Source organism: Henriciella algicola (assembly GCF_003576245.1).
In the GTDB taxonomy this organism is placed as follows: domain Bacteria; phylum Pseudomonadota; class Alphaproteobacteria; order Caulobacterales; family Hyphomonadaceae; genus Henriciella; species Henriciella algicola.
Map to the genome: position 1 here is coordinate 560,241 of NZ_QWGA01000007.1, position 57,671 is coordinate 617,911.

Here is a 57,671-nt window from a genome sequence, read left to right on the forward strand (position 1 = left end):
GAAAGGCTGGCATTACCTACAGCGTCCACCCTGGACGCGCCCGGCCCTGTCACTCAGGGCGAGACTGAAAGCGCACCGCCAGCGGAAGACCCCGTGTGGCGATACTGGTGTTTCCACCGACTTGAACACAGTGCGCGCAAGCCCCAACATTAACGTGTCTGGCGCCACTGCAATTGGCGCGGAACCTTCTGCGAAAATTCACAAAACACCCTGTTGACGTTGCCTCAAAGCGCTCCTAACTCAGCGCCGTTAGCAGTCACCACAGGTGAGTGCTAATCCAAGGAACACATTGCCCCGGTGGGGCGAAGCCAAAGGTAACTGAGACATGAAATTCCGTCCTCTGCATGACCGCGTTCTCGTGAAGCGCGTTGAAGAAGAAGCCAAAACCGCTGGCGGGATCATCATTCCTGACACCGCCAAGGAAAAGCCACAGGAAGGCGAAATCGTCGCTGTCGGCTCCGGCGCTCGCGGTGACGACAATGAGATCATCCCGCTGGAAGTCAAAGCTGGCGACCGCGTCCTGTTCGGCAAATGGTCGGGCACCGAAGTGAAAGTCGACGGCCAGGACCTTCTGATCATGAAGGAAAGCGACATTCTCGGCATTGTCGAGTAAGCGCTCCCCTTTTTCCAAACACAAACTTCGAACTGAATTTCAGGAAGGAAGACAGCTATGGCTGCTAAACACGTAAAGTTCGGCGCTGATGCGCGCGAGCGTATGCTCAAGGGCGTCGACACGCTCGCAAACGCTGTAAAAGTCACCCTCGGCCCTAAAGGCCGTAACGTCGTCATCGAGAAGTCCTTCGGCGCACCGCGCACGACCAAGGACGGCGTCACCGTCGCCAAGGAAATCGAGCTTGAGGATAAGTTCGAGAACATGGGCGCACAGATGCTGCGCGAAGTTGCTTCCAAGGCAAACGACGTTGCTGGCGACGGCACCACGACCGCAACGGTTCTCGCTCAGGCCATCGTCCGCGAAGGCATGAAGCGCGTTTCCGCCGGCATGAACCCGATGGACCTGAAGCGCGGCATCGACAAAGCCGTTCTCGAAGTGACCTCTGACCTCGCGCATCATTCGCGCAAGGTGAAAGAGAACTCCGAAATCGCACAGGTCGGTTCGATTTCCGCCAATGGCGACAAGGAAATCGGCGACATGATCGCTCACGCGATGGAAAAAGTCGGCAATGAAGGCGTCATCACGGTCGAGGAAGCAAAATCCCTCGAAACCGAACTCGACGTCGTCGAAGGCATGCAGTTCGACCGCGGCTACCTCTCCCCGTACTTCGTGACGAACCCGGAGAAGATGGCTGTCGAACTCGAAGATCCATACATCCTGCTGCACGAGAAGAAGCTTTCTTCGCTCCAGCCGATGCTGCCGATCCTCGAGCAGGTCGTTCAGTCCCAGCGCCCACTGCTGATCATCGCTGAAGACGTCGATGGCGAAGCCCTCGCAACGCTCGTCGTCAACAAGCTGCGCGGCGGCCTCAAGGTTGCTGCTGTTAAGGCCCCTGGCTTCGGCGACCGCCGCAAGGCCATGCTGCAGGACATCGCTGTCCTCACCGGCGGCCAGGTCATCTCCGAAGACCTCGGCATCAAGCTTGAGAACATCTCGCTCGACATGCTCGGCACCGCCAAGAAAGTCGAGATCGACAAGGACAACACCACGATCGTCGATGGTGCTGGCTCCAAGGACGAGATCGAAGCCCGCGTTGGCCAGATCAAGAAGCAGATCGAAGACACCTCTTCGGACTATGACAAGGAGAAGCTCCAGGAGCGCCTTGCCAAGCTCGCTGGCGGTGTTGCCGTGATCAAGGTCGGCGGCGCAACCGAAGTTGAAGTGAAAGAGCGTAAGGACCGCGTCGATGACGCCCTCAGCGCAACCCGCGCTGCTGTGGAAGAAGGCGTAATACCGGGCGGTGGCTCTGCCCTGCTCCGCGCTGCTCAGCACATCGACGTGAAGGGTGAAAACCCAGACGAGCAAGCCGGTATCGACATCGTTCGCCGCGCCCTCGAAGCGCCGATCCGTCAGATCGTCAACAATGCCGGTCTCGAAGGTTCTGTCGTCGTTGCAAACGTCCTTGCCAACAAGGATCGCGCATACGGCTTCAACGCCCAGACCGAAGAGTATGGCGACATGTACAAGATGGGCATCATCGACCCGGCAAAGGTCGTGCGCTCTGCCCTCCAGAACGCTGCTTCCGTCGCAGCCCTGCTGATCACCACCGAAGCTGGTATCGCCGAAGCGCCTAAGAAAGAAGGCGAAGGCGGTGGCATGCCTGACATGGGTGGCATGGGCGGCATGGGTGGCATGGGTGGTATGGGCTTCTAAACCGGTCTGCGAAGCAGAATTATCGATCCAGTGGATCGATAATAGGTTTGGAAGGCCACGGCAGTGGCTCGAAACTGGCGACAATCAGAAAAGAGCCACCAGCCCACCCACCAGACGCAAAAAGGAAAGCCCGGCGCACCACGCGCCGGGCTTTTTCTTTGCAGGCTTAAATTATTGCGCGCCGCGAAGATTTATTTCGCCAATCTTGAGCGAGGTTATCGCCACCGCCATCAGAATCGCGCCTAGACACCTGCAGTCGCAGCAATTCCTCCAGCAGAAGCTGCGGCGTGTATCATTGCTGGGTGGGGACAAGAAATTGACGGACATCATCATCTACGCGGTCGCCGGCCTTGTCGCGATCGCACTCATACTGGGCATCCGCTGGTTTGCTGCGCGGCATGCTGCTGGCGTGAAAGCCGAAGCGCTGGAAAAGATCGAAGCGGAGACCGGGCAAGCCCCTGACTTCCTTCACGCTTTCGGGGCAACGGCGATCGGGCTCGACCTTCCGACCGGAAGGCTCACCGTGTACGATCGCAAGTCCGGGGTCACGACTTACGGCCCTGGCGATATCGGCACATGGTTTGTCGGTGAGATCTCACAGGAAGTGCTATCGCCACAGATGGCACATGCCCTGTCCAGCGGGGATGCTGAAACGCGGGTGGCGGCGCGTCGCACAACCACGAAGTACGTGGTGATCTGCGATACGAACAATGAACGCCTCTGCCAGACTGGCATCGTGGGAAGCGCCGACGAGAAAGCCGTGCACGATGCGCTGGAGAAAGCATATCCAGGCAAGGAGAATTTCGAGGCGATTGGCGCCAAGAGCATGGCTGAAACGCTGCGGGGACAGCGCTAGGCTCAACATCATCAGACTATTCGGGGACAAAATTTATGAAGACACTCATCATTCCGGCGATTGCCGCATGCCTCGCCGCACCCATCGCCTTGGCACAGTCAGATGCGCCGGAACTCGGCCGGTGCGCTGCACTCTACGATCACTATGATGGTCACGTTCACCTGGAGGAGACGGACTATAGTCCCTTCAAATTGACCTATGACTACGAGGCCCGCGCGACCATCGCCCGCGTCCGAGCCGAGCAACTCGGCCAGCGGACCGACTGGCCGGCAGCGGCGGGCTGGGAGACCGCGAGCCATACCAGTTTTTTCTTCGACAATCTTGAGATCAAGAAATGTGACGAGGCGCTTGGCTTCCAGCCTGATCCGTTTGGCAAGAACATGTTCGGACGCAAGGGGGCGGGCGACGTTGAGCGTCCTGACAACCTCGCCTGTCTGACCATGATGATTGTCGCGGTCAGCCAGCTGTCGACCCCTGAAGACGATGCACAGATTTCGGCAATACAGCAGCACGCCAACTCAATGAGCGCGCCGCTGGCCGAGGCGGGTTGGGGCGAGGATGAATCCCAGGCGATCGTTCAGCCACTGGCCGACATTTTCAATAGGCGGTACGCCGATGAAGGCCCGGTCAATCCGTACGGAAAGCTGTCCGGGGATGGCGAGCTCTCAGAGTTTTCGCGGGCCTGTATCGCCACCTGGCCGAAACAGGAGCAGAATGTCTGGCAGATGGCGGCCAATAGCAGCGCGCCATCGCAATCGGCGGGCGCCGCGGGCACGCCCGCATCGTCTGAGACCTCAAACATCTGCCTCGGCGTAGACACGCTCTATTCAGAGTTCACCTCTGCCGGCGTGCCAGCAAGCCGCTCGATGCCTGCCGACATTGCAACAGCGCTGCGCGTTCAAGGCGAGGCAAACTGTACCGAGATACGCGTCGGGCTGAACGGCGGGGGCTATGAGAGTGTCCTGCGCTGCAAATCCCCTGGCGTCGTGCTGCAGAACAGCGCCGGAAACAAATCCCGCACACGGCAGGACGCGATTTTCAATCTCGAATGGCAACCCCACGATATTACCCAGTGCTCGGCTTTCTCCGACTGGGAGGAAACACGCCTGATCGATGATGATGATACATGGAGCCGCATCGGCCGCGTCTTCACCGCCCCCGATCAACAAGCGTCCGTCGCTTTCATGCAGACCCGCAGAGCGACGGGCGGCAAAAGCTTGTCTGATCAGAAAATCCGGTCCGAAATCTGGATTGGCACGCCCACTGGCATCGCAGAGCTCGACTACGTGCCCTATGAGGATTGATGATTGAAGCGTATATAAGCCCGGCGCACCACGCGCCGGGCTTTTTCTATGCCTCGACGAAAATAATCGTCCGCCCCCGTCAATCCTCGATTACGTTGCTGATCTCCTCGTCGGAGTAGCCAATGTCTTCCATGACCCTGCGCGTGTCAGCATCTGCTTGCGCTTTGAGATCCGCTTCCCACTCATCCATGAAAGCTTCTGCTTCAGCACCCGTCAGTCCTTCTTTCATCGCGACCGTATCGGGCAGATCATCGGCACTGGAGATAGCCACACAGCTTCCAAAGTCATCCATGCTGATGAACGAGCCGGTCCTCCCACCAAAGTCATGGCGTGTCCTGTATCGCATCTCATCATGGCGAAAGAGGACGCTGAATCCACCGGGCCCATCGCTGAAATGATGCCCCGCGACCAAGGTCTTCTCACTGTCCTGCTGCAGGTCATAATGCTTGGAAAGCCGCCGGGTGGAAGTGTGATATCGGCGAAGCTCGCCTGTCTCAGCCCCATCAGGCACAAGGCCTTCATCTCCGGGCCTGTCGACCACATAAATCGACTGTCCCTTGTCGATCAGCCAGACATTCGACGTGTTCTTGATGGAGACCTCTGCCTCCAGCCCGGTATTGATCGTCACTGAACCCTCATACGTACAAAGATAGTTCTCCTCGGCCAGGACGAGGCTTCTCTCATCGATTTCATGAGCGCCCGCATACGGGGCCACCATGATTGCCGAGACACAAAGCCCCGCCCAACAAATCCGACAAGCCATCTCATCTCCCTTTGATATCGTTCTGACACCTTGGATAGAAATTGAGGCCTGCGCAATGCCCTCGGCGAAAAACGTCGACGCCATCCGACTGAGCGAAACTGTTCATCTTTCCTGACGTAAACTGTCCCTTGAAAGCCCCCTGCCCCAAGCGTAAGCATTTGCCCCATGAGCAAGATTTACGACAGCGCCGCAGCCGCCCTTGATGGCGTGCTATTTGACGGCATGACGATCGCTGCGGGCGGCTTTGGCCTCTGCGGGATTCCAGAGCTTTCCATCGCCGCCATCCGCGATGCGGGCACGAAAGACCTCACCATCTACTCCAACAATGCAGGCGTCGACGGCTTCGGTCTCGGCGTCCTGTTGGAGAGCAAGCAGGTGAAGAAAATGGGCTCGTCCTATGTCGGCGAGAACAAGGAATTCATGCGCCAGTATCTCGGCGGAGAGCTGGAGCTGGAATTCAACCCGCAAGGTACGCTTGCCGAACGCATGCGCGCTGGCGGCGCTGGCATTGCTGGTTTCTACACCAAGACCGGCTACGGCACGCAGATCGGCGAAGGCAAGGAAGTGAAGGAATTCCACGGTGAGAAATACATTCTCGAAGAGGGCATCTTCGCTGACCTCGCCATCGTGAAAGCCTGGAAAGCCGACACGACCGGCAACGCCATCTTCCGCAAGACCGCGCGCAACTTCAACGAGCCTGCCGCCATGTGCGGCAAGATCTGCGTCATGGAAGTCGAGGAAATCGTCGAACCGGGTGAGCTTGACCCGAACCACATCCACCTGCCGGGCGTCTTCGTGCACCGGCTGGTACAGGGCGAGTTCGAGAAACGCATCGAGCAACGGACTGTAAGGAAGCGGGAAGAAGCATGAGCATGAACAACTCTCTTAAGTCGCTCACCCCCGCGAAGGCGGGGGCCTCAGGCCGCAAGAGCTCCACCCTGCTGAACCAGATCCCCGCCTGCGCGGGGATGATCGGAGGTTATTGATATGCCCTGGACACGTGATGACATGGCCAAGCGCGCCGCGCAGGAGCTTGAAGACGGGATGTATGTCAACCTCGGCATTGGCATCCCGACGCTGGTCGCCAACTATATTCCGGACGGCGTTTCCGTGACGCTGCAGTCTGAAAACGGCATGCTGGGTATGGGCCCTTTCCCTTATGAGGGCGAGGAAGACGCAGACCTTATCAATGCCGGCAAGCAAACCATCACCGAGCTGCCGCACACCGCCTTCTTCGACAGCTCCATGAGCTTTGCGATGATCCGCGGCGGCAAGATCAACATGGCCATCCTAGGCGCAATGGAAGTTGCCGAAAACGGCGACCTCGCCAACTGGATGATCCCCGGCAAGCTGGTCAAGGGTATGGGCGGGGCGATGGACCTCGTTGCTGGCGTGAAACGCATTGTCGTCATCACGGACCATACGTCGAAATCGGGTGAGCCGAAGCTGATCAAGGAATGCACCCTGCCGCTGACCGGCAAGGGCGTGGTCAATCGCATCATCACCGACCTCGGCGTCTTCGACGTGGTCGATGGCGGTCTCGAAATCGTCGAGCTTGCCCCCGGCGTGGCGCGCGATGAGGTCTATGAAAAGACCGCCGCGAAGATCGTGAACTAGAGAAGTATCCGCTCACCCCGGCGAAGGCCGGGGTCTGGTGAAACAAAGCTTCTGCGTGGCTTGCTGAGATCCCGGCCTTCGCCGGGATGACCGGCGGTTCAGTCAGTCCGCTTCCAGCACGGCGAACAGCCTGCGCTCATCCTTGCGCAAGCGAACCGGCCCGGCTTCTGCATCCGGCGTTTCGCCATTTCGGGCCATCTCCACCAGCTTCGGATGGATATACGAATTGCGGGCGATGGTCGGCGTATTGCCAAGCCGTTCTGCGGCAGCTTCGGAAATGCCCTTGATGCTGTTTGCGCCTTTGCGGAGCGCTTCTACAGCGGCAACTGAGCCCGCCCATGTGCGAAAATCTTTCGCTGTAAATCCCCCGTCCCCTGCGTCCCGGATAAAACGGTTCACACGGGTCGAGCCGACATGCCCATCCGGCGTGCCAAAAAGTGACTGGCCCGGCAGGCACTGGAGTTCACCGACGGCATGGGCAAGGCTTTCATCGCAAATGGAGACTTCCTGCTCCTTACCGCCCTTGCCTTTGAATTTGAGGCGGATGGTGTCTTCGTCCGTCTGGCGGACGTGGCGCTTATAGAGCGTAGACGCTCCAAAGGTGCCGTTCTTGGCGTGTCGCTCAGAGCCAACCCTGATAGCGCCTTTGTCGAGCAGGCGGACGATAGCAGCGGTGGCGAGCTCAACATGGTCCGCCGGGTCTTCCAGCACGGCCTTCACCCGTTTGCGGATACGCGGCAGGGCACTGCCAAAAGCCAGCATGTCAGAGAACTTCACGCCCTCACAATGGGCGCGCCAGTCCTCGTGATAGCGGTACTGTGTGCGCCCGGCCTCATCCTTGCCCGTTGCCTGCAGATGGCCCTTCGGCTGCTTGCAGATCCAGACATCGGCCCAGGCGGGTGGAAGGACGAGTGCTTCAGCCCGAGCGCGCTCCTCGCCCTTCAGCACGTCGCCGCAATCATCGAGATAGGTGAAACCGCGCCCATGCGGGCGGCGCGTCCAGCCGGGCTCCGAGCTACAGACATAGACCAAACCTGCGTCTGCAGGGTCGAGAGATTCGCGGGCGAGTGAAAAAGGCATGAAGTCAAAACCTGCCAGAGGCCTGCCGGTTCCTGCACCATTTGGCGCAGCGTCATGGCTTGCAAGCGCGCGCGCCAGACTGGACAGTGCGCGAAGACATTTCAGGGAGTTTTCAGATGGCTAAAGGGTCAATGCCGGTACTGGTCGGCGTCGGGCAATCGATGAGCGAATGGGACGGCACCAACGGCCCGGATGGCGCGCCATCGCCGCTGAGCCTCGCCGTCACGGCATCGAAAGCCGCCATCGAGGATGCAGGCATCGAAGCCTCCGCAATCGACACGCTGACCTTTGTGCGGATCTTTGAAGACTCTGTGCGCGGCGCCAAACACCCACACGGCCACAATACCAATCTGCCCGGTACGCTGGCACGCGATATCGGCGCAAAGCCAGCCCGCCTCATCTATTCAGATGTTGGCGGACAGAGCCCGCAAGCCCTCGCCAACGAAATGGCGAACCGAATCTATGAAGGCGAGCTTGATGTCGCGCTTGTCGCAGGCTCCGAAGCGAACCGCGCGTCCAAGGGTGCGGTGAAGAACAAGGTCGAGATCAACTGGGCCGATAGCGACGACGCCGACTATGAAGACCGCGGTCTTGGCGGCGAGATGCTGTCACGTGCTGAGATCAAGCACGGCCTGATCGCGCCTGCCTTTTTCTATGCCCTGTTCGAGAATGCGATTGCCGCCCGCGAGGGGCGCACCCGGTCTGGCCAGCGCGAGGCCATGGCAAAGCTATTCCATCCTTTCTCGAAAGTCGCGTCGAAGAACGAATACTCCCAGTTCCCGGTAGAGCGTTCGGAAGAGTTTCTCGCGACGCCATCGCCGAAGAATTACGAGTTCGCTGACCCCTTCCTGAAATGGCATATCGCGCAGGATGCGGTGAACCAGGGCGCCGCCATCCTCATCATGTCCGAGGAAAAGGCAGATGAGCTGGGCGTTGCCAAGGACAAGCGCGTCTATCTGCATGGCGGCGGCGAGGCGAGCGACGACCTTCTCTCGCTCCGTCCAAAGATTGATGGCTCTTGGGCGATGGAAACCGCGATCTCCCGTGCGCTTGAGCAGGCAGGCCGCACCTCTGGCGGTATTGCCTATTTCGACCTCTATTCCTGTTTCCCTTGCGCAGTCTTCTCATCGACCGCGGCCATGGGCATCGACCCGTTCACCGATGAGCGGCCCCTGACGCTGACGGGCGGGCTGCCTTTCTTTGGTGGGCCGGGCAACAACTACTCCATGCATGGCCTTGCCGAGATGGCGCATAAGCTCCGCGATGAAGCCGGCGCCTTCGGCCTCGTCCTCGCTAATGGCGGCTGGATGACCAAGGAAGCGGTCGGTGTCTGGTCCACCACGCGGCCGGATGCCTACAAGCCAGTCGCGCCATCGGCCAAGCCAACCGAACAGGTCGAGCTTGATCCGCAGCCAGATGGCGGCACGGTCGAAAGCTACACCGTCGTACATGGCCGAGATGGCCCTCAGCACGGCGTCATCTTCGGGCGGACCGACGACGGCAAGCGTTTCCTCGCTGTCGCAGATCCAGCCGCGCTGGACCGGCTGCGTGAAGAAGAGAGCCCAGTCGGCGCGCGCGTCACGACCCGCACGGAAGGTGAAGTCACACATTTCAGCTTTGCGTGACCTCTCTGTGCGGTATGTCTGAAGGATGACATCCAGACGCATATCCACCCGCCTCGCCGGTGTCGCAATTGCGGCAGCTACGCTGACCGCCTGCGTCACGCAGCCAGACCCCTGCACGCCTGAATGGATCGAGTGGAAGACCGATCAGGTCCTCGAACGCTTTGCGTACTCGAACCTCGACACCATAAGGGCGCTGCGGCGGGTTTCCGGCGACATCGAGAATCCAGGGCCGCTTCTGGCGATCCAGCTCGCGACGCTCGCTGACGATTTTACCGACCTCGCCAGCGACTTTGACAGGATTGTCCTGCCTGAACTCAATGATGCTGTGGCTCTCTGCTCACGCCCGCAGGAATTCATGCCGGCCTTCGCCGCTTTCCTGCGTGATGAGGGCGTCGGCGAAGACGTCATCGTCTGGGTTGAGGCGCTCGGTTATGTCGCCATGGAACAGCGCCGCAGATGAGCGAACCGTCCGCCACGCCGCTTATTCATGGCTTCGAGTTCGACAGCGATGGCGGCGTCAAACGCCTGAGCTGGGAGGATGTAAAGTCTGCCCCCGCCGAACGCCCCGGCGTCTATCGCTGGCTGCACCTCAACCGGCTGTCGCCAGAGGTGCGCGACTGGCTCACCGGGACGAGCGGCATCGACGATGTGATCGACGCCTCACTCCTCCAGGAGGACACCCGCCCCCGCTGCATCCGGCATGGCTCCGGCCTGCTCGTCAATCTGCGCGGCGTGAACCTCAATGAGGGCGCCGAACCCGAAGACATGATCGCCATCCGCATCTGGATGACCGAGAATGTCGTCGTGTCGCTGAGGGCCTTCCACATCCGCGCCGCGCAGGATTTGCGCGACCAGATCATGGCGGGCGATGTTCCAGCTTCGACTGGCGAGATCATCACTTTTATCGCCGCCCGACTGACCGACCGGATTGAACCCGTGGTCTCGGAACTCGACGGTCAGGCCGATGACTTCGAGGAGCAATTGCTGCAGCCCGGCGCCAGCCTGCCGAAAACGGCGCTTGCAAACTTCCGCCGGAAAGTACTGGCACTGCGCCGCTACATCATCCCGCAGCGCGAGGCGCTGTCGCACTTGGCCCGAGAGGGTGAAGACATCCTCTCACAGGGCGACGTGTTGCACCTGCGCGAAATCGGTGACCGCGTCACACGCATTGGCGAAGAACTGGACTCCATCCGGGAGCGGTCTCTCGTCCTGCAGGAACAGGTCGTCGAGGAACGCGCCGAACGGATGAACCAGCGCCTCTTTGTGCTGGCGATTATCTCCGCCGTCTTCCTGCCGCTTGGCTTCGTGACGGGTCTGTTCGGCGTGAACCTTGGCGGCATGCCTGGCGCGGCGAGCCCCCTCGGCTTTACGATCCTCTGCGTGATCATGGGCGCAGTTACCGCTGGCTTGCTTTTGCTGTTCAGGCGCATGCGCTGGCTCTGACCTACTCCTTGCGGAAAATGACGCTCAGATTGTTAGCGGGCATGTCAACGATGGTCTCAAGCGTCAGGCCAGCCCGGACGGCCAGTGGCAGGACTTCCTGCACAAGGTCACGCACACCCCAGCTCTGATCACGGCGCTTCAGGTCTTCGCTGAAGGCAGCGTTGGAGGGCGCGATCTCACCGTCCTGCGCAAATGGCCCATACAGCATCAGCTTGCCACCGGACTTCAGGAGGCGCCCTGCCCCTTTGACGAGGCCTTCGGCCGCTTCAAACGGCGCGATATGGACCATATTGGCGCAGAAGATACCGTCAAAGCTCTCAGGGCGTTCAGCTTCTCCCCAATGCTCTTCCGAAGCATCGATGCGGACTGGACCAGAAAGCCTGTGACCCGCCTTAGCGTGCCCCACCCAGGCGGCCTGGCTGGTCATGCTGATCTCGTCGAGGTCTGAATAAGTCCAGTCAAGTTCTGGAAAACGCTCAACAAATCGGGCGCCATGCTCGCCGGTGCCGGACGCGATTTCGAGGATCTGGCCGTCGACGGGCATATGCGCCGCCAGCACATCACCGATCGCCCCCACGTTTCGCGCAACCGATGGAGAGTAACGCCGTCCGTCCTCGCCGGTATTGCGGGCCTCTAGGGCAACGGATTTGCCGCTGGAGCCGATATCGTCCTGGTCGCCTGACATTCAGGCGTCGTCCCGCTCGAAGTTGAACCGCTCAGTATCGACCGTTGCCTGCATTGGCGGTGCATAGCGCGGGCCGACCGCAGACTGCGGCGTGAAATGCGCATCAAGCTGTTCGACAATATGCGCCGAGAGCGTGATGCGGCCTGCTTCGATATTGTCTTTCAGGTGATCTGTACGCGTCGTACCCGGGATCGGGAGGACGTGATCGCCCTTTGCCAGCAGCCAGGCGAGCGCGAGTTGCGCCACCGTGCAGCCGACCTCTGCGGCAAGGCTGCGTGCCTGCTCAAGCAAAGCGAGATTGCCGGGATAGTTCTCCGCTGAGAAGCGCGGGAAGAGCCGGCGCATATCGCCATCCTGCATGCTCGCCGGATCATACGGCGGATCAGCAAGGAAGCCGCGGCCCACAGGCGAGAAGGCCACGAAGGCGATGCCAAGCTCCTTGCAGAGCTCCAGCACGGCGATCTCAGGATTGCGAACCCAGAGCGAATACTCGGTCTGAAGCGCGGCAATCGGGTGCACGGCATGGGCCCGGCGCACCAGTCCTGCCCCCATTTCGCTGAGGCCGACGAAGCGGATCTTGCCTGCATCTACGAGTTCAGACAGCGCACCGACCGAGTCTTCGATCGGCACGTTCGGGTCCGGGCGGTGCATGTAATAGAGGTCGATGACGTCCGTGTTGAGCCGCTTCAGGCTCGCGTCGCAAGCCGCCTTGATCGACTCCGGTCGCGCATCGAGCACGCGTTTGCCATCCTTCACCGCCAGCACGCATTTGCTGGCGAGGAAGCACTCATTGCGCCGGTGACCGATGGAGGATGCAATCAGCTCCTCATTCGTGCCCGCGCCGTAGATCGTTGCCGTGTCGAGGAAGTTGCAGCCCTGATCGAGTGCGCTGTTGAGCAAGGCCGAGGCCTCTTCTGGCGGCGTGGGTGGCCCATAGGCATGGCTGAGGTTCATACAGCCAAGCCCGATGGGCCAGACCATCGTGTCTCCAATCTTGCGGTCCGTCATGGCGTCCCTTTCTGCCTAGCTGCGCGGCGCGAATTGCTCTCGCAGGGCCGGCTTCAGGATCTTGCCATTGGCGTTGCGCGGAAGCGGCTCGTCCTGGAACTTGATCTCCACCGGGACCTTGAATGCAGCGAGCTGGCTGGCGACATGTGCGCGAAGCTCATCCTGCGTCACGGACTTGCCGGGCTTCAGCTGGACGACGGCGCCAACTTCCTCACCCAGCACCTTGTGCGGAATGCCGACAACAGATGCGTCCATGACTGCCGGGTGGTCATAGAGGGCGTTCTCGACCTCGATACAGTAGATATTCTCACCGCCGCGGATCAGCATGTCCTTGGCGCGGTCGACGAGGAAGAGGAAACCATCTTCATCGAGGCGGGCCAGGTCACCGGTGACGACCCAGCCATCCTTGAAGGTCTCGGCGGTCGCATCCGGGCGGTTCCAGTAACCCTTGCAGTTTGCCGGGCTCTTGCACCAAAGCTCACCAACCTCGCCGGGCGGCAGGGTATCGCCGTCCGGGCTAACGACTTTCAGCTCTACCGCTTTTGGCGGAGCGCCTGCGCTGGTCGGTCGGTGGACATAGTCTTCACCGATATTCAGCGTCGCTGTGGCGCACGTCTCTGTCATGCCCCAGCCATTGCCGGGCATGGCTTCCGGGAAGCGCTTCTTGATCGTCGCAACAAGCTCTGGCGCAGATGGCGCACCGCCATAGGAGACGGCGAGGATCGAGGAGAGATCATACTTGTCGCGGTCTGGGTGCTCGAGCACCTGCCAGGCGATGGCCGGCACGCCGCCAATGGTGGAGATCTTCTCCGCCTCAATGATCGGCAACGCCTTGCCTGCATCCCACTTGTACATGCTGACGATCTTATCACCGCGCAGCAGCGTGGGGATGAGAACGGCGAATGAACCGGTCGCGTGGAAGAATGGTATGGAAAGGAGCGTCGCGCGCTGCTCGTTCGGATCCGGCTCTGGTGGCTGTTCACCGCGGCGCAGGAACATGCGCGCCTGACAGGTCATGGAATTGAGGAAGTTCGAGATGACGGCGCGGTGCGTCGCCAGCGCGCCCTTCGGCTTACCTGTCGTGCCGGACGTGTACATGATGGTCGCATCATCATCCGGGCCGAGATCGATTTCAGGCAGGCCTTTATTCTCAAGATCGGCCCAGCTGTTCGGCTCACCCATAAAGCTCTCGAAATTGTGGACGCGCGGATTGTTGCGCTCTTCTTCGGTTTCGCGCGCGATGATGACGGCTTCGAGATCAGAGAGGCCAGACATGTGCTCACGCATGCGCTCAAAGATCTGCGGGTCGACGACCGCAACCTTCACGCCGGCATTCTGCAGCCCGTATTCAAGCTCCTCGCCGGTCCACCACGAGTTCATTGGCGTTGCGATTGCGCCGATGCTGAGCGCCGCGAAGAAGGCAACCGGCCACTGAGGATAGTTGCGCATGATGATGGCGACGCGGTCGCCCTTCTGCACGTTGAATTCCGACTTCAGGACATGGGCGAAATGGCTGACGGCCCGCCAATGTGCGTTGAAGGTCACGCGCTCATTCTCATAGACGAGGAAGGTGCGCTCGCCATGCGCTTGTGACGCCTCCACGAGGAAGCGGAGCGTCGGCGGCGCCTCAGGGTAATAGCGCATGGTCACGCCATTGATCTCGCCTTCTGCGACGGCGAGCGGCGTTCCTGGCTGGGCAAGCATTTCATTCGCCTGCGCAATGGTCATTGCAGGCCAGGCGGGTGCGGCATCAGCGGCCATGACGTAACTCCCTAATAGTTTTGATAGGTCGCGCGCACTCAATCACGCGCGCGCCAGTCATGGAAGTGCAACCTGTCGCATGCAGGCGAAAATCCGTCAGAAAATTAGGGGTGTTCGGCTATGATGACGCAGCAGGTGCCGGTGCAGCCGCAGGCGCAGCACACCAGTCCAGATCGGAGAGGTGGCTGGTGTTCTCGCCAAGCTGCCATTTGCCAGTACCGGCCCCGTCATTGCGGCAGAGATAGCCAGCCGCTTCAAGCAGGCCCGCATCGAACGGGTCGGGCGCAAGGCCAGACGTGCGATAGCGCTCTGCAGCCTCCGCGACTTCGGAAACGGCGACCTTGTCGTCGAACCATTGCGGCAGCGTCTGCAGGCCTGCGAGGCGAGCGCGTGACAGCTGAAGCTTCGCTTCTGCGATACGGATCATGGACGAGGTGTCCGGAATGCGCTGCATCGGGACGGCGCCTTCTTCCGGCACGATGGTTGCCTGAAGTGCTGTAGCCTGCTGCAGGTCCTGAATGCCGTTTGGCAGTTCGATCGCGTTTTCGGTGCGGATGCGGCCGCGCTCATACAGGACGCGCGCACGCTGGGCCGAGGAAAGCGTCTGGGTTTCCAGCATCGTGTTGAGATCTTCGATGCCCGCATATGGGTGCCAGGCAGAGGTCGCCCGCGACACGGCCGTCTGGAACGCCGTCGGCTGCATGTTTACTTCAGCTGGAACAGTTTCACAGCCGACCAGCATGAAAGCGCCGATTGCGGCGAGCACTAGAGATCTCATTGTCTTCCCCATGGAAACGCGTTTGTAGCGACCATATCCGCAGCCGCCGTCATGGCAAACGGGCTAACCGAAAAGTTAGGCAGAAAATCGGCTAAACAATCAGGCGCGTGCGAAGCGGTCGATTTCGCGCATGTCACCGCGCCCGAGGGCGTCGATCGCACGGGTCGCGATGCTGTGTGCATCGAGGCCTGCCTGCGCGTACATGATCTCTGGCTTGTCCTGATCCTGAAAGATGTCCGGCAGGTGCAGCGTGCGAACCTTGAGGCCGTTATCGAAAGCATTCGTCTCCGCCAGATGATGCAGCACGAACGCGCCGAAACCGCCGCGCGAACCTTCTTCCACGGTGAGGAGCACCTCGTGTTCGCGTGCAAGCCGGCTCACCAGCTCCTCATCCAGAGGCTTGGCGAAGCGCGCATCAGCCACAGTGCACGACAGGCCCTGCGCAGCGAGCATTTCAGCGGCTTTCAGGCATTCCTGCAGGCGTGCACCGAAGGACAGCAAGGCAATCGTGGAGCCTTCGCGCACGATGCGGCCCTTGCCAATTTCAAGCGCTTTAGGCTGGGCAGGAAGCTCAATACCGATGCCATTGCCGCGTGGATAGCGGAAGGCGCTCGGCCGGTCGTCAATCTCGACAGCCGTGCGGACCATGTTCACCAGTTCAGCTTCATCGGCCGCGGCCATGCAGACCATGCCCGGCAGCGCGCCGAGGAAACCGATATCGAAGCTGCCCGCATGGGTCGGGCCGTCGGCACCGACAAGACCGGCACGGTCAATCGCGAAACGGACTGGAAGACGCTGGATCGCCACATCGTGGACGACCTGGTCATAGCCGCGCTGGAGGAAGGTCGAATAGATCGCCGCAAATGGCTTCATGCCGTCAGCGGCGAGACCGGCGGCAAAAGTCACAGCGTGCTGTTCGGCGATACCGACATCGAACATGCGCTCCGGGAATTCTTGTTCGAACAGGTCCATGCCTGTCCCGCCCGGCATGGCAGCCGTGATGCCGACAATCTTGTCGTCGCGGCGTGCTTCCTCGATCAGGGCCTTTGCGAAGACCTTGGTGTAGGCAGGCGGGCCACCGGCTGATTTCTGCTGCTCGCCGGTGATGACATTGAACTTTGCGACGCCATGATACTTATCGGCGGAGTTCTCGGCCGGTTCATACCCCTTGCCCTTCTGCGTCACGACGTGAAGCAGGACCGGGCCGGTTTCCATCGCCTTACAGTTCTCAAGCACCGGCAGGAGCACGTCGAGGTCGTGGCCGTCGATCGGGCCGACATAGTAGAAGCCAAGCTCCTCGAACATGGTGCCGCCCATGGCGAAGCCGCGAAGATATTCCTCAGCCTTGCGGGCCTGGCTTTCCAGACCGATCGGCTTGGCGATGAATTTGGCGAACTTGCGAAGGCCCCGATAGGAGCGCGAGGAAACGAGCTTCGACAGGTAATGGCTCATCGCGCCGACCGGCGGGGCGATGGACATGTCGTTGTCGTTCAGGATGACGAGCATGTCGCTCAGGTCAGAGCCTGCATTGTTCATCGCTTCATAGGCCATGCCGGCCGACATGGCGCCGTCACCGATGACGCAGACGACCTTGTTGTCCTTTTCCTGCAGGTCGCGCGATTTCGCGAAACCGAGGCCTGCCGAAATGGACGTCGAGGCGTGAGCGGCGCCGAACGGGTCGTATTCGCTCTCATCGCGCTTGGTGAAGCCGGAAAGGCCGCCGCCCTGGCGAAGCGTGCGGATACGGTCCTTGCGGCCCGTCAGGATCTTGTGCGGATAGCATTGGTGGCCAACGTCGAAGATGAGCTTGTCGGATGGCGTGTCAAAAATGGCATGGATGGCGAGCGTCAGCTCAACCACGCCGAGACCTGCACCGAGGTGACCGCCGGTGCCGGACACTGCGTCGATCACTTCTGAACGCAGCTCATCAGCGATCTGCTTCAGATCCTCGCGCGAGCGGGACTTCAGATCAGCCGGGGAATTGATCGTATCAAGAAGGCGGGTTTTCGCAGGCAAGCTCATGCAGCCGGGTCCTTTCAACGGACAGTCTTTTTTGCGTTCAGACAGTCCTTAGCGTGTCCTGTCCAGAACATAATCAACCGATTGCAGCAGGATATTGGCGCGGCCACGGAAAAAATCGAGGTGCTGGCGAGCCTGTGCTGCAAGAAGATTTATGCGTTCGCGCGCGCCTTCAATCCCCAGAATGGTCACAAAGTTGGCCTTGCCGGCGGCTTCGTCGCTGCGCAGCGTTTTTCCGACGACATCCTGATCACCCGTGGCGTCGAGAAGGTCGTCTGCAATCTGGTAGGCGAGACCAAGGTCCTGCGCGAATCCGGCAAGCGCGTGCTTGGCGTTGGCGCTCGCGCCGCCGACGATGGCACCTGCTTCAACCGAATAAGAAATGAGCGCGCCGGTTTTGAGACGCTGCATGCGGGTGATGGTGTTGAGATCGCGGGGGCTCGCTTCCTGCAGCATGTCGATCATCTGGCCCCCGACCATGCCGGTCGCCCCGGACGCGTCGGCGAGGCGCTCAATCAGGCGCAGGCGCACCGCCGGGTCGTTATGGGTCTCGTCGCTGGCGAGGATCTTGAAGGCGAGCGTCAGGAGCGCGTCACCAGCGAGCACGGCGGTCGCTTCGTCGAAAGCCTTGTGCACGGTCGGCTGGCCCCGGCGCAGATCGTCATCATCCATGCAGGGCAGATCGTCATGGACCAGCGAATAGGTGTGGACACATTCGAGCGCCGCAGCTGTCCTAAGGAGCGCCTTATGGTCGGCATCGAACAGCGCGCCCGTCTCAATGACGTAGAAGGGGCGCATCCGCTTACCATTGGCGAGGGCCGCGTGCCGCATTGCCCGCATCAGGTCAGCCTCTGGCCCCTGCGCAGGCGGAATGAGCTGATCCAGCGCAACCGTTACCTTGTCGGCGATCTCGGTCAGGCGGGTCTCGAACTCCATAAAGCGGTTCCTTACTCGAAGCTTGCGCTTTCGGTTGTGGGTTTGCCATCCGGCCCCTGGACAATCTGCTCGATCTTGAGCTCTGCCGCTTTCAGCCGGGCTTCGCAGTGCGATTTCAGTTTCGCCCCACGTTCATAGATTTCGATGGACTTCTCAAGCTCAACCTCGCCGCCTTCCAGCTGGCGCACGATGGTCTCAAGCTCCCGCAGGGCCTGCTCGAAGCTCATCTTCTCGATGTCTGTCACTGTCTGATCGCTCATGAGAGCCAGTCCTCATACTCGTTGAGCAGCCGCACCCTAAGCAGGCGCAGGCTGCATCACAATGGTCAGGGATCAAGATTTCCCGCGATATTCGTAGATGCGGTAGCTCCAGTAATTGTCGCCACCATCGCGCACGCAGACCCAGCCGATACGCGCCATGGCTGGTCTCAACATGCGATTAAACCAGCCATGCGCGGCGAGGTACACCTTCCCGTCAGCTGCAGCCTCATGCAGATGCTGGGCAGCCTTGTTGGCCCGCTCACGGGCCTGACGGTTGCTTTCGCCATCGAGGCTGTGGCCGTAGAGCCAGGCCGTGCGGGCGATCACATTCCACGTCTTCGGAAGGTATTTGTGGTTGCGCAGCCGCGGCGGCGGCAGAGGTGCCTCCACAAAGACCGGGAATGTCTCCGGCTCACGCCCTGAGGCCAGCATCGCCGTTTCAATTGCACGGGGTGCCGTCGAGCTGAGGACAATGTCAGCATCGGCGACAGCGGCTTTTAGATTCTCAGGTGCCTGCTGGCCTTCGGCAAGGCTGCCGACCTCATAGCGGTCCCACCAGTCGCGGTATTCACGCCAGTCCAGTCGCGGCCCAGCCGTCCGGTCCAGAGCTGGACGGCCATGACGGGAAACGATGATCGGCCCGCGCGCTGTTTTTGCTTTTTCGCGCTTGGCTGCACTCATTACACTTCATCCCAAATTGAAAGCGGAGGCGAGCCTTTCACGACTCGCACAACCGGCTCAACTGATGAAGCGCTTAACTGGACGCACTAGTGTCGGCAAGATCAATAGCTGCCGCAGTGCGCCGCAATGAGTTGCCAATGCCCATGAGACGGCCAGCGGGTTTGATCTCACTGATGCAGACCTGATCGAGGCGGCGGCGGGCTGATTTCATCACACCCGACACGCGATCATTCAGCTTCTGCTCGCCCGTGCGCCAGGCGTAGCCAAGGATACGGTCCGGCCGGATAGCGAGCGCGCGGCTGCGCACAACGCCGGAGCCAACGGGCAGCTGGAAATTCGAGTAGTGACGCTTGTAGTGGTCGAGGCCCGGCCCGGCATCGTAGATCTTCGGGCCGTCGCGGTTCGCCATTTCTTCCAGCATGTTCTGGACGACGAAATTACCTGGGGAATACTGTGCATAGTCAGCTTCATAGGCCGTGATCCAGCCATGAACGACATTGCGAGACTGGAGCACAAGCTCGCTTGCCGCATGCTGTCCATCGAGGTGCAGGCTCACGAGCCGCAGCCGGAAGGTTTCGTCCTTCTGATGGCGGAGTGCATCGAGCAGCTGCTGCGCCCAACGGGTGCCGAGCACATCGTGCCGACCTGTGCGCCTGAACTGCTCACGCTTCAGGAAGATAAGGCGGCTGAACGTGTCATCGCTTTCATCATCAAAGCGGAATTCGACCTCGGAGAAATCGCGCTCCATGTTGCGGGCAAGCCGGCGCATCTTCTTGAAATGCTTGGGCCAGCGCTCACCCTGATTTTGCATGAAGCTGTCCCAGCCTGCACTGACATCGCTCATGTTCGCGCCAGCAATCGTCAACCGGCCTTCGCTCTCAGTGTCCTGTGGCAGCCAGCCAAAGCTGGACATGCCGAGAACGCCCATGCCGCGCAGGAAAGCATGCGCGGTGAGGTCTGTGTTCACTGAAAGAACCGGCCCATGCCAGTCAGAGAATGGCCCACCAATCGGGCGTGCCCAGGCGCCGGGCCTTCTGTGGATCGGCCACGCACCGACGAGCTCTCCGCCCTCAAACGCAAGTCCGAGGCGCGCATCCGGGCGCACTTGCGAAACCAGCCGTGCATATTCCGGGTCGAAGAAAGGATCATCATAGCGAGGGCGCGCATCGCGCAGCGCGTGAAATTGCGACCAGACATCGTTGGTCACTTCATCGAAACGCAGGAGGCGAAAACGGTTCTTTTCCATGCCGCACCTTTAAGCAGATACGGATTAGGAATTTGCAAAGATCGCGCCACAATTCGCGCATAAGGAGTAAGGTCTAGAGCCCTCTCCAGAGACGCTTTTTCATGCACGGATCGGCATCAGCGCGTGCGCAGGAGTAGGTCGAGAGGAGCACCGTGTCGGCGCGGCCAATGAGGTTTTCAGCCGGTACATAACCCACAGAAGCGCGCTCTGCGGAGACGCCGGGCGCGAGTTCACACCCTGCCTCGTCGATCACACCATCATCGCCAACCGGGCAGTGACCGGTGACCGAGCGGCCATCTTCGGAATTGTCGCGATTGTCGCCGATGAAGAGGTAGTGCCCCTCTGGCACATCGAAGACAGGCGTATTGTCGAGGCTGCGGATCTGGCTTGGGCCCTGCTGCCACTGGTGGCTGAGCCAGGACTTCTCGCCAATCGTCTCGCGGTATTCGCGGGCCGTTTCCGTGCCGCGGAAATCATGAGGGCGATAGGTGACGCTGCGCACGAATTCGCGGTCGATCGGCTCACCATTCAGGTAGAGCTGTTCATTGACCATCTGGACCCGGTCGCCCGGCAGGCCAATGATCCGCTTGATCATGACCCGGTCGGTGTGTGGGTGCATGAAGACAGCGACATCGCCGCGATCCGGCTTGCCGCCAAGCACCCTGCCCTCACCCTGCGGGATCAGGCGCCATGCCCCCCATGGCAGGCTGTAGCGGCTATAGCCATAGGCAAACTTGTTGACCGCTACGCGGTCGCCGACCTGCAGGTTCGGCACCATGCTTTCGGACGGGATGACGCGCTGCTCATAGATCAGGAAAGAGAACATGTAGAATGCCGGGATGAAGATGAGCAGCGTCACCGCCCATTCCCGCAATTCGTGCAGCACTTTCTGCTTGAGCGTCCGGGTATCCTCGGGCTCTGATTCAGTCATGTCGGATGAAGTGCTCATGACAGGCTGATACAGATCCTTTGAGAGGGCCGCAGGACACGACCGGCTTTGAAAACAGATACTTGCCGGGCACCGCAAAGGTTCCGAGCCGTCATGGCTTTGAGCACAGCGGGCGCTGCGGTCAAGTGGATGATTGGTCGCTTCTGCGATTCTTCAGGAGATGTGACCCGTCTGCTGCGCCGCCCGTTCAGGGTGCGCGGTACCAGTCCACGCCGTCGCCATCGCGCTCAACAACCGCCTTACCTTCGGCGATGAGATAGTTGAGGTGGGCAATCGCCTCCCCCGTCGCGAGCGAGAGCGATTCCTCGCCGATCTTGCGTCCGAAGATCGCAGGAAAGGTGTCGACGACCCGGCGTGGCCCCTCTGCAAGGCGTTGGGCCAATCGCTTCAGGCCGACATCGTGTCCTCTGATCAGGTGGTCGAGACGCTTGTGCGCGCCGCGGAACGGTGTGTTGTGCGCTGGCAGCACCAACACGTCGTCGCCCACTGCGGATTTCAGCTTCCGGCAGCTCTGTAGCCAGTCCTTCAGCGGATTTGCCTTCGGCTCCGTCGGGTGAACGGACACGTTAGATGAGATGCGCGGCAGAAGCTGGTCGCCGGAAATCATCACATTCTCACTCTTGCAGAAAAGGCAGACATGTTCGGGCGAGTGACCATTTCCCATGACGATCTGCCAGTCTCGACCACCGAGGCGAATGGTTTCGCCATCAGAGAGGCGGCGATAGGCATCCGGCATCTGGCTCACGCCTTTGCCGAAGCGGCCGAACCGGCTGCGATACGTATCGACCTGCGCTTCATTCCAGCCCGCAGCGACATAGAAGTCGGTGCCCGCCGCAGGCGCTTCGCGGCCCGTGTCTGCGACCAGCATACGGCAGGAGATGTATTCCAGCTGGCTCATCCAGAGTTCGGCGCCGGGGAATTTGCGCGTCAGCCAACCTGCATTGCCGACATGGTCTGGGTGCATGTGGGTGACGATCACGCGCCAGACGGGCCGGCCGCCCAGACAGTTGTCAAAGATGGTGCGCCAGGCGTCCTTGGTTTCAGGCATTGGCATGCCGGTATCGACGATGGTCCAGCCACGCTCGCCATCATCGATCAGCCAGAGATTTATCCATTCCAGCGCAAACGGCAGGCGCATTCGCACCCAGTAGAGGCCAGGAATGATCTCTGTCGCTTCGCCTTGCTCGGGGACCCGTTCATCGAACGGGTAGGTCAGGCCGGGCTTTGCCGGCGTTTTCGTCTGTAAGCCATCCATGAGTTCGATGGTGACACGTGAGTCACCGGTTACCAATCCATGACGGCGCGGAAGACCCTATCATTTCTGCTAGCAGGCGATGACATTCACAGCGAGGCCACCGGTGCTGGTTTCCTTGTACTTGTTGGACATGTCGTTGCCTGTCTGGCGCATTGTCTCAATGACCTGATCGAGGCTGACTTTGTGGTGGCCCGTACCCTGAAGCGCGAGGCGCGCGGCATTAGCGGCCTTCACCGCGCCAAAAGCGTTGCGCTCAATGCACGGGATCTGGACCAGTCCGCCAACGGGGTCGCAGGTGAGGCCTAGGTTATGCTCCATACCTATTTCGGCCGCCACGCATACGGTTTCAGCGTCTGCGCCCCAGACGGCGGCGAGCCCGCCGGCCGCCATCGAGCAGGCCACGCCAACTTCTCCCTGACAGCCCATTTCTGCGCCAGAGATCGATGCGCGCTGTTTATAGAGCAGGCCGATGCCCCCTGCGGTCAGCAGGAACCGACGCGCCTTTGAGAGGTCGAGCTTATCGTCATCACAGCAATAATGGCGCATGACGGACGGCAGGATGCCCGCTGCCCCGTTGGTTGGCGAGGTCACGACGCGCCCGCCCGCCGCGTTCTCTTCATTCACCGCCATGGCATAGACATTGAGCCAGTCGAACAGCTGCTCACGCTCATTGGAGCCCGGATTGTCGACGAGGCGGCGATGAAGGTCTGGCGCGCGCCGCTTCACATCCAGCCCGCCCGGCAGCGTGCCTTCAGATTTCAGGCCATTGCGGATGCACTCCATCATGGTCTGGGCGATTTTATCGAGCCTTTTCTGTGTCTTGTCGCGCGATCTTCGTGCATCCTCATTGTGGAGAACAAGCTCATCGACACGCCAGCCATGGCTCTTGCAAAGCTCAATCATCTCTGCCGCTGAGCGGAAAGGGTGCGGCGCGCCGCGTGCGCTGGCGACCAGGTCGCCGCTGGCTGGCTTTTCAAGCTGTTTGCGTGAGGCGATGAACCCGCCGCCGGTGGAGTAATACTCCCGCGAATAGGGTTCAGTCCCTTCGGCGCCAAACAAGGTAAGCACCATGCCATTGGGGTGCAGGTCGGGGACGACGTCTGTGCAGAATTTGAGGTCCTTCAGCGGATTGAAGTCGATCTTCGGGCCGCCATCCAGCTGAATGGATTTGGTCTGGACGATTTCGCGGAAACGCGATTCGGCCTCTGCCGGGTCAGCGGTTTCAGGCTGCATACCTTCAAGGCCGAGCATGACCGCCTTGTCAGTGCCGTGCCCGACACCCGTGAGCGCGAGCGAGCCCTGAAGCGCGACCTCAACCCGCACTGCGCCGTCCAGCCGCCCTGCCCTGTCAGCCTCCTGCAGGAAGCGCCGCGCAATGCGCATCGGCCCTACTGTGTGAGAGCTCGACGGGCCTAGCCCGATACGAAAAAGGTCAAGAACTGACAGCATGCAGATTATGTCCGATACGCGAAAAACTGGAACGCCTACCGGGCTATAACCTGCTTGCCTTTGCGGCAAGACCAACGCAGGCTAGCACACACTTGGCCCGACAGAGGCCGCCGGGAGGACACCTATGACAACTATGACACGCCGCCGCCTGCTCGCAGGTGGCACAACGCTCGCCGCCTTTCTGCCATTCGCGAACGCCTGTGCCCCAGCAACCGTCATGGCCGCAGGCGCAGGATCAGCCGAGCTAGATGGTGTTGCCATGGCGCAAATGATTGCGCGCGGGGAGACCACGTCGATCCAGCTAACTGAGGCTGCGATCGCCAGAGCTGAAGCGGTAAACCCGCAGATTAACGCACTGGCGACAAAGACTTTTGACCTGGCGCGCACACGCGCTGCAGCCAGCCCGGCAGGCGAATTCGGCGGCGTTCCGACGGCTATCAAGGATCTCGACAACTGGAAGGGCGCGCCGACCATGTATGGCAGCCGCGCCTTCCGTGGAAACCTTGCTGAGGAAGATTCGGTTCTGCCTGGCCGCTGGCGCGATGCAGGTGTGGTTGTCATCGGCAAGTCGACGACGCCAGAGATGGGGCTCACCTCATCGACAGAGCCGCTGGTTACCGGCGCGACGCGTAACCCCTGGGATCTTTCACGGTCCCCTGGTGGATCTTCAGGCGGTGCGGCCGCCCTCACGTCAGCGCGCGTGGTCCCGTTTGCCCATGCAAGCGATGGCGGCGGGTCGATCCGTATTCCTGCTGCCTGCTGTGGTCTGTTTGGACTGAAGCCATCACGCGGCGCGCTGGTGTCAGCATCGACCGGCTCTCCGGTTGAACTCAGTGTGGATCACGCAGTTACACGCACCGTGCGCGACAGCGCCGCCCTGTTTGCCATGGCTGAAGCGGGTGAGAGCCTGCCAAAGATTGGAGAGATCACGGGGCCTTCCTCCCGCCGTCTGAAGATCGCCCTGGTGACGGAGACCGGCACCGACGCGCAACTGGACCCGGAAGTCCGCGCGGCGACCGAACAGGCCGCAACCCTCTGCCGTGAGCTTGGCCATGAGGTGATTGACTGGGACCTGCCAATCGATGCACGCAAATTCCAGGACCAGTTCATCTTGTTCTGGGCCGCCGGGGCCGCACAGTTCATGCAGGACGCCGCCGCAGCGCTTGGCACGGCGCCCTCACCAGAAATAATCGAGCCGTGGACGCTTGGCCTCGCCGCCCTGTTCAGTGAACGCCAGGGCGAATTCGCCGATACCGTCGCTGACCTACAGGCCTTCTCATCGATCTATGCGAGCTGGTTTGAGAATTTCGACGTGCTGCTCACGCCAACAGTGACCAAGCTGCCGCCGAAAATTGGAGAGCAGGCGCCCGATGGTGACTTCGACACGGTAATGAAATCAGTCACCGACTATGTTGCCTACACGCCTTATATGAACGTCTCGGGCGCTGCCTCCATGAATGTGCCGCTCTTCTGGTCTGAAGGCGGGCTGCCGATCGGCTCCATGTTCTCAGGTCGTCAGGGCGATGACGGCCTGCTGCTTGCCCTCGCCTATGAGCTGGAACAGGCCAGACCGTGGATTTCCCGGCGTCCGGCGTTGATCGCGACTTGACGGGCTACCTGTAAGCTGAAAGCGGTGGCCAATGTCCACACCGGAAAACCGCCCCGTATTTCTCACTGGCTCAGGTAGCTGCGCGGAAATCGTCATCAATGCGCCCGCAAGGCGCAATGCGCTCAGCATGTCCATGTGGGCAGCCCTGCCCGTTCTCGTCAGGACGGTCGACGCCGATAGCGCGGCGAAGGCGCTGATTATCCATGGCGGCGATGTCGGCCATTTCGCGGCCGGCGTGGACATCTCTGAGTTCGAGACAATCTATTCTGACGAAGCCAACACGCGCGAAACGACGGCAATCATCTCCGATGCGATGAGCGCGATCGAGAATTGCAGCAAACCGGTCATTGCCGCCGTCGAGGGAAGCTGTTTCGGCGCGGGCGTCGCCCTGGCCGTTGCCTGCGATATCCGAATGGCTTCGCCTGAAGCATCTTTCGGATTGCCGCCTGCAAAACTGGGGATCGTCTACCCTCCGGCCGACCTTCGGCGGCTGGTCAGACTGGTTGGCCCTTCAAATGCCAAGCATATGCTGTTTTCTGCGCGCCGGTTTTCGGCTGACGAAGCACATGCGTTGGGGCTTGTGAACGAAGTGGCACGAGACGGCAGTGTCATCGAGGCCGCCCGGAAGACAGTTCAGGAGATTGCCGCAAATTCTTCCTGGTCAGTGAAAGCACTGAAAGAGATGGTGCGCGACGTCCAGAATGATGCGAGCGACGAAGCGCTTCTGAAGTATATGGTCGACGGTGCGGCTGGCGAAGACTTCCGCGAAGGCTACCGCGCCTTCCTCGAAAAGCGTAAGGCCGCATTCCCTTCCGGATAGGTTCGCCACGCGAATACATGCTGCGGCGCAACTTTAGATGTCTATGTTTCCCCAAAGTGATGCAACAAAACATCACTAGTGAAGTATTTTTGCATAACGCTGATTTCTCCCATTGAGAATTTGCGGCAGCACACTTTATGGCGTGCTGCGGTGCGATCTCCAATGACTGTTGGGGTTATCGACACGCAAATCAGAAAAATAACGATCTGGGAGTCTAAACTTTATGCAACGCAGCAAATTCCTCCTCTCGACGGCCGCTTCCGTCGCCATTCTCGCGCAGGCTCCTGCCTTCGCCCAAGAGGCACCAGAAGCAGAACGCGAGTCGGCAGTGGACCGTGTCCTTCAGAAGGTCACCGTGTCTGCAACCAAAAAGCAGAACGTTGAAAACGTGCAGGACGTTCCTGTCTCCGTGACCGCGTTCAACGAAGACACGCTCGACGCACTGAACGTCGCAAACCTCGAAGACCTTTCCTACTCCACGCCGAACGTCTCGCTCGATGACGTTGGCACGGCACGCGGCACGGCAAACTTCGCTATCCGTGGCCTCGGCGTGAACTCGTCGATCCCGTCGATCGACCCAGCCGTTGGTGTGTTTATCGATGGCGTCTATCTCGGTGTGAACAACGGCGTCGTCGTCGACCTGTTCGACCTCGACAGCGTTGAAGTCCTGCGCGGCCCACAAGGCCTCCTGTTCGGCCGTAACACCACCGGTGGTGCGCTGGTCGTCAATACGGGCAACCCGACCGACGAGTTCAGCTACAAGGCACAGGCGACCTTTGACGGCCCGATCGACGATGATCGCGGTGGCCTCAACTCCACCATCCAGGGCACGGTTTCCGGCCCTCTGATCGATGGCGTCCTGAACGGCAAGATCGGTGCTTACTACAACACCGACGCTGGCTACTTCAAAAACCTGAACGACGGCGACAATCACGGCGAAGCACAGGTCGCGATCTATCGCGGCGCGCTCGAGTGGTTTGCAAGCGATCGCCTCACCTTCCTCGCGAAGGCTGAGTACACCGACAGCCGCGTCGACGGCCCGTCCGGCCAGAACCGCTCCTACTTCGATCGCGACAGCTTCGACTTCTCGATCAACAGCCCAGGCACCGGCGAAGCCGAAACCATCTTCGCATCGCTGCGCGCTGACTATGATGTCGACTTCGGCAACGGTACGATCACCAACATTCTCGGCTACCGCGAATATGACTCCCTGAGCACCGGTAGCGACATCGACGCAACGCCGTTCACACTGTTCCACTCAAACGCAGAATTCCTGCAGGAACAGATCTCCAACGAGCTGCGCTATGCTGGCACGTTCGGTAATGTGGACCTCACCACGGGCGTCTACTACTTCAACCAGACGCTCGACTATACCGAAGTCCGCAACCTGCCGACCACGCGCCCGGCACCGCTTCCAGCGACCATTCCGTGGATCTTCTACGGCGGCGGTTCGCAGGACCACACGGTCTACGGCGCTTTCGCAAACGTCGATTACTCGATCACGCCTGACCTGATCGTGACGGCTGGCCTTCGTTATTCGAAGGAAGAAAAAGACGCCGACGTGACCTTCATCCGTCCGCGCTTCGAGTGTTCTGTCGTTGACGGCACCTGCCCGACCGACGGCTTCAACCAGCTTCTCGGTGCCCTCGGCGCACAAGAGCCAAACGGCTTCTCCGATGGCGACGACTGGTCGAACTGGACCCCGAAAGTTGGCCTGCAATACTTCTGGTCTGACAACTTCCAGACCTATGGCTACTACACCAAGGGCTTCCGCTCGGGCGGCTACAACTTCCGCATCACGGATGTTGGCGTCTTTCTGAACCAGATTGTGCCGGCAACCGGCGGCAATTTCGGCTTTGACGAAGAAGAAGTCGATGCGTTCGAAATCGGCTTCAAGTCCGGCAGCGAAGACGGCCGCATCCAGCTTAACGGTGCAGCCTTCCTGACCGAAATCGCCGACATGCAGCGCGAAGTGAACACTGCTGGCCCATCGGGCGTCGTTCAGAACATCCTGAACACGGCTGACGCGACCATCATCGGTGTCGAAGTTGAAGGCCGCGTTGCGCTGACCGACAACTTCCTGGTCAACTTCAATGCTGGCCTGATCGATGCGAGCTATGACGATGTCCGTTTCGACATCTCCGGCGACACGCAGGTCAACATTCTTGACCAGCGTCTCGACCTGCCGCGCGTTCCTCCGGTCACCTATGGTGTCGGCGCGATATATGACATCGATCTCGGTGACATGGGCGCCCTGATCAGCCGCGCAAATTATCAGTACCGCGACCGTATCGCCTACACCGATAGCAACTTCGGCTGGATCCAGGATTCCCATCAGCTGTCCGCGAACATCAGCTGGGAAACGCCTTATGATGGCTTCACCGTGTCGCTTTTCGGTCAGAACCTACTCGACAGCGTTCAGGCCGGTAACGACACGCAGCTGCCTTTCCCTGGCCCGCTGTCCAACGGTGTGCAGACCCCTTACCAGCCATTCCCGGGTGGCGGCACGTTCTCGCCGCTCAAGAAGGGCCGTCTGGTCGGTGTGGAGTTCACGCTCCGCCGCTAGTCAGGTATGACATTCGAAACATGAAAGGGCGGCTGAGAAATCTGCCGCCCTTTTTCTTTGCCGGATCAGTGAGGCCTAACGATAGATCATCTCGATATTCTCAAACGCTCCTCTGGCGTGATCTTCACAGAACATCTTGTGGTCCTGCTTCAACCGGTCGGCCGCCTCTGCGGTGAAGCGAACGATATCGTCGATGAAGAGATGGCGAGGACGTGTTGCCTCCAGAATGGCTGGTTCGACGTCATAGTCGATCTGACCGAGATCATCTGAGCGGGCATGCGCCTGAGCAAGCGCCGCGCCGCACGCCTTGGCGTATTTCTTCCAGGTCTTGTAGCTCAGCTTGTCGATGTCGATGTCGTCCCGAAACGGCGCGCGCTCCCGGCTCATGAAGCTTTCGCCGTCGATCTCAACCGCGCCATAGAAGATGTCGCCATGCGCAAGCTGGACACTCTGGCCGTGGGCGATCCGATCGGCCTTGGAGCCCGCATTGAAGTCGCTCGGCGGTGTCAGTCCTTCGAGGGCAGAGAGGCGTGCCCGCTTGAATTCGATGATGATGTCGTCGGTCGCGTCCTTGGATGGCCCCTCGATCAGGACGTAGTATCTAGGGAGGCCGAGCGAGGCCGTCCCTTGCCCGTGGCGAACACAGACATCCTTCACCTTGAGCTCACCTGCCCGGTCGGGAACATCGAAGCCCTTGCGCTCGGCAAGCTCATTGACCGCCTTCTGGAACTTCTCTTTCTCGCTGGAGAGAGGCTGGAGCTCATCGTCGGAGCGAAAGCCCCGCCCATTCGGTTTCAGATAGTCGTCCCAAAGCCAGTCCCTGCGCTCTTCCCAGGCTTCCTCGAACAGGCGCTGGATGACCTCTGGCGAATTGTTCAGTCTGAACGCGTCGTGCTCCTCATTTGAGTGACGCGCATAGGTCTTCATCGCTTTGAGATAACCCTTCACGAACTTCGCTACGACCTTCCGGCGCTTCTTGCGCTTCATGCCCGAAACCATGTCAGTCGCGACCCAGAAGCCCACGGCACCCCTTTTGATATCCCAGGTGAATGGCGCGTAGATCGTCTCGTCAAAATCGTTGACGCCGAAGATCGGCGCACCATTCGCATCGGGCATCACACCAAAGTTTTCGGGGTGAACATCTCCGAGCGCCATGACCGTTGGCATACTTGCATCTTCGCCGACGAGATCGCGGTAGAAGAGCAAGGCCGTGCCGCGGAAGAATTTGAAGTAGTCACCTGCCAGCGTGTCGAATTTGTTGGCGGCGCCCGGCGCGCGATTGGCGATGCGGGTAGCATGGTCCTCGCGCAGGGTTGAGCGAACATGTTCGCGCCGCGCCTGGCCGGTCAGCATGCGAGGCGGGATGACTTGCTCTCCATTCGCCAACCGTTCGGCGAGCACCCTGAAAGCATCGACCTTGCCGTTAGCCTGGCGCCAGGGCTTGGGCTTCTCGGCTGGCTTTTTCTTCTGCGTGCCAGACTTGGCTCCACCTGAAGATTGCTTCGTGCCCGAAGCCGGTTTTTGCTTCGTAGACTTCGTGGGTGTGGCCGCTTTCGCCATCGGATCTCCAACATTGATTTTCTGTTAGAGTTTCAACGCGCGGACTTCATTCGCGGTTGCACATGGGGCATCTCGGCTTTTCGCTTGGCTTTCGCAGGGTCAGCGATGCTTTGGCTCGTCCCAACCAAGGAAACACAAGGGAGAGTCTCAATGAAAGTTGCCAGCCTGAAGAAGCCGGGCGGTCTGCAGAATATCCAGATCGAAACGCGCGACGACCCGAAACCCAAGGCCGGTGAGGTACTGGTGCGGGTGAAGGCGAGCTCGCTGAACTATCACGACTTCGTTGTTGCGCAGGGCGGTATCCCCACGCCGGATGGCCGCATCCTGATGTCCGATGGTGCTGGCGAAGTCGTCGAGGTCGGTGAAGGCGTCACCCGCTTCAAGAAAGGCGACAAGGTTCTTTCGACCTTCTTCCCCGGCTGGCGCGACGGTCCGCCCGAACTCGACAAGATGCTGGCGGTGCCGGGCGACCGGATCGACGGCTTTTCGGCTGAACTTGTTGCCGCGCCTGCAGAGGGCCTGACCCGCATGCCGGAAGGCTGGAGCTTTGCTGAAGCGGCGACCCTGCCCTGCGCGGCGCTGACCGCATGGCGTGGCCTGATGGTGGAAAACTCCATCCAGCCAGGCGACTGGGTGCTCACGCAAGGCACGGGCGGCGTATCGATCTTCGCACTCCAGTTTGCCAAGGCGGCTGGCGCGCGCGTGATCTCGACATCTTCGTCTCAGGAGAAGCTCGACAAGCTGAAAGAGCTCGGCGCGGATTATGTGATCAATTACAAGGAAACACCCAATTGGGGCGCAAAAGCCAAGGAGATCACGAGTGGCCGCGGCGTCGATGAAGTGATCGAGATTGGCGGCCCCGGCACGATGGCTCAGTCCATCGCAGCATGTCGCATTGGTGGTCACATCTCGCTGATCGGCGTGCTGACCGGCATCTCCGGGGAGGTGCCAACGGCTGCCCTCTTCAGCTCAAATATCACCGTGTCCGGCATTACGGTCGGCTCGCGCCAGTCTCAGGAAGACATGATCGCCGCCATCGAATCATCCGGCATCAAGCCGGTGATCAGCGACCATTTCCCACTCGAGAAACTGGCCGATGCGTTCGCTCATCAGGCGAGCCAGAAGCATTTCGGCAAGATTGTTGTGGACATCTGATCCCCAGCAGAAATCGCAGTTCTGACAGACAGGCCGGTATCCCCGGCCTGTCTTGCTTTGCGCTTATATATAGATTTTCACAATAGCTATTCAGCGGCGTTTTGATTTGTTCGATGAAGCTTGATCCGGTATGTTCAAGGTTCAGATCAACGCACAGGTTAGAAGGAAGGATTTAACCCATGGCTGACGACGCCAAGTGCCCAGTAATTCACGGTGAAGAGCGCCACTGGCTCTTCAAGGGTCCACGCAACAAGGATTGGTGGCCGAAACTCCTCAACCTCGACATTCTCCATCAAAATCACCCGGCTGGTGACCCGATGGGTGAAGACTTCGACTATGCCGAAGCCTTCAAGAAGCTCGACCTCAAGCAGGTGAAAAAAGACATCGCGGTCGCGTTGAAAGACTCCAAGGATTGGTGGCCAGCTGACTATGGTCACTACGGTCCATTCATGATCCGCATGGCTTGGCACTCTGCAGGTACCTATCGCGTCGGTGACGGTCGCGGTGGTTCCGGCACGGGCCAGCAGCGCTTTGCGCCGCTCAACTCGTGGCCAGACAATGGCAACCTCGACAAGGCACGCCGCCTTCTCTGGCCGATCAAGCAGAAGTATGGCGCAGGCCTGTCCTGGGCTGACCTCATGATCCTCGCTGGCAACGTCGCGCTTGAGGATATGGGCTTCAAGACCTTTGGTTTTGCTGGCGGCCGCAAGGACGTCTTCGAACCAGAGAAGGACGTCTACTGGGGCACTGAAGAAGAGTGGCTCGCCACGTCTGACAAGCCGAACAGCCGTTACGCTGAAGGCCGCGCGCTCGAGAACCCGCTCGCAGCCGTTCAGATGGGTCTCATCTATGTGAACCCTGAAGGTCCGGATGGTGAGCCTGACCCGATGAAGGCCGCGTTCGATATCCGCGATACGTTTGCCCGCATGGCGATGAACGACGAAGAAACTGTCGCGCTGATCGCTGGTGGTCACACCTTCGGTAAATGTCACGGTGCAGGCGACGCTTCGCTGGTCGGTGCAGAACCGGAAGGTTCCGACATCGCAGCGCAAGGCTTCGGCTGGCACAGCACCCACGAGTCCGGCGTTGGCGGTCATGCCATTACCTCCGGTCTGGAAGGCGCCTGGTCGCCGACCCCGACCGAGTGGAACATGAACTACTTCCGCATGCTGTTTGAGTATGACTACGAGCTCACCAAGAGCCCGGCAGGCGCCTATCAGTGGGAGCCGAAGAACGTGAAGGAAGAAGACCTCGCCCCGGCAGCTGATGACAGCTCCAAGAAGGTCTCGACCATCATGCTCACGACCGACCTCGCGCTGAAGACCGACCCGTCCTACGAGAAAATCTCCCGTCGGTTCTATGAGAACCCACAGGAGTTCGCGGATGCGTTCGCACGCGCCTGGTTCAAGCTGACCCACCGCGATATGGGCCCCAAAGTCCGCTATCTCGGCGAAGAGGCACCTCAGGAAGACCTGCTCTGGCAGGATCCGATCCCACCGGTCGATCATGATCTCGTTGACGCGTCCGACATCAAGTCGCTGAAAGAGAAGATCCTTTCTTCCGGCCTTTCTGTCTCGGAACTCGTTTCCGCTGCATGGGCTTCGGCTGCCTCGTTCCGCGGCTCCGACATGCGCGGCGGTGCCAATGGCGCCCGCGTGCGTCTCGACCCGGCAAAGCACTGGGAAGCAAACAATCCTGAGCAGCTCGCCAAGGTCCTTTCCAAGCTGGAAGAGATCAAATCGGGCTTCGACTCCGGCTCTAAGAAAGTCTCTATGGCCGACCTGATCGTGCTGGGTGGCTGCGCCGCTGTCGAGAAGGCTGCCAAGGACGCCGGCCATGATGTGGACGTACCGTTCACGCCGGGCCGCACCGACGCGACGCAGGAAATGACGGATGTTGAATCCTATGCCTGGCTTGAGCCAAAGGCAGACGGCTTCCGCAACTTCGTGAAGGCTGACTATCTCGTCCCGGCTGAGGAACTCCTCGTCGACCGTGCACAGCTCCTGACCCTCAGCGCACCTGAGATGACGGTTCTGGTCGGCGGCATGCGTGTCCTTGGCACCAACTCTGATGGCAAGCCGCACGGTGTCCTCACCAGGCGCGTCGGCCAGCTGACGAATGACTTCTTCGTCAACCTGCTCGACATGTGCACCGCGTGGAAAGCGTCCGAAGAGAACGAGCACCTTTATGAAGGCCACGACCGCGCAAGCGGCGACCTCGTCTGGACGGCCACCCGCGCCGACCTCGTGTTCGGTTCCAACTCGCAGCTGCGCGCCATCTCGGAAGTGTACGCTGAGAACGGCCACGAGAAGAAGTTCGTCAACGACTTCGTGAAGGCCTGGAACAAGGTCATGATGCTCGACCGTTTCGACATCAACTAGGCTCGACGCCAGTTACAAACCAGGAAAGCGCCCCGGCCCGTCCGGGGCGCTTTTTTGTTGGGGAAACCAATAAATTCCTCGCCAATGGCTCGCCTAAGCGAATGCCCCGAACTAGCATGATGGTCAGACACGCTAGCGCGGAGGGATTATGGCGCTTCGGATATCTCTGAACATCAACGGCACAGAACATGGTGTGGACCTTGAAGATCCACGCCCGACATTGCTCGACGTGCTTCGTGAACGGATAGGGCTTACGGGCACTAAAAAGGGCTGCGACCGCGGCCAGTGCGGGGCCTGTACAGTGCTGGTGGACGGGCGGCGCGTGAACAGCTGCCTCACTTTGGCGGTCAGCCTCGATGGCGCCGACATCACCACAGTTGAAGGCCTAGCCGATGGCGACACGCTCCATCCGGTCCAGGCGGCCTTCATTCAGAATGATGGCTTCCAGTGCGGCTATTGTACGCCCGGCCAGATCATGAGCGCGGTGGGGCTGCTCAGTGAAACGGGTGGCCAGGCATCCGCCGAAGCGATCCGAGAAGGCATGAGCGGCAATCTTTGTCGCTGCGGCGCCTATGCCGGCATCCAGGACGCGGTACTCGAAGCGCAGGCGAATATCGCCAAGGCAGGCAAGTCATGAATACTTTCGATTATGAGCGCCCAGAAACGGTCGCCGACGCGATCAAGGCGGGCAGTAAACCCGGCGCCTCCTACTATGCCGGCGGCACAAATTTGCTGGACCTGATGAAAGCAGGCGTGCGCACCCCTGACAGCCTTGTCGACATCACACGCCTTGATGAGCTGCAACGTATTGAGCCACAGAAGGACGGCTCCCTACGTATTGGCGCGATGGTCCGCAACTCAGACCTTGCCCGTAATGATCTCATTCAAAAGGATTTTCCGGCTGTCGCCGAAGCGCTTCTCGCTGGCGCGTCGGGACAGCTCCGCAATGCTGCGACTGTTGGCGGCAACCTGATGCAGCAGCCGCGCTGTGCCTATTTCTACGACGCTCACAGCGCCTGCAATCTCCATAAAGCGGGACAGGGCTGCGACGCGCTCGAGGGCGTGAACGGCAAACACGCCGTGCTTGGCTGGACCAAGACCTGTATCGCGGTTCACCCGTCCGATTTCTGCGTACCGCTCGCAGCGCTTGGTGCACTGGTCGAAGTCGATGGACCGGATGGAAGCCGGCAGATATCGATCGATGAGTTCTACCGCCTTCCAGATGCGTCCACGCCTCCGGGCAGCACGCTGAAGCAGGGCGAGATCATCACGGCCGTCACCCTACCCTCTGATGCCAAGCGTTTCGCCGCGCGCGCCCGCTATATCAAGCTACGCGACCGGACCTCCTATGCGTTCGCCATCGTGTCGGCTGCGGCCATGCTTCATATCGGCGATGGCCGGATCAAGGATGCACGCATCGCCCTCGGCGGTGTCGCCGCCAAACCGTGGCGCGCCCGCGAGGCCGAGGATGCACTGAACGGTGCCGAGGCAGGCGAGGCCGCATTCCGGAAGGCCGCCGATGCCGCGCTCGCTGACGCGAAACCTTCGGGCGACAATGCGCACAAGATCGAACTCGCAAAGCGGATCCTGATCCGCGCGCTGAAGGCGGCCGCCGACGGCACCCCGGCAACCATGCCGGACCTGCCCGGCTCTGTCTTCGCAACCGGGAAGGAGGCACGATAATGGCTGATACACCGATGGTTGCCGCCCACCATGTCCGGCTCGGCTCGAATTCCGGCCAGTCGATGACGCGCAAGGACGGCCTTGCCAAGGTCACCGGCAAGGCCAATTACGCGGCCGACAACCGGCCCGAAGGGCTGCTCCACGCTGTCTTTGCAGGCGCCAGCATCGCCCGCGGCCGCGTCACCTTGCTGGACACGAAGGCAGCGCTCGCCCATCCGGGCGTTGTCCATGTCATGACGCCGGAAAATACCCCTGCCCTGTCGCAGGACCCGGACGAAAAGACGACGCCGTTTACCGCGCGGATCGATGTGCTCCAGCATAATGATGTCCGCTATGCCGGACAGCCCATCGCCGTTGTCGTCGCCGAAACGCTCGAAGCCGCCATTGAAGGCGCACGCCTCATCAAGGCAGAGTATGACGAGCAGCCAGCGCGGATCGGTTTTGACGATGGTGAGGCGTTCACGCCTGAAGCGGTCGGCATATCGACCCCACCGAAGTTTGCGACCGGTGACCTTGAGGCTCAACGCAAGCAGGCTGCGTCCAGTGTCAGCGTCGTCGTAGAAACACCGCTCCAGTATCACAATGCGATGGAGCCGCATGCGGTCGTCGCCGCGTGGGATGGCGACAAGCTCACTGTCGACATGCCCAATCAGGCTATCGGCCTCGCCAAGCCAGGCATCGCCAATTATTTCGGCATCCCGGCAGAGAATGTGACGCTCCGTTCGCCCTATCTCGGTGGCGGCTTTGGCTCCAAGGCCGTCCTGTTTGGCCCGCAAATGCTGGGCATACTTGCAGCGCGCGAACTGAAAAGGCCGGTGAAACTGGCGCTCAAGCGCGACCAGATGTTCGGGCCGGTCCAGCACCGCAGCGCGACGCGCCAGACGGTCCGCTATGACATCGACGCCGACAACCGCCTGCTCGCCTTTGAGCATCAGGCCAACGTCTCGACTAGCAGCTTTGACAACTGGCTCGATGGTGCAGCGAATGCGGGCCTCAGCCTCTATGCGACCCCAGCGATCAGCGTCGCCCATTCGGGTACGCGGTTTGACACTGGCACGCCGGGCGCCATGCGCGCGCCGGGCATCGCGACCGGGTCTGCGGTCATTGAATGCGCCATAGACATGGCGGCTGAGAAGGCTGGTATGGATCCGCTGGAGTTCCGCCTGCACAACTATGCAGAGAAAGACCACTCCAACGGAAAACCTTATTCAGCCAAGGCCTTGCGCGAATGTTATGAGACAGCCGCTAACGCCTTTGGATGGACAGACAGGCCACCCAAACCTGGCCAGATGCGCGATGAAGATGGCCTGCTGACTGGCTGGGGTATGGGCACGAGTATTTTCCATGCGCCCTTTTTCCCTGCCAAGGCGCGAGCGGTTCTGCGCAAGGATGGAACGGCGCGCGCTGAAACGTCCGGCGCCGATATGGGTCAGGGTGCATGGACCGCCCTTTGGCAGATGGCGGCTGATGGCCTTGGCATGGCTGCCGACGATATCGACTTCGACATCGGCCACTCAGACCTGCCGGACGGCAGCGTCGCAGGCGGCTCGGCGCACACGGCCTCGGCTGGCGGCGCGCTCTTTGCAGCTGGCAATGACGTTATCCGCCAGCTCGCAGAGATTGCGACCAAGGATAGCGACTCTCCTCTCTTCGGCGCAGGCAATGAACGGCTGATCGGCGAAAATGGTCGCCTGTTCAAAGCCAGCGACCCGAGTGTTGGCGAACCCTACACCGCCATTCTGGAACGTGCGGGGATCGATGAGATTGAGGGCCAGGGCCGGGGCAACCGCGACAAGGCGAGCACCGAGACCTATGCCATGTTCTCGCACGGTGCCGTCTTTGCCGAAGTGAAGGTTGATCCGGACCTCTATCAGGTGCGCGTCACCCGTCTCATCGGGGCGTTCGCAGCGGGCCGGATCATCAATCCGCGCCTTGCGAAAAGCCAGCTTACCGGCGGTATGATCTGGGGCATGAGCTTTGCGCTGCACGAGGAGGGCGTTCACGACAAGCGGACTGGCCGCCCGCTTAACAATGACTTTGCGGGCTATCACATCCCCGTTCTGGCGGACGTGCCGCATGTCGAGGCGCTGCTGGTCGATGAGGACGACCCGCATGTGAATGACCTTGGCGTCAAGGGTGTCGGAGAGCTTGGTATTACGGGCACAGTGGGCGCGATCGCAAATGCCGTCTGGCATGCCATCGGCGTGCGCACGCCGCGCTATCCAATCAAGATCGAGGACCTTCTCAAGGGCGCCGAGGCGCTGAAAGCCTAGTCGTCAGCCAGTATGTCCAGCACGCTTTTTGAGATAGACTGGCGGACGGTGTCATACCCCTCCCAGGGGTCTGATTTCAGCGCTGACAGCCGACGCCGGATCGTCGACAGCGTATAGTCGTGCCCTGAGCTGATGCGGGACAACTCATCCCAACGGACGGGTGTCGCAATCGGCGCCCCCGGCCTCGCGCGGAGTGAATAGGGACAGACCGCTGTCGCGCCGCGTTCATTGCGCAGCCAGTCGATGAAAATGCGCCCCTTGCGCTTGGCTTTGGACATCTCGGCAACGTAGCGACCCGGATCAGCTTCAGACAGCTTTCTTGCGAGCCCACGGGCGGCGGATTTCACTTCATCCCAGCCCTGTCGACGTTCCAGCGGAGCGATCACGTGAATGCCTTTGCCGCCCGTCAACAACGCAAAGGTCTGCAGCCCAGCCGCATTGAGCACATCGCGCACTTCGAAGGCTGCGCTTTTCACATCTTCAAAATCCAGCCCTTCATCCGGATCGAGATCGAGAACGAGACGGTCGGGGCGTTCCAGCCGGTCCGTGCGCGAGCCCCAGATGTGCAGCTCGAGGGCGCCGATCTGCGCTGCTGAAACCAGCGCTTCAGCCGAGTTCAGTAGAAGGTAGCCGGACGTCTCGCCATCCTTTTCCTCAATCTGAACTTCGTCGATCGCACCCGGGACGGAGTCTGTATGGTGCTTCTGATAGAAACACTTGCCGCCTGCGCCGGACGGACAGCGGACCAAGCTGACGGGATGGTCCTCAATGTAAGGCAGCATACGCGGTGCGATCTCCGCCAGGTATTCGGCAATTTCGCGCTTGGTCGCGCCTTGCTCCTCATAGACGACACGGTCCGGATGACTGATCCGTACGCCAAGTACCTTTCCATCATCGGCGTCCTGGACTGTCTCCGTTTCCTTTTCGCGGCGCGTCTTCACTTGCTTTGCCTCCTTGTCCTCGCGCAGACCCTGAAAGCTCGGATGGCGAAGCAGGCCGTCGGGCGTGCGCTCTGTATAGGCGATCTCGGCGACGAGCTTCGGCGTCAGCCAGACAGCGCCGCGCCTGGCGTCAGCAGGCAGGTCTTCGAAAGCGCTCGTCTTGCGCTCCAGTCTGGTCATCGCCGCCGACAACTCATCCATCGTCGCTTCATCAAATCCGGTACCGACCCGGCCGCGATAGTGGAGTTTACCGTCCTCGAATTCACCGAGCAGGAGCGACGCGAACGCCCGCCCCTTCTTGTCTGACTTGCGATAGCCGCCGATCACAAACTCATCGCGGCCGACGCATTTCGACTTGATCCAACCCGATCCGCGCCCGGACAGGTATTTCGATGTCGCCTTCTTGGAGATGATACCTTCAAGCCCCATACCGCAGGCCTTGCCGATGACATCGTCACCCTTGCCCTCGATGTGGTCCGAGAAGCGGACGATCTCATCCTCGTCGGGAATGATTTCGCGTAACGCAGCTTTTCGCTCCGTGAGCGGCTTCTTGCGTAAATCCTTGCCATCTCGCGAAAGCAGATCGAATGCGTAGAAAGCGAGCGTCGCATCATTCTCACCCTTTATAGCTGCCTGAAGCGAGGCAAAGTGGCTGTGCCCACGTTCATCAAGCGCCACAAGTTCTCCATCGATGGCCGCAGTCTCTACTTCAAGCGCAGCGAGTGCTTTTGCGACAGCGGGATAACGATCCGTCCAGTCCTTGCCATTTCGCGTAATGAGCCGAACCTGATGACCTGCGATCAGTGCCTGAATGCGATAGCCGTCAAACTTGAGCTCATGCAGCCAATCGTCACCTGAGGGCGGGTCATCGCGGAGTTTGGCAAGCTGCGGCTCGACAAAATCTGGAAATTCGGGGGCCTCGTCTTCTCCCAGTATGTCGGCATCACCGCCAGCCGCTGCCTGTTCGATCTCTTCGAAATCGCGGTCACTCGTCACGCTGGTCTGCCAGGTTTCACGTGGGTCGGACTTGCGATCGGCTTCGTCATCCTTTTCCTTGATCAGGAGCCAGTTCTGCCTGTCCTTGGTGGAATTGTTCTTCATCAGGACGAGCGCCCAGCCACCCTTCAGCCGCGCCCCTTTGAGATTGAACTTGAGCGATCCTTTCTTGAGGCCTTCATGGGGGTCTTCGCGCGGCTCCCATTCGCCTTGGTCCCACAACATGACGGTGCCCGCGCCATAGCCGTCGGGGATCACACCTTCAAAGCTGCCATAATCGAGGGGATGGTCTTCGGTCCGCACGGCCAGACGCTTGTCCGCCGGGTTTAGGCTCGGACCCTTGGTCACCGCCCAGCTTTTCAGAACACCATCAAGCTCAAGCCGGAAATCGTAATGAAGCCGGCTCGCATCATGTTTCTGGATGACAAAACTTAGCGCGCCGTTCTTCGATTTGGAGCGCTTTGATTTTGAGCCATCAGGTTCCGGCGTGCGCGTGAAGTCACGCTTTTCGCGATAGGTCTTGAGGGTGTCTGACTGCGACTTCGCCATCGAGCGTCAAGCCGCTTTGCCGGACTTCGACTTCGATGACTTGGAGGCAGCCTTTTTCTTCGATCCGCCCTTATCCTTGTCGACGCTCTTTTTGAGCGCCTCCATCAGGTCGACAACCTTGCCGCGCCCGCCAGAGCCGCCGATATTATCGGAGCTGTCGTCATGACTGATGGCACCCTCGTCCCGCTTTTCCTTGATCAGGTCCATGAGCGCATCAGCATAGCTTGATTTGAACGCCTCCGGCTTGAATGGCTTCGCCTTGCGTTCGATCAGCTCGCTCGCAAGGTCCAACATTTCCTTGTCGGGTTTCATGTCCGGGATATCGCCGAAGACGGTATCGCTCTCGCGGATTTCGTCTGCGAAACGCAGGGTCTCCAGGAGCAGCCCGTCGCCGCACGGCTTGATCGCTACGACGTAGTCGCGCCCACGCACCGCCATCTGGCCGAGGCCGACCATCTTGTTCTTGCGCAGGGCCTCACGAATGACCGTGAAACCTTCCGCTGCGACCTCATCATCGCGCGGCACGACGTAATAAGGCTTTTCGAAATAGCGCGGGTCAATCTCGCAGGCTTCGACAAACTGAACCAGATCGATGGTCCGTTTGCTTTCAAGCTTGATCTCGTCGAGCTCGTCCGGCTCCAGGATGACATATTCGTCCTTGCTGGTCTCGAACCCTTTGACGATCTCATCTGTGTCGACGGGTCCCACGCCTTCTGCGACCTTCTGATAGCGAATGCGCTTGCCGCTGGGCTTATGAATCTGGCGTAGCGAGACGCGCTTTTGCGAACTTGTCGCCGAGTAGAGCTCGATACCGATATTCACGAGGGAGAGGCGCAGATAGCCTTTCCAGTATGCACGCATAGCCATTGTCGGACCTCCAATGGCGAATCAATGCCGATCCCGGAATTCGGTTCCGGAAGGCGTTGTGATGGCTGGGTCACATCAGGACGCACTGAGCGTGCTGTCACCCTCAACGGCGGCGGGCACGATGCCTTCTTCGAGTAGTTCGTGCAGCTCATTGATATGCGTGCTGCCACGTTCTGTGTTGGCGTTTGAGGTCATCACGACGGTGAGCCCAAGATCCGGCAGGATGTAGATCATCTGGCCGCCATAGCCCCATGCGTAGCGCACGGGGTATCCGCCCGCTTCGCTGATGAACCAGCCATAGCCATATTGCTCGCCGCTCCATGGCGACACGGTACGCGGCGTCCAGCTTTGCTCGATCCAGTCTTCCGACAGCACACGCTGCCCGTCGACCATGCCGCCAAGACGGTAAAGCTCACCAAAGGCGGCCATGTCGCGCGGGCTCATCAGCATATTATTGCCGCCGAAATAGATGCCCTGCGGGTCGGTCTGCCAGCGCGGGATTGCAATGCCGAGAGGCTCGGCCAGCCAGTCTTGCGCCAGCTGATAGGTGTCGCGGCCCGACGCGCGGGTCAGCATTGCGGACAGAAGGTGCGTGTTGCCTGTCGAATAGAGCATCCGTCCGCCGGGCTCATCGACAAGGGGTCTCCCCAGCGCATCCCGGACCCAGTTCGGGCTAACCACCCATGAACCGTAATTGCTGCCAGATGTGCGCTCCAGACCGGACTGCATCGACAGCAGGTGTCCGACATTGATTTCGGTCAGAAGCGGATCAGGGTCTGCTGGCGCCTCGGCTTGTAGGACGGAGAGAACGCTTTGATCAGCGCCTTCGAGGACGCCTGTATCAATGGCGATCCCGACCATGGCGGAGATCACGGACTTTGACGCCGACTTGATGTTCACGCCCTGGTCGAGCGATGGTCCGCCATTGAACCGTTCTTCCACCAGCGTCTCGCCGTCGCGCATGACGATGAGCGCGCGAAGCTGTGGCAGTCCCCTCGCCTCTTCAATCGCTGCCGCAATCAAGGTCTGGTCGAGACCTATCGTCTCCACGCTGGCCGTCTCGGGGCCGGACGGGGCCTGCTGGGCCGAAGACGCAGGCGGCTGGGACGGGGCACCGCAGCCAACGAAAGCGAGCGCGATCAGTGTCGGTAAAAGTCGCATTCTCAGTATTTAGACCGGCGCGTCGCGCCTCCAACAACGATTGTCACGCCTAGTATTGTCCCCCCAGCGCGACATAGACATCGATCGCTGAAGTCAGCCGATCGAGACGCACCTGAACCAGATTGGCCGACGCGTCGAAGTAGGTTTGCTGCGCATTGAGCAGGCTTGTCAGATCGTCGGACCCGGCACGGTAGCGAAGCTCGGCCGCTTCCAGTGCTTCTGCTGCTGCCTCCTCGGCGATCTGAAGCTGCGCCTCACGTGCCGCATTGGTTTCGGTGGCCTGAAGGCTGACATCCACATCTCGCAGCGCGCTGAGTATGGCCTGGCGATAGGCGGCAAGTTGTGCGTCCCGGCGCGCCTCGGCGGCGTCGAGTTGCCCATCAAGCCGCCCGCCGTCGAATATGGTCTGAGCCAACCCTGCCGAGAGTGAGCCTGTCAGGCTTGAGCCCCCAGTCAGAAGCGCACTGAGGCCCGCGCCAAGGTCGATGCTTGGAAAGAACGCTGCGCGCGCCGCAGCGATATTCGCATTGGCGCCGCGAAGCGTGGCCTCTGACTGAAGAAGATCTGGCCGGCGCAGGAGAAGCTGTGATGGAAGGCCCGCATCGATTACAGGCAGGGACACGTCCAGAATATTGCCCCCCGAAACCGCAAAGCCCTGCGGCACCTGCCCCGTCAGAATGGCGAGCGCGGTTTCAAAGCCGGTAATCTGCGCTTCGATTTGCGGAATGCGTGCTCGCGCATTCGCAAGCTGTGCACGTTGAGCCGAAACATCAAAGCCGGAGATTGCCCCAGCTTCGTACCGGACCTCGACGATGTCGAAAATGCGTTCAGATATTTCGAGGTTCTGCTGCGCCACTTGCAGTTGGTCACGCGCTGCCAAGAGCGAGAAATAATTACTCGCGACATCGGACTGTACGGTGAGCTCCAATGCGCGCTGATTGAAAATGACGGCTTCCAGGCTGGCCTCAGCGGCCTCACGGCTCGCCGCATTCGCACCAAAGAGATCGAGCTGGTAGGAGGCGGACAGGCGTCCGCTGGCATCGATATCATCAAGCCCGCCGCCTTCAGTGTTGCTTGACGCAGAGAGGCTGCCGCTTGCCTGAGGCAGGAAGGCGGCATTCGTGATCTGAAGCGCCGCGCGTGAAGCCCTGATATTCGCAAGCCCCTGCGCCAGCGTCTGGTTCGCCACCAGCGCTTCGTTAATTAACGCGTCGAGGGTCTCAGCCTCAAAGGCCTGCCACCAGACCTCATCTCGGGCAGAAATGGTCTCGACTTCGCCTGCATAGTCATAGGCCGCTGGAAGGTTCACGCCCGCCTCGCTGACCGGCGTGGCTGGCGCAAGGCTGGTCGTACAGGCGGTGAGGACGATGAGGCTGCCGGAGGCAAGGATTGATCGCATCATGGGACTACTCCGAAGCAAGCGCAGTGACAGGGTCGAGCCGCGCAGCCTTGCGCGCAGGCAACAGGCCGAAGATGAGGCCGGTCCCGAGCGCAGATGTGAAAGCCAGGACGGCAGGCATAGCGGTGACGGCGATGGTCATGCCGCTCTCAGCGAGGATGAAGCAGACGCCGAGACCGAACAGGACGCCAGCAATCCCGCCGAGACCGCCAACGACCAGCGCTTCGACGACAAACTGGGTCATGATGTCAGACCGTCTCGCCCCTGTGGCCATGCGAACGCCGATTTCGCGCGTGCGCTCAGACACGCTCACCAGCATGATGTTCATCACGCCGATACCGCCCACAAGCAGCGAAATGGATGCGACCGACCCGAGCAGGATGGAGAAAGAGCTCTGCGCTTCCTGCATCGACTTCAGGAAGGAGGCCGTATTGCGAAGCTGGAAGTCCTCAGTGCCATGCCTCGACATGAGAAGCGCATGCGCGGCCTCCTCTGTCTCGGTGATCCGATCGGTATCGTCGACGGCCAGAGTAATCGATGACAGATAGGCCTGGCCAAAGAGGCGCATCATGCCCGTCGTGATGGGAACCAGGGCGATATCATCCTGATCCTGCCCCCAGCCTGTCGCGCCTTTCTCCTCGAGAATACCCGACACTTCAAAAGGGGCACCGCCAAGGAAGACGTATTCGCCGACAGCGCTCTGGGGATCGTTGAACAGGTTGCCCGCTGTTGTGGTGCCGAGAACGACGACGCCAACGCGGCGGTCCATATCGTCCTCGGTAAAGAAGGTGCCGTACTTCATTCCGCGGTTCTGGGCCGTCGGCCAGTCTTCCGACACGCCCTCCACCTGCGCACGCACATCGTTCGAGCCCACGCGCAGCGTCGCGCTGCTTGAGCGAGACGGTACAGCAGCAACAATATTATCGAGCTCCGCCAGCGCTTCGGTATCCTGCAGCGTCAGTGTCGCGATCGCATCGCCGCGCATTCGCTGCCCCGGCGCACCGGGCCGTGCAAAGAGGAGGTTTGGCCCCAGCGACTCAAACCGGGCCATGACATCCTGCTGACTACCCTGCCCGATGGCGAGCATGGCAACAACGGCTGACACACCGATCACGACCCCAAGAAGGGTCAGCGCTGTGCGAAACAGGTTCGCGCGAAGCGACCGGAATGCCATCTTCACCGCCTCAAACACCTGCGCAACCGGCGACGGCCCCTTGCGTGAATAGCGATAGGATTCTCTCGCCTCATCATGGCCGCCCTGATCGCCAGTATCAGAGAGGATGCGGCCATCCTGAATGGTGATCACGCGTTTTGCGCGCGCAGCGACCTTCTCATCATGGGTGATGAGGATGATGGTCCGCCCGCTTTCATGCAGGTCTTCCAGAAGCGTCAGAAGCTCTGCACTCGAGCCAGAATCGAGCGCGCCCGTCGGCTCATCGGCGAGAATGATCTCAGCGTCATTGACCAATGCCCGCGCAACGGCGACCCGCTGCTGCTGACCACCTGAAAGCTGGCCGGGTTTGTGGCCGGTACGTTCTCCAAGACCGAGGCGAGCGAGAAGCTCACGCGCCTTGCTGCGACGCTCTTCCTGTCCGAGCCCGGCATAGACGGCCGGGATCTCGACATTCTCCGAAGCGCTGACGCTGGCGAGCAGATTGTACCGCTGGAAAATGAAGCCGAAGGTCTCTCGGCGGAGAGATGCAAGCTCGTCTGCGTCGAGCTTCGAAATGTCTTCTCCGCGCACCGTGTATGCACCGTCTGTTGGCCTGTCCAGACACCCAAGAATATTCATGAGCGTCGACTTTCCGGAGCCGGACTGGCCAATGATCGCGACGAATTCTCCCGGATTGATCCTCAGGGAAACGCCGTCCAGCGCGCGGACCTCTGTATCGCCCTCACCGTAATAACGGCGGACATTTTCAAGCTTGATGAGCGGATGTGACATAGGGAAACTACTGGCCTAGCCGCGCATGAAGCGCGGTCCTCCGCCCCGGCGCCCACCACTTTCCCCGCTCGGCCGCTCAAAGGCGACATTCCCAGTCACGACCTGTTCGCCAGGTTCGATCCCGTAGATAATTTCGGCCATGGTCCGCGTTTTGAGGCCAACAAGCACAGGGCGCGGCTGAGGCGTTCCATCATCGCCAAGCACCAGCACGATTGCACTTTCAGCCTCAGGATTGGCCGCCCGTGCTCGCGCCATTTCCTCACGGCGCGCAGAATCGCGCCGGCCTTCCCCGCCAGGCGCCGCCTCAGCCTCCATGAAGCCGCGCCTGCGTTCGCCGTTCTCTGCGACAGGGCGTCCCTCGCTGCGCTGGCCTCTGGCCGGACGCGACTGAACTGCGGTGACGGGGACAAGCACCGCATTCTCCGCCTGCCCGGTCACGAAGAAGACCTGCGCCGTCATCTGCGGCTTCAGCCTGCCTTCCGGGTTCTCGACGTCCACCAGAGCCTTGTAGAGCACCACATCATTCAGCACTTCGGGTGTTGGAAGCACCTGGCGCACGCTGGTCTCCCACCGGCGGGTAGAGTCGCCAAGCGTGGTAAAATACGCATCCTGCCCACGGTCTATGCGCAGGACATCCGCTTCAGACACATCGGTCTCGACGGTCATCACTCCGAGGTCCGCAATGGTGAGAATGATCGGCGCGGTCTGGTTCGCGTTCAGAGTCTGGCCCTCGACAGCCGCCAGCGACACAACGGTGCCCGAGATTGGCGCGTAGATGCGCGTATATTCTAGATTGGCAAGTTCAGACTGGAGCGATGAGGACTGGCGCTGAATCTGTGCATTAATCGCCTCCAGCCGCCCCTGCGCGACCGTAAGTTCGGCCTGCGCGGTTTCAAACTCGGCGCGTGCGATCGCATCTGCCTCGTAAAGCATTTCAGCGCGCTCTGCTTCGGCGCGCGCAAGCTCCAGCGTTGCCTGCTGCTGCTTTCGGCTTGCCTGTAGCTCGGACAGCTGGGCCCGGTTCGCCTCGACGCTCGTCTGCGCAAGTGTTGGATCGATCCGCGCGAGGAGATCGCCCTTCTCGACCTCGTCGCCGATCTCGACCAAGAGCTCCTGAAGCTGTCCCGACACCTGCGCACCGACATCAACTGACTCCTTCGGCATGATCTTGCCCGCCGCAGAGATGGTCACCTCAATGTCACCGCGGCTTGCTTGCGCGGTCTGGTACTCCGGCGCCTCAGGCCCCTTTAACACGGTTGCCTTGAGCCCAAACCAGACTGCGAGACCAACAAGAAGCAGCCCGACCAGCAGTGCGAGGCGGGACCTGAAAAGGGAGGAAATCATCAGCTTGCGGCTTTCTTTGACTCGTATCTGGAAGATGAGACGACCGGGCACGCCAAATCCGTCGCTGCCAGATGCAGAAACTCGAGATATTTTTTCGTGGAGGGAAAAGTGGTGCGCCCACGAGGATTCGAACCTCGGACCCGCTGATTAAGAGTCAGCTGCTCTACCAACTGAGCTATAGGCGCCTGCCACTTGGGAAAAAGCGATGTAATGCGTCGGTTTGAGAAATCAATCACTCAAAACTGTAGAGCGAAGCATAGTGGCGATGGCGTCCGCATCTTGCTCGCTGCGGAGCGTCGGCACTGCGGCGAGCAGAATGCGTCGCCAAATCCAGGTATAGACTAAGCGTGCCAGCGACCTCCGTCGCCCGCCTCTCAGTTATGCGGTCGTATTCTGCTCTGACTGAGCGCCTTCATGGACGGGTTCATAGCCCCAGGCGCTAGCAGCTTCTCCGGTTTCTTCCCAGATCCCAGCGGCTTCCTCATCGGTGATAACCGTCTTCCAGCCATCATTGCCGAGACCGGGGTTTCGCTCAGGATTGAGAGCCTTGCTAGCCGCGATCGGAAGGTCTCTGACGACTTCAAGCTCCGGCAGCCCAAGCAGCTCCGCGCAGGGACGCACAACCACTTCTGGCTTCCCAACCACGTCTTCGTAGCGAACGCTGACCCGCGGCATTGGCGAGTCGTGCCAGAGCCGGTGGAAGTCACTCCAATGGCCGCCGATATAGTCGCCGCGAGCCGTCTTCATGACGTCCTTCGTTACAAGCAGCTTCCTGCGCGAAGCAACTGCCCGGACCGGATGGCGAACCATGCAGACGAAAGCCTCGCCCTCGACAGGGTCTTCCGGCGGCATCTCGTGGGTCTTCACGAGGAAGGTTTCGCTCATGGCAGCGAGTTCGCGGCGCAAGTCCGGCTTCTCGTTCAAGAGATCGAGCGCGCCATGTTGAAGTGCGAGCCGCGGCGGCTGCCCGTCATCCTGATACTTTATGAAATTGGCGAAATATTCGGCATTCAGCCGCTCTGGCCATGGCGCCTGGCTCGGATAGCCATCGGCGGTGATCACTCTGTAATTGAGATAGATCAGATTGCGGACGAAGGCGTTCCCGCAGCGTGGCCAAGTGGCGATATAGACGATCATTCGAGCAGCCCCATCGGTTAGTATCAATTCGACCGAGGCTGGTAACCATGGCCGCATTCTAAGGTTGGTTTGTAAAGCTGATCGCTTGATACTCAAGTAGCGAATTTGAGCCTTTGGGGTCGCGCAGCGCCGATCATGCGTCTAGAGCGCCGCTTTGCGCCCGAGCTCTTTCAAGTGCCACTCATAAGCCGTGGCGATCACGTTATCGACGTCTGACTGGACCGGCTTCCAGCCCAGCACGCGCGCGGCCTTTTCGGCTGACGCGATAAGCGCAGGAGGGTCGCCGGGGCGCCGCGGGCCAATCTCTCTTGGCACAGGCTTTCCCGTAACCCGCTCAACCGCGTGAACGATCTCAAGCACGCTTGTGCCGGTCCCGGTTCCGAGATTGAAAACGTCGGACGCCCCGCCGCCGCCAAGATAATCCAGCGCCTTCAGATGCGCGTCAGCGAGATCCATCACATGGATGTAATCGCGAATGCACGTCCCGTCGCGCGTGTCAAAATCATCGCCAAAGATGGTCAGCTTGAATGTGTCGTTCAGTACGCCTTCGATACAGAGCGGGATGAGATGCGTCTCAGGGTCATGGCGTTCACCAATTTCGCCATCAGGCGAAGCGCCAGCGGCGTTGAAGTAGCGAAGCTTCACAGAACGGATGCCATGGGCAGTTTCGTAGTCATCCAGCACCTTTTCGACGAACAGCTTCGACATGCCGTACGGATTGATCGGGGCCTGCCTCATGCTCTCGGTGATCGGCATTTCCGTTGGCACGCCATAGGTGGCGCACGTCGATGAGAAGATGATCTTGTCGGTTCCGGCCTTGGCCATCGCATCCAGTAGCCTGACCGTGCCGAGCGTGTTATTCTCGTAATAGAGACCCGGCTGATCCACAGACTCGCCGACATACGCGAAGGCCGCAAAATGGACGACCGCCTCGGGTTTGAACTTTTGGAAGGCTTCATTTAGCCGGTCGGCGTCTAGTAGATCACCCTCGAACAGTTCGCCGAACTGGACGAAATCCCGCCAGCCGCGCGACAGGTTGTCATAGACCACGATGTTCCAGCCGGCCTCGGCGAACGCCTTGCAGCTATGGCTGCCGACATAGCCAGCCCCGCCGGTCACGAGCACGGTTTTTGTCATTTGTAGATCCCCGTCAGTTTTATCAAATTCATGCAAAACAAATGAAAATGACGCGCTTTCACTCGGTATCGGGTTTAGCTGAATTCTTCACCGAGGCCACAGCTACCTCTTGGCCCGGTATCGTGTCAAAAGTGCAGATACCCTCGCACTAATGCTCCAATGTGACAGGTGCCGAAAAAATAGCTCCCACAATGCTCACAACATGCGCAATTCAGCTAAGATTTCAGTTGAAATGGACTTCCGGCTTAATCATTGCTGGGAATCCATGTTGCTTAAGGCAAACAGAAAACTTTTTTGAGAGCCACATATTCTTTGCACTCTGCAGCTAGTGTAGATCGCGCGTTTCCCGAAGAGATTGATTTGCAATGAGAATATTGATCACAGGTGCTGTCGGATTTTTAGGTATGCACACCGCAAGCCGACTTAATGCTGCAGGGCACGAATTGATCGGCATAGATAATTTCAACGATTATTACGACCCGCAGCTTAAACATGCACGCCACGCGAAGATTCGAAGTTTTTGCAAAGTGCACAAAGTTGATTTGGCTGAGCTAGATGCCGTCAAGGCAATCATAGCGGAATTCAAGCCAAACGTAATTGTGCATCTCGCCGCGCAAGCAGGGGTACGTTATTCGATGCAAGATCCGATGGCATACGTCCAAGCCAATGTAGCGGGCCACACTTCGGTTCTAGAGGCATGCCGCATTCTTGGAGCGGATTTCTCTCACTTAGTCTATGCGTCTTCAAGCTCAGTATACGGTGGTAATAGGAAAATACCGTTCTCAGAATCCGACGAAGTAAATGATCCGGTTTCGATATATGCCGCCACAAAACGCGCGGGTGAATTGCTAGCCAGCACCTACGCTCACCTATTCAGGGTGCAAGCGATCGGACTGCGCTTTTTCACAGTCTATGGGCCTTGGGGCAGGCCGGATATGGCATATTGGTCGTTTACCCGCGACATTCTTGCCGGGACGCCGATCCGCATTTTCAATCATGGCAAAATGATGCGCGATTTTACTTACATCGATGACGTAGTAGATGGCATCCTTGCGATGGTAGAGAGATCACCGACTTTTGAAAACACTTCTCGACCACACCGTGTATATAATATTGGGAACAACAATCCCGAAAAGTTGATGGACGTCGTTGGGTTGCTCGAAACACTGCTTGGAAAACCCGCTGTGAAAGAGTTTGTAGAAATGCAATCCGGCGACGTGGTTCAGACTTACGCAGAAATCGAGGCTGCCGCGCGCGACTACGGGTTTTCACCTAGTACGTCTATTGAGCTAGGTTTGTCGCGCTTTGTTGCGTGGTACAAAGAATTTCATGGTTACAGCGGGTTAGACAAAAGCCCCGATTTGACTGTCTACCGCTAAACAAAATTTAGCTTAGTCGCCATTTGTCAAACTTCGTACTGCGGCAGTGACGCGAAAGCGGTCTTCAAGGCTTCGCCCCAATTGTCGGAGATCAGAGAATAATATGGGTCGTCTTCCTCGATCCGGGTCTTTTTGAGGATGTTGAGGCTGTCGGTTTCGTACAAGAGGAGATCGAGCGGGAGGCCGACGGAGAGGTTCGCCTTCAAGGTGGAGTCGAAGGATACCATGAGGAGTTTTACCGCTTCGGCAAAGGACATGGCCGGGTCATGTGCGCGGACAAGGATCGGGCGGCCATATTTGGTTTCGCCGATCTGGAAGAAAGGCGTTTCCTTGCTGGCTTCGACGAAATTGCCTTCCGGGTAGATCATGAAGAGACGCGGCTCGCTGCCGGCAATCTGGCCACCAAGGATCAGCGTCGCGCGGAACGGCGACTCTGCATCGGGGCCGGCGGCCGGCGCGCTTTCCTTGATTACGTCGCGTAGCGTCTTGCCGATAAGGCGCGCGGCCTGAAACATGGACGGCACTTCAAGGATGGAGGGGTTGCGCTCCTCCGGCGCCTTGGTGCGCTCCTCAAGCATGCTGACCACAGCCTGCGTGGTCGCGAGATTGCCCGCCGTCATCAGGACGAAGGTTCGCTCACCCGGAACATTCCAGGTGAACATCTTGCGATACTTTGAGATGTTGTCGACGCCCGCATTGGTGCGGGTGTCGGACATGAAGACGAGCCCCTTATCGAGGCATAGACCCACGCAGTATGTCATTTTTGCTTATTGCTGCTGCTGTTGCTGCTGCACCTGAACCGACACTTCCAACCCCTGCTGAGCACTCCCAAAGCTCAGCCCCGAAACTGGTGCGGCGTCCATATAATCCAGCCCCGTCGCCACGGCGACATAGCGCGCGTCCGGCGAAATGGCGTTGGAAACATCGAATCCGACCCAGCCAAGACCTTCAGCATACGCTTCTGCCCAAGCATGGGAAGCGTCCTGTTGCACACGGTCATCCATCATGAGGTAACCGCTGACATAGCGGGCCGGAAACCCCATGAGACGGGCGCAGGCGACAAAGATCTGCGCGTGATCCTGACAGACGCCATGGCCTGACGCAGCAGCCTCTTCAGCCGTTGTGGCGACACCAGTTTTGCCGGTTTCATACTTTACGGTTTCAGCGATAACGCCCATCAGCGCGTGAAGACGTGAGACCTCATTCTCATATCCCGTCCCTACCTGGTCGCAGATTGCCTGAATGGCACTGCCAGGGCGCGTGAGCTCTGTCTTGCGATGGTAGAGCCAGAGCGGGGTCCAGCCGCCATGCTGGCCGACAATGCCGCTTTCGTCCTGCGTCACGACCGTGCCTTCGGCGCGGATGATGAGCTCGTTCGCGCCCTCTTCCAGCCCAATCAACAGGGTGTGGTTGTTGAACTGGTCGATAAAATGGACCTGCTCTAGCGCCCCCTCAAACGTCACATTCCAGTCGTCGACGCTCTGGCCGCGCCGCGTCTTGGGGATCAGCCGAATTTGCTGCAGCCCGTAAACGGCAGGTTCGGCGAACTGGTAATGTGTCAGATGAGCGATCTTGAGGCGCAAAATTCTTCCCTATGCGTAGAAGCGATAGTCTTTCTCGATCTGCAGACCGAGCGCGTTATTGGACTGAAGGATGGACTGGATGAATTCGTGCAGGCCGCCGTCAAAGATTGTCTCCACATCAGTACTGATGAGACGGCTCAAGGTTGCCTCGCACAGTTCGCGGCTTGGCCGGGCCTCGCCATATTCCTGCTCAAGATAGCCAAGATTGCGCGACAGGTTCGAATAGCAGAATGCGATGGAGCGCGGCAGGCGCTGATCGAGGATGAGGAACTCCGCAATCGCGCGCGGTCCGCTTTCTTTATTGAGCCACGCGAAGCTGCGCTCAGCTGCCGCTGACCTGAGGATCGCCTCCCATTGGAAGTTGTCGATCGTCGAGCCAACCATCGAGACCGACGGCAACAGCACGAAGTATTTCACGTCCAGGATGCGCGCGACATTGTCCGCCCGCTCCGTGAACGTGCCAATCCGGCAGAAATTGAAGATGTCGTTGCGCAGCATTGTGCCATGAAGGGCGCCGCGCACCTGCGCACTCTGCTGGCGAATGAGCTCGAGGACGTTTGGCAGGTCGGCATCCGAGACACGCTGCGAAAGGGCATCTTTAAGCTTCATCCAGGTGTCGTTGACCGCTTCCCAGACTTCACGCGTCAGCGCGACACGGACCACGCGCGCATTGTTGCGCGCGGCCTCTACCACAGACATGACGCTGGACGGGTTGGACCGGTCGCGAAGGATATAGTCGATGACGTCAGAGCGCTTCACATGCTCATGCGTTTGGAGGAACATCTCTTTGACGTTTGCGGTCGAGAGGACCGATTCCCACTCCGCATCGTCCGGCGCGGAGCGAGTCATCGTCATGCGGGAGCCGGCCTCGATCAGACGGGCATTGTTGGCGCTGCGCTCAAGGTAGCGGCACATCCAGAAGAGGCCGCCCGCTGTCTTACCTAGCATCATGACTCAAGCACCCATGTATCTTTGGTGCCACCGCCCTGGCTCGAGTTCACGACCAGTGAACCTTTTTTAAGCGCGACGCGCGTGAGACCGCCCGGGGTGATGTCGATGCCGTTTGGCGAGACGAGCACGAAGGGGCGAAGGTCGACATGCCGCGGAGCAAGGCCCTTATTGGTGAAGATTGGCACCGTCGAAAGCGCGAGCGTTGGCTGGGCGATATAGCCATCGGGCTTCGCTTTCAGCTTGGCGCGAAAATCAGCGATTTCCTTGCGGCTGGCTGCCGGGCCGACGAGCATGCCGTAGCCGCCAGAGCCGTGAACTTCCTTCACAACGAGCTCTGACAAATTGTCGAGCACATAGGCGAGCGAGTCCGGCTCTGAGCATCGCCAGGTCGGGACGTTCGGAAGCTTTGCCTTCTCGCCTGTATAGAACTCGACGATGTCCGGCATGTAGGAATAGATCGCCTTGTCGTCCGAGATGCCTGTTCCCGGCGCATTCGCGATCGTGATCCCCCCTGCCCTGTAGACGTCGAGTATACCCGGCACGCCAAGCATCGAGTCCGGATTGAAGTTCAGCGGGTCAAGGAAGGCATCGTCTACTCGGCGGTAGAGGACATCAACCGCCGTGTACCCTTGTGTGGTGCGCATCGCGACACGGCCATTCACGACGCGAAGGTCATGCCCCTCGACAAGCTCTGCGCCCATTTCGTCGGCCAGAAAAGCGTGCTCGAAATAGGCAGAGTTATGAATGCCCGGCGTCAGCACGGCGATGACCGGTTTGCCATCGCAGGCCGGCGGCGCGCAGGCGGCAAGCGACCGGCGCAGGCGCTTCGGGTAGGTCGATACCGGGCACACACGGTTCTGAATGAAGAGCTCGGGAAACATCTCGAACATCGTCTCGCGGTTTTCGAGCATGTAGGAGACGCCCGATGGCGTGCGCGCATTGTCTTCGAGAACGAAGAACTCATCCTCGCCCGTGCGAACGATATCTGTGCCGACAATATGGGTGTAGATGCTGCCGGGCGGCTCCACGCCGATCATCTTCGGCAGATAGGCTTCATTATTGCTGATCATGTGCGCAGGGATACGCCCCGCCTTCAGGATCTCCTGGCGATGATAAATATCGTGAAGGAAGGCGTTCAGCGCGCGCACGCGCTGCTCGATACCTTCGGACAGTTTTTGCCATTCGCGTTTGGACAAAACGTGCGGAACGATGTCGAACGGGATCAGCCGTTCGTTAGCTTCTTCGCGGCCGTAAACATTAAAAGTAATACCTGTGCGCCTGAACGCCTGCTCGGCTTCTTCGGCTTTTCTGCGGAGGCGCGCATTCTGCTCGCCTTCAAACCATTTATGATACGACTTGTACGGTTCACGCGGCTCGTCGCCTGTTCCGAACATCTCATCGAATGGCTGTTTGTCTTTCGACATGCGTCTCGCTTGTACCTTTCCACAGCTATACATCACACCTAGCTGCCGGAAATTTTGGAGGCAATGGCGCGCGGGCTGACCAGACGGACTTAGATTGCGCCTGCCGCAAAACCAGTCACGAAACCAAGACTTTAAGCTCCAAACTTAAAAAACGCGCACTTCTGCCGAAGGCGCGTTGGGTGAGCGGTGCTGTGATTGGAAAGCAACACTTATCCCTACCATCTGCGAACACGAATGCAACCGTTAACGGCATTTCACGTTGTGGTCAGCATGAGACAGATGCAACACACCAACCCGATCACGCCGGTTGAGGGGCCGGAAGAGAACCCACCCCTGGAAGTCGCGCTGCTGACGTGGGAATACCCGCCCATTCCGACAGCGAAAGGCCGCGTGGCCTGCGAAGTCGCGCATGGTCTTGCGCGTCATGGTGTGAACGTTCGCGTCTTTACGATGGACCGCGACGATGTCGTCCGCACCGATCATGAGCGCATTGAGGTTATCGGTTGCGCCGGCCGCATCACGGGCCTTCGCCGTCTGATGCGCAAGATCCCGGGTCTTGAGTTTGCAGCAACCGCTGCAGCCTTCCGCGAGTGTGTGCATGAAGAACATGAGCGCCGCCCATTCGATCTGATTGAAGCCTCAAATTGGGGCGCGCCCGCCGCTATGCTGATGGACTGCGGTCTGCCGATTGTTATCCGCAACTCTGCGCCGCACGGAATTGATGAAGCTGACGCGAGCACACTCGGCCAGCGCATTTCCAACCGCATCGTCAGCGGCATGGAAGCGCGCTGCAACCACAGCGCCGATGCCATCATCTCCAACAGCCGAAGCCACGCGAACGCAATCCGCAACTGGTATGACATCACACCAGGTCTCATTCACATGGTCACCCCGCTTTCGGTTGATCCGGTGATCAGGAAAGCTGGCATCTCTGCCCAATTTCCGCCTGCCCATGCCCGGCTTCGCCTCGCCTATATCGGCGACGATAGCGAGCGTAAGGGCTTCGACGAAATGCTTCTGGCCTTCCAGAAAGTCAGTGAACAGCTCCGTGATCAGGGTGAGCCCCTCCCCGAGCTTCATCTGATGGGCCTCGAAAGCGGTGCGTTGGATGCGCGGGTATCGCAGCTTGGCGTGTCGACGAGCCTGCTGGAACAGGTCTTTGACTATGGCCGCGTCACAGATGAATCGATGACGCACATTCTGGCACGCTGCCAGGCCGTGCTCGCACCATCGCGCTATCAGTCCTTCGGATCAGTCTATCACGAAGCAGCCGCATTCGGCCGCCCGCTGATCGCTTGCGCCGAAGATCCAGCTGCTGTTGAGCACATCCACCGCCACGGTTGCGGTCGGCTGGCAGAAGCATGCACGCCGGACGCTATCGCCGAAACCGTACTCAACCTCTTCAATGACCGCCACACCATGCTCGAAATGCGTAAGGCGGGTCTCGAAGCGGCCAAATCCTGGACTCGTGAAGAACTCGGTGCCCGCACCCTTCAGATCTACCGCCGCGCCATGCGCCTCGAAGCCATCGACATCCCGGGCAGCCAGCATTCTCGCGGCTATCATGGCGCTCTGGAGCAAGTTCGGATCTAACGATCCAAAATTAGCATCTGCAGCCCCGTGTCCAATCAGGATACGGGGCTTTTTGATTATTCTGCGGAAGTCCGTCTCACTTCATTCTGTTTAAAACAAGCACGGTGGATTCCACGAGACTAAGCCTTGTTATGGTTAGCAATTCTCGGACAGCGCGAATTGCTGGTAGATCATTCGCCTAGCCGCGAGTGCACAACCTGCAGTCAACCCGAAAATAGATATCATTTTAAAATTTATCCGGTTGACCCGGTAGGTCTGGCGGGACTAACTCACGCTAGAAATGTTGTGTGGGGAGACGCAATTCTGCTTCACCCTGCACTGCGGTAGCCGTTTTAGAAGCAACGCCCTTTTTCGCCTCAACTTTATAATTATCCATCATCAGTGGGGCCATTATCGTTAATATTCTTTGAGCGACTGCGCAATTCGGGACTAAAGTGTGTCGTCTAAAATATTATCTTGAGCGCGGGCAGCAGTGACGCCCTCCTAAAAAGAAACCCCTTATGTACGGCAATGGCACCCCGTTCAGATGTGCAATCCTCGCCCCCCCCCCCAGATGCATCAGTACGATTCCGCACACTACGCGCTCTCCAGTTCCACGGCTACTGAGATGCACAACGCATATTCTCAGCGCTCAAGCACCTCATACCTCAGTTTGTGTCGGAGGCCTCAATGAGAAGGGCTACCCACTCGATGACGGGCGCTTCATCGTCGACGTCGACGGCCTATCTTTGCTCTACGTGAGCTAGACTTTGCTAGGCGATCCGACCAAGGCGAAAGATAGAATAGCCGCATCCACTTTACCCTTGCGATCTGGCGCGCGAGAAGGTCGCTGCCGATTTCGAGGTGATGAGAACAGAAGGTGTAAATCTAGGCATCACCACATAAAGCCAAGGCCAAACGTGCGTTCTTGGTCGCGGGAAAATCGGCCTTCGTCGCCTCTTACCGCAGCATAACAAGTTCTTCGAATTCAAAAGATCACCCATGCTGATCACGCAAAGGATGAAATGATGCTAAAGAGTGCTTTGAAGGCTGTTGGAATGAAGTTAATTCCTCGTGTCACCTTGGAATTGCTTTCAGCTCGATCACAAAGACAAATCATGGAACGAGAACGTTCGAGCGGTCGCTTGGACGCCTCGCGAAAGTTTATCGAAAAACATGGGCGAACAGTTTTGAGGGG

47 protein-coding genes and 1 tRNA gene (1 of these 48 only partly in view) are annotated in these 57,671 nt (G+C 59.7%); 20 read left to right on the forward strand and 28 right to left on the reverse strand.

The genetic code is table 11. The features are described from left to right. Nucleotides 1–325 precede the first annotated feature (325 nt). From groES to D1222_RS12420, 4 genes are all read left to right on the forward strand, one after another. The gene (groES, locus tag D1222_RS12405) at nucleotides 326–613 is read left to right on the forward strand and encodes a co-chaperone GroES (RefSeq protein WP_119380836.1); all 288 of its coding nucleotides are present in this window, start codon (nucleotides 326–328) and stop codon (nucleotides 611–613) included. 57 nt (nucleotides 614–670) lie between these two features. Beyond that, on the forward strand, nucleotides 671–2,326 hold the full coding sequence (gene groL, locus D1222_RS12410) for a chaperonin GroEL (protein WP_119454563.1): 1,656 nt from the start codon (nucleotides 671–673) through the stop codon (nucleotides 2,324–2,326). Nucleotides 2,327–2,642: 316 nt separating this feature from the next. Continuing rightward, nucleotides 2,643–3,182 (forward strand): hypothetical protein, encoded by a 540-nt coding sequence (locus D1222_RS12415; RefSeq protein ID WP_147371867.1) that lies wholly within the window; start codon nucleotides 2,643–2,645, stop codon nucleotides 3,180–3,182. A gap of 35 nt (nucleotides 3,183–3,217) precedes the next feature. Beyond that, the gene (locus D1222_RS12420; protein ID WP_119454565.1) at nucleotides 3,218–4,486 is read left to right on the forward strand and encodes a hypothetical protein; all 1,269 of its coding nucleotides are present in this window, start codon (nucleotides 3,218–3,220) and stop codon (nucleotides 4,484–4,486) included. 79 nt (nucleotides 4,487–4,565) lie between these two features. On the opposite strand, the gene D1222_RS12425 is transcribed toward D1222_RS12420, so the two are convergent. Further along, nucleotides 4,566–5,114, reverse strand: coding sequence for a hypothetical protein (locus tag D1222_RS12425; RefSeq protein ID WP_182481967.1), 549 nt, complete (start codon nucleotides 5,112–5,114; stop codon nucleotides 4,566–4,568). Nucleotides 5,115–5,414: 300 nt separating this feature from the next. Between D1222_RS12425 and D1222_RS12430 the strand changes: the two genes are divergently transcribed. Both D1222_RS12430 and D1222_RS12435 read left to right on the forward strand, forming a co-directional pair. Next, nucleotides 5,415–6,119, forward strand: coding sequence for a CoA transferase subunit A (locus D1222_RS12430; RefSeq protein WP_119454567.1), 705 nt, complete (start codon nucleotides 5,415–5,417; stop codon nucleotides 6,117–6,119). 117 nt (nucleotides 6,120–6,236) lie between these two features. Further along, entirely contained in the window at nucleotides 6,237–6,866 is a 630-nt protein-coding gene (locus D1222_RS12435; RefSeq protein ID WP_119454568.1) for a CoA transferase subunit B, read from the forward strand. A 102-nt stretch (nucleotides 6,867–6,968) separates the two neighbouring features. Here D1222_RS12435 and D1222_RS12440 read toward each other — a convergent pair whose 3' ends face one another. Then, on the reverse strand, nucleotides 6,969–7,946 hold the full coding sequence (locus D1222_RS12440) for a DNA topoisomerase IB (RefSeq protein ID WP_119454569.1): 978 nt from the start codon (nucleotides 7,944–7,946) through the stop codon (nucleotides 6,969–6,971). 116 nt (nucleotides 7,947–8,062) lie between these two features. Here D1222_RS12440 and D1222_RS12445 point away from each other — a divergent pair, with 116 nt between their 5' ends. Genes D1222_RS12445 through D1222_RS12455 form a run of 3 tightly spaced genes read left to right on the forward strand, consistent with a single transcriptional unit; the run spans nucleotide 8,063 to nucleotide 11,014 of the window. Continuing rightward, entirely contained in the window at nucleotides 8,063–9,571 is a 1,509-nt protein-coding gene (locus D1222_RS12445) for an acetyl-CoA acetyltransferase (RefSeq protein WP_233348734.1), read from the forward strand. Nucleotides 9,572–9,596: 25 nt separating this feature from the next. Then, a complete protein-coding gene (locus D1222_RS12450) occupies nucleotides 9,597–10,031 on the forward strand; it encodes a hypothetical protein (RefSeq protein ID WP_119454571.1) in 435 nt (144 codons plus the stop codon). Next, nucleotides 10,028–11,014 (forward strand): zinc transporter ZntB, encoded by a 987-nt coding sequence (locus D1222_RS12455; protein ID WP_119454572.1) that lies wholly within the window; start codon nucleotides 10,028–10,030, stop codon nucleotides 11,012–11,014. The genes D1222_RS12450 and D1222_RS12455 overlap by 4 nt, the downstream gene beginning before the upstream one ends. A 1-nt stretch (nucleotide 11,015) precedes the next feature. On the opposite strand, the gene D1222_RS12460 is transcribed toward D1222_RS12455, so the two are convergent. The 12 genes from D1222_RS12460 to D1222_RS12515 all read right to left on the reverse strand — a co-directional run bounded on the left by D1222_RS12460 (nucleotide 11,016) and on the right by D1222_RS12515 (nucleotide 24,041). After that, nucleotides 11,016–11,699 carry a DUF938 domain-containing protein gene (locus tag D1222_RS12460; protein ID WP_119454573.1) on the reverse strand — a complete coding sequence of 228 codons (684 nt, stop codon included), beginning with the start codon at nucleotides 11,697–11,699 and terminating at the stop codon, nucleotides 11,016–11,018. Then, a complete protein-coding gene (locus tag D1222_RS12465) occupies nucleotides 11,700–12,707 on the reverse strand; it encodes an aldo/keto reductase (RefSeq protein WP_119454574.1) in 1,008 nt (335 codons plus the stop codon). A 15-nt stretch (nucleotides 12,708–12,722) separates the two neighbouring features. Beyond that, on the reverse strand, nucleotides 12,723–14,468 hold the full coding sequence (locus tag D1222_RS12470) for a class I adenylate-forming enzyme family protein (protein WP_119454575.1): 1,746 nt from the start codon (nucleotides 14,466–14,468) through the stop codon (nucleotides 12,723–12,725). A gap of 118 nt (nucleotides 14,469–14,586) precedes the next feature. Then, entirely contained in the window at nucleotides 14,587–15,246 is a 660-nt protein-coding gene (locus tag D1222_RS12475) for a hypothetical protein (RefSeq protein ID WP_147371869.1), read from the reverse strand. A gap of 99 nt (nucleotides 15,247–15,345) precedes the next feature. Next, the gene (gene dxs / locus D1222_RS12480) at nucleotides 15,346–17,262 is read right to left on the reverse strand and encodes a 1-deoxy-D-xylulose-5-phosphate synthase (protein ID WP_182481979.1); all 1,917 of its coding nucleotides are present in this window, start codon (nucleotides 17,260–17,262) and stop codon (nucleotides 15,346–15,348) included. Nucleotides 17,263–17,316: 54 nt separating this feature from the next. Next, the gene (locus tag D1222_RS12485; protein ID WP_119454578.1) at nucleotides 17,317–18,201 is read right to left on the reverse strand and encodes a polyprenyl synthetase family protein; all 885 of its coding nucleotides are present in this window, start codon (nucleotides 18,199–18,201) and stop codon (nucleotides 17,317–17,319) included. 11 nt (nucleotides 18,202–18,212) lie between these two features. After that, on the reverse strand, nucleotides 18,213–18,461 hold the full coding sequence (locus D1222_RS12490) for an exodeoxyribonuclease VII small subunit (protein ID WP_119454579.1): 249 nt from the start codon (nucleotides 18,459–18,461) through the stop codon (nucleotides 18,213–18,215). 72 nt (nucleotides 18,462–18,533) lie between these two features. Continuing rightward, nucleotides 18,534–19,142: a histidine phosphatase family protein gene (locus D1222_RS12495; RefSeq protein ID WP_119454580.1), complete on the reverse strand. Its 609-nt coding sequence runs from the start codon at nucleotides 19,140–19,142 to the stop codon at nucleotides 18,534–18,536. A 73-nt stretch (nucleotides 19,143–19,215) separates the two neighbouring features. Continuing rightward, nucleotides 19,216–20,388 (reverse strand): GNAT family N-acetyltransferase, encoded by a 1,173-nt coding sequence (locus D1222_RS12500; RefSeq protein ID WP_119454581.1) that lies wholly within the window; start codon nucleotides 20,386–20,388, stop codon nucleotides 19,216–19,218. 73 nt (nucleotides 20,389–20,461) lie between these two features. Beyond that, on the reverse strand, nucleotides 20,462–21,337 hold the full coding sequence (gene lepB, locus D1222_RS12505; protein WP_119454582.1) for a signal peptidase I: 876 nt from the start codon (nucleotides 21,335–21,337) through the stop codon (nucleotides 20,462–20,464). Between the two features lie 187 nt (nucleotides 21,338–21,524). After that, on the reverse strand, nucleotides 21,525–22,592 hold the full coding sequence (locus D1222_RS12510; RefSeq protein WP_119454657.1) for an MBL fold metallo-hydrolase: 1,068 nt from the start codon (nucleotides 22,590–22,592) through the stop codon (nucleotides 21,525–21,527). A gap of 69 nt (nucleotides 22,593–22,661) precedes the next feature. Further along, complete coding sequence (locus tag D1222_RS12515; RefSeq protein ID WP_119454583.1) at nucleotides 22,662–24,041, reverse strand: L-serine ammonia-lyase; 1,380 nt, start codon at nucleotides 24,039–24,041, stop codon at nucleotides 22,662–22,664. A 124-nt stretch (nucleotides 24,042–24,165) separates the two neighbouring features. Between D1222_RS12515 and D1222_RS12520 the strand changes: the two genes are divergently transcribed. The 3 genes from D1222_RS12520 (at nucleotide 24,166) to D1222_RS12530 (ending at nucleotide 29,036) form a co-directional block, all read left to right on the forward strand. Then, complete coding sequence (locus D1222_RS12520) at nucleotides 24,166–25,650, forward strand: amidase (RefSeq protein ID WP_119454584.1); 1,485 nt, start codon at nucleotides 24,166–24,168, stop codon at nucleotides 25,648–25,650. Between the two features lie 31 nt (nucleotides 25,651–25,681). Then, nucleotides 25,682–26,470: an enoyl-CoA hydratase/isomerase family protein gene (locus tag D1222_RS12525; protein WP_119454585.1), complete on the forward strand. Its 789-nt coding sequence runs from the start codon at nucleotides 25,682–25,684 to the stop codon at nucleotides 26,468–26,470. 223 nt (nucleotides 26,471–26,693) lie between these two features. Then, a complete protein-coding gene (locus D1222_RS12530) occupies nucleotides 26,694–29,036 on the forward strand; it encodes a TonB-dependent receptor (RefSeq protein ID WP_119454586.1) in 2,343 nt (780 codons plus the stop codon). Between the two features lie 75 nt (nucleotides 29,037–29,111). Here D1222_RS12530 and D1222_RS12535 read toward each other — a convergent pair whose 3' ends face one another. Continuing rightward, on the reverse strand, nucleotides 29,112–30,596 hold the full coding sequence (locus D1222_RS12535) for a DUF2252 domain-containing protein (RefSeq protein ID WP_119454587.1): 1,485 nt from the start codon (nucleotides 30,594–30,596) through the stop codon (nucleotides 29,112–29,114). A gap of 150 nt (nucleotides 30,597–30,746) precedes the next feature. Here D1222_RS12535 and D1222_RS12540 point away from each other — a divergent pair, with 150 nt between their 5' ends. The 5 genes from D1222_RS12540 (at nucleotide 30,747) to D1222_RS12560 (ending at nucleotide 38,088) form a co-directional block, all read left to right on the forward strand. Beyond that, nucleotides 30,747–31,751, forward strand: coding sequence for a zinc-dependent alcohol dehydrogenase family protein (locus tag D1222_RS12540; RefSeq protein ID WP_119454588.1), 1,005 nt, complete (start codon nucleotides 30,747–30,749; stop codon nucleotides 31,749–31,751). Between the two features lie 179 nt (nucleotides 31,752–31,930). Next, a complete protein-coding gene (gene katG / locus D1222_RS12545; protein ID WP_119454589.1) occupies nucleotides 31,931–34,132 on the forward strand; it encodes a catalase/peroxidase HPI in 2,202 nt (733 codons plus the stop codon). A 148-nt stretch (nucleotides 34,133–34,280) separates the two neighbouring features. Then, nucleotides 34,281–34,769, forward strand: coding sequence for a (2Fe-2S)-binding protein (locus D1222_RS12550; RefSeq protein ID WP_119454590.1), 489 nt, complete (start codon nucleotides 34,281–34,283; stop codon nucleotides 34,767–34,769). Next, on the forward strand, nucleotides 34,766–35,815 hold the full coding sequence (locus tag D1222_RS12555) for an FAD binding domain-containing protein (protein WP_119454591.1): 1,050 nt from the start codon (nucleotides 34,766–34,768) through the stop codon (nucleotides 35,813–35,815). The genes D1222_RS12550 and D1222_RS12555 overlap by 4 nt, the downstream gene beginning before the upstream one ends. Then, on the forward strand, nucleotides 35,815–38,088 hold the full coding sequence (locus D1222_RS12560) for a xanthine dehydrogenase family protein molybdopterin-binding subunit (RefSeq protein WP_119454592.1): 2,274 nt from the start codon (nucleotides 35,815–35,817) through the stop codon (nucleotides 38,086–38,088). Before D1222_RS12555 ends, D1222_RS12560 begins: the two co-directional genes overlap by 1 nt. Here D1222_RS12560 and ligD read toward each other — a convergent pair. The 9 genes from ligD to galE all read right to left on the reverse strand — a co-directional run bounded on the left by ligD (nucleotide 38,085) and on the right by galE (nucleotide 49,564). Continuing rightward, entirely contained in the window at nucleotides 38,085–40,574 is a 2,490-nt protein-coding gene (ligD, locus tag D1222_RS12565) for a DNA ligase D (RefSeq protein WP_119454593.1), read from the reverse strand. The genes D1222_RS12560 and ligD overlap by 4 nt on opposite strands. Before the next feature lie 6 nt (nucleotides 40,575–40,580). Then, nucleotides 40,581–41,441 (reverse strand): non-homologous end joining protein Ku, encoded by an 861-nt coding sequence (ku, locus tag D1222_RS12570; RefSeq protein ID WP_119454594.1) that lies wholly within the window; start codon nucleotides 41,439–41,441, stop codon nucleotides 40,581–40,583. A 75-nt stretch (nucleotides 41,442–41,516) separates the two neighbouring features. Beyond that, nucleotides 41,517–42,602, reverse strand: coding sequence for a serine hydrolase domain-containing protein (locus tag D1222_RS12575; RefSeq protein ID WP_233348738.1), 1,086 nt, complete (start codon nucleotides 42,600–42,602; stop codon nucleotides 41,517–41,519). A gap of 49 nt (nucleotides 42,603–42,651) precedes the next feature. Beyond that, nucleotides 42,652–44,004 (reverse strand): efflux transporter outer membrane subunit, encoded by a 1,353-nt coding sequence (locus D1222_RS12580; protein ID WP_119454595.1) that lies wholly within the window; start codon nucleotides 44,002–44,004, stop codon nucleotides 42,652–42,654. Between the two features lie 4 nt (nucleotides 44,005–44,008). After that, nucleotides 44,009–45,946: a MacB family efflux pump subunit gene (locus D1222_RS12585; RefSeq protein WP_119454596.1), complete on the reverse strand. Its 1,938-nt coding sequence runs from the start codon at nucleotides 45,944–45,946 to the stop codon at nucleotides 44,009–44,011. Nucleotides 45,947–45,961: 15 nt separating this feature from the next. Beyond that, complete coding sequence (locus D1222_RS12590; RefSeq protein WP_119454597.1) at nucleotides 45,962–47,290, reverse strand: efflux RND transporter periplasmic adaptor subunit; 1,329 nt, start codon at nucleotides 47,288–47,290, stop codon at nucleotides 45,962–45,964. Nucleotides 47,291–47,399: 109 nt separating this feature from the next. Further along, nucleotides 47,400–47,475 (reverse strand) — tRNA-Lys (locus tag D1222_RS12595). A 193-nt stretch (nucleotides 47,476–47,668) separates the two neighbouring features. Next, nucleotides 47,669–48,427, reverse strand: coding sequence for a sulfotransferase family protein (locus D1222_RS12600; protein ID WP_119454598.1), 759 nt, complete (start codon nucleotides 48,425–48,427; stop codon nucleotides 47,669–47,671). A gap of 141 nt (nucleotides 48,428–48,568) precedes the next feature. Continuing rightward, nucleotides 48,569–49,564: a UDP-glucose 4-epimerase GalE gene (galE, locus tag D1222_RS12605; protein ID WP_119454599.1), complete on the reverse strand. Its 996-nt coding sequence runs from the start codon at nucleotides 49,562–49,564 to the stop codon at nucleotides 48,569–48,571. Between the two features lie 365 nt (nucleotides 49,565–49,929). On the opposite strand from galE, the gene D1222_RS12610 reads away from it, so the two are divergent. After that, nucleotides 49,930–50,943, forward strand: a complete 1,014-nt coding sequence (locus D1222_RS12610; RefSeq protein ID WP_119454600.1) for an NAD-dependent epimerase/dehydratase family protein — start codon at nucleotides 49,930–49,932, stop codon at nucleotides 50,941–50,943. Nucleotides 50,944–50,969: 26 nt separating this feature from the next. On the opposite strand, the gene D1222_RS12615 is transcribed toward D1222_RS12610, so the two are convergent. From D1222_RS12615 to D1222_RS12630, 4 genes are read right to left on the reverse strand one after another with little or no spacing between them, the layout of a single operon-like run. After that, nucleotides 50,970–51,704, reverse strand: coding sequence for a proteasome-type protease (locus D1222_RS12615; RefSeq protein WP_119454601.1), 735 nt, complete (start codon nucleotides 51,702–51,704; stop codon nucleotides 50,970–50,972). Between the two features lie 6 nt (nucleotides 51,705–51,710). After that, a complete protein-coding gene (locus D1222_RS12620; protein ID WP_119454602.1) occupies nucleotides 51,711–52,526 on the reverse strand; it encodes a transglutaminase family protein in 816 nt (271 codons plus the stop codon). 9 nt (nucleotides 52,527–52,535) lie between these two features. Beyond that, nucleotides 52,536–53,474, reverse strand: coding sequence for an alpha-E domain-containing protein (locus tag D1222_RS12625; RefSeq protein ID WP_182481980.1), 939 nt, complete (start codon nucleotides 53,472–53,474; stop codon nucleotides 52,536–52,538). After that, entirely contained in the window at nucleotides 53,474–54,901 is a 1,428-nt protein-coding gene (locus tag D1222_RS12630; protein WP_119454604.1) for a circularly permuted type 2 ATP-grasp protein, read from the reverse strand. Before D1222_RS12630 ends, D1222_RS12625 begins: the two co-directional genes overlap by 1 nt. A gap of 279 nt (nucleotides 54,902–55,180) precedes the next feature. Between D1222_RS12630 and D1222_RS12635 the strand changes: the two genes are divergently transcribed. Both D1222_RS12635 and D1222_RS12640 read left to right on the forward strand, forming a co-directional pair. Beyond that, nucleotides 55,181–56,494 (forward strand): glycosyltransferase family 4 protein, encoded by a 1,314-nt coding sequence (locus D1222_RS12635; protein WP_182481968.1) that lies wholly within the window; start codon nucleotides 55,181–55,183, stop codon nucleotides 56,492–56,494. Between the two features lie 1,097 nt (nucleotides 56,495–57,591). Further along, nucleotides 57,592–57,671, forward strand: the beginning of a protein-coding gene (locus tag D1222_RS12640; RefSeq protein ID WP_147371870.1) for a hypothetical protein. It continues 634 nt past the right edge of the window; only the first 80 of its 714 coding nucleotides appear in the window; the start codon lies at nucleotides 57,592–57,594; its stop codon lies beyond the right edge, outside the window.

What these genes read in the sequence shown, in the direction of transcription:
- D1222_RS12445 (WP_233348734.1), top strand. Translation starts at nt 8,063, where the DNA reads ATGGCTAAAGGGTCAATGCCGGTACTGGTCGGCGTCGGGCAATCGATG.
- D1222_RS12450 (WP_119454571.1), top strand. Translation starts at nt 9,597, where the DNA reads ATGACATCCAGACGCATATCCACCCGCCTCGCCGGTGTCGCAATTGCG.
- D1222_RS12430 (WP_119454567.1), top strand. Translation starts at nt 5,415, where the DNA reads ATGAGCAAGATTTACGACAGCGCCGCAGCCGCCCTTGATGGCGTGCTA.
- D1222_RS12475 (WP_147371869.1), bottom strand. Translation starts at nt 15,246, where the DNA reads ATGAGATCTCTAGTGCTCGCCGCAATCGGCGCTTTCATGCTGGTCGGC.
- D1222_RS12600 (WP_119454598.1), bottom strand. Translation starts at nt 48,427, where the DNA reads ATGATCGTCTATATCGCCACTTGGCCACGCTGCGGGAACGCCTTCGTC.
- D1222_RS12525 (WP_119454585.1), top strand. Translation starts at nt 25,682, where the DNA reads ATGTCCACACCGGAAAACCGCCCCGTATTTCTCACTGGCTCAGGTAGC.
- groL (WP_119454563.1), top strand. Translation starts at nt 671, where the DNA reads ATGGCTGCTAAACACGTAAAGTTCGGCGCTGATGCGCGCGAGCGTATG.
- D1222_RS12495 (WP_119454580.1), bottom strand. Translation starts at nt 19,142, where the DNA reads ATGAGTGCAGCCAAGCGCGAAAAAGCAAAAACAGCGCGCGGGCCGATC.
- D1222_RS12550 (WP_119454590.1), top strand. Translation starts at nt 34,281, where the DNA reads ATGGCGCTTCGGATATCTCTGAACATCAACGGCACAGAACATGGTGTG.
- D1222_RS12515 (WP_119454583.1), bottom strand. Translation starts at nt 24,041, where the DNA reads ATGCTGTCAGTTCTTGACCTTTTTCGTATCGGGCTAGGCCCGTCGAGC.
- galE (WP_119454599.1), bottom strand. Translation starts at nt 49,564, where the DNA reads ATGACAAAAACCGTGCTCGTGACCGGCGGGGCTGGCTATGTCGGCAGC.
- D1222_RS12490 (WP_119454579.1), bottom strand. Translation starts at nt 18,461, where the DNA reads ATGAGCGATCAGACAGTGACAGACATCGAGAAGATGAGCTTCGAGCAG.
- D1222_RS12615 (WP_119454601.1), bottom strand. Translation starts at nt 51,704, where the DNA reads ATGACATACTGCGTGGGTCTATGCCTCGATAAGGGGCTCGTCTTCATG.
- D1222_RS12590 (WP_119454597.1), bottom strand. Translation starts at nt 47,290, where the DNA reads ATGATTTCCTCCCTTTTCAGGTCCCGCCTCGCACTGCTGGTCGGGCTG.
- D1222_RS12485 (WP_119454578.1), bottom strand. Translation starts at nt 18,201, where the DNA reads ATGGAGTTCGAGACCCGCCTGACCGAGATCGCCGACAAGGTAACGGTT.
- D1222_RS12540 (WP_119454588.1), top strand. Translation starts at nt 30,747, where the DNA reads ATGAAAGTTGCCAGCCTGAAGAAGCCGGGCGGTCTGCAGAATATCCAG.
- D1222_RS12555 (WP_119454591.1), top strand. Translation starts at nt 34,766, where the DNA reads ATGAATACTTTCGATTATGAGCGCCCAGAAACGGTCGCCGACGCGATC.
- D1222_RS12470 (WP_119454575.1), bottom strand. Translation starts at nt 14,468, where the DNA reads ATGGCCGCTGATGCCGCACCCGCCTGGCCTGCAATGACCATTGCGCAG.
- D1222_RS12465 (WP_119454574.1), bottom strand. Translation starts at nt 12,707, where the DNA reads ATGACGGACCGCAAGATTGGAGACACGATGGTCTGGCCCATCGGGCTT.
- D1222_RS12560 (WP_119454592.1), top strand. Translation starts at nt 35,815, where the DNA reads ATGGCTGATACACCGATGGTTGCCGCCCACCATGTCCGGCTCGGCTCG.
- D1222_RS12500 (WP_119454581.1), bottom strand. Translation starts at nt 20,388, where the DNA reads ATGGAAAAGAACCGTTTTCGCCTCCTGCGTTTCGATGAAGTGACCAAC.
- D1222_RS12460 (WP_119454573.1), bottom strand. Translation starts at nt 11,699, where the DNA reads ATGTCAGGCGACCAGGACGATATCGGCTCCAGCGGCAAATCCGTTGCC.
- D1222_RS12535 (WP_119454587.1), bottom strand. Translation starts at nt 30,596, where the DNA reads ATGGCGAAAGCGGCCACACCCACGAAGTCTACGAAGCAAAAACCGGCT.
- D1222_RS12585 (WP_119454596.1), bottom strand. Translation starts at nt 45,946, where the DNA reads ATGTCACATCCGCTCATCAAGCTTGAAAATGTCCGCCGTTATTACGGT.
- D1222_RS12455 (WP_119454572.1), top strand. Translation starts at nt 10,028, where the DNA reads ATGAGCGAACCGTCCGCCACGCCGCTTATTCATGGCTTCGAGTTCGAC.
- D1222_RS12440 (WP_119454569.1), bottom strand. Translation starts at nt 7,946, where the DNA reads ATGCCTTTTTCACTCGCCCGCGAATCTCTCGACCCTGCAGACGCAGGT.
- D1222_RS12635 (WP_182481968.1), top strand. Translation starts at nt 55,181, where the DNA reads ATGCAACACACCAACCCGATCACGCCGGTTGAGGGGCCGGAAGAGAAC.
- lepB (WP_119454582.1), bottom strand. Translation starts at nt 21,337, where the DNA reads ATGAGCACTTCATCCGACATGACTGAATCAGAGCCCGAGGATACCCGG.
- D1222_RS12610 (WP_119454600.1), top strand. Translation starts at nt 49,930, where the DNA reads ATGAGAATATTGATCACAGGTGCTGTCGGATTTTTAGGTATGCACACC.
- D1222_RS12630 (WP_119454604.1), bottom strand. Translation starts at nt 54,901, where the DNA reads ATGTCGAAAGACAAACAGCCATTCGATGAGATGTTCGGAACAGGCGAC.
- D1222_RS12625 (WP_182481980.1), bottom strand. Translation starts at nt 53,474, where the DNA reads ATGCTAGGTAAGACAGCGGGCGGCCTCTTCTGGATGTGCCGCTACCTT.
- ku (WP_119454594.1), bottom strand. Translation starts at nt 41,441, where the DNA reads ATGGCTATGCGTGCATACTGGAAAGGCTATCTGCGCCTCTCCCTCGTG.
- D1222_RS12435 (WP_119454568.1), top strand. Translation starts at nt 6,237, where the DNA reads ATGCCCTGGACACGTGATGACATGGCCAAGCGCGCCGCGCAGGAGCTT.
- D1222_RS12530 (WP_119454586.1), top strand. Translation starts at nt 26,694, where the DNA reads ATGCAACGCAGCAAATTCCTCCTCTCGACGGCCGCTTCCGTCGCCATT.
- D1222_RS12520 (WP_119454584.1), top strand. Translation starts at nt 24,166, where the DNA reads ATGACAACTATGACACGCCGCCGCCTGCTCGCAGGTGGCACAACGCTC.
- D1222_RS12580 (WP_119454595.1), bottom strand. Translation starts at nt 44,004, where the DNA reads ATGATGCGATCAATCCTTGCCTCCGGCAGCCTCATCGTCCTCACCGCC.
- D1222_RS12510 (WP_119454657.1), bottom strand. Translation starts at nt 22,592, where the DNA reads ATGGATGGCTTACAGACGAAAACGCCGGCAAAGCCCGGCCTGACCTAC.
- D1222_RS12420 (WP_119454565.1), top strand. Translation starts at nt 3,218, where the DNA reads ATGAAGACACTCATCATTCCGGCGATTGCCGCATGCCTCGCCGCACCC.
- katG (WP_119454589.1), top strand. Translation starts at nt 31,931, where the DNA reads ATGGCTGACGACGCCAAGTGCCCAGTAATTCACGGTGAAGAGCGCCAC.
- D1222_RS12575 (WP_233348738.1), bottom strand. Translation starts at nt 42,602, where the DNA reads ATGCGACTTTTACCGACACTGATCGCGCTCGCTTTCGTTGGCTGCGGT.
- groES (WP_119380836.1), top strand. Translation starts at nt 326, where the DNA reads ATGAAATTCCGTCCTCTGCATGACCGCGTTCTCGTGAAGCGCGTTGAA.
- ligD (WP_119454593.1), bottom strand. Translation starts at nt 40,574, where the DNA reads ATGGCGAAGTCGCAGTCAGACACCCTCAAGACCTATCGCGAAAAGCGT.